This is a genomic window from Mesorhizobium sp. B3-1-7, assembly GCF_006439385.1.
Taxonomy (GTDB): Bacteria; Pseudomonadota; Alphaproteobacteria; order Rhizobiales; family Rhizobiaceae; genus Mesorhizobium.
On the sequence record NZ_VFTL01000020.1, the window covers coordinates 57,672 to 113,250 of the forward strand.

Here is a 55,579-nt window from a genome sequence, read left to right on the forward strand (position 1 = left end):
CTCGCCAAGCGCGTCGGCTACGCGCCGATGTCGGTCTATTCCTATTTCGCCGACAAGCAGGACATCCTGTTCGCGCTGGCCGAAGACGCCTTCGAGACGCTCGCTCGTCGCATCGAGGAGCACCCCGCCGACGACCCGATCGAGGCGCTCAAGGCGGTGATGACCGAGTACGCGGCTTTCGGGCTCGGCAATCCCAACGAATACCGCACCGTCTTCATGACCGAGAAGACCAAGCTGCCCGAAGGACGCAGCTACGAGGACATGGAAGAGGGCAATCCGGCCATGAAGGTGCTGATCAAACGCGTCGAGGCCTGCGTTGCCGCCGGCAGACTTAAGGGCGACCCGCGCGCCATCGCGACCATGCTGTGGACCGTGGGCCACGGCACGATTTCGCTCTTGATCACCTTTCCCTTTTATCCGTTCGGCGACGCCCAGGCCTATGTGAAGCGCATGTGCGATTTCACGCTTGTGGGGTTGCAGGCGCAGGATATTCCGCCGCTGACCGCAACGCCCGTCAACTGCTGATCTCTTTGATCGTCGGCTCGCATCGCTTCGCCTGATTTGCGGGGGCGAATTCCTGTGTTCAAAAAAATTTGTCGTACACGTACAGATTCCTCCTTGAATTCCGACTCTATTAACCGTATTTGTACGCCGTATCGTACGTGTACGACGAGATTGACTGGAGACGGAAAATGAAGAAGACCCTCCTTGCGCTCGCCACCGTGCTGGCTTTCTCGGGTGCTGCTTTCGCTGGCGCGAGCCAGCCGGCCAAGCATGCCCCCGCGGCTTGCGCTCAGACCAACGCCAGCGTGAAACTCGACTGCACGTCGACCGGTTCGGTCGAAAAGGCGGACGCCAACAAGACGACGAAGAGCCCGCGGCTCGGCATCGATGTCAGCCCGTGGTTCGTGCCCGGCCTCTAAGTGCCGGCCGGCTTTTAAGATCTCAACATCGAAACGGGTGGCATCCGGCCGCCCGTTTCGTATCCACCTGTATGGCGCCAACTGACGGTCGGCGACAGCACCTATTTCTTGCGCGGCTTGCTCCCGGGTACCGTCTTGGCCTTGCCGGTTTTGGCGGGAGCGCCGGGAATGGTGGTGCTGGTGATCGACACCGGATCGCTGGCTGGGAATGTGTCCTCGAGGCCTTCCTCGAGTTCCTCGTCCTCGACCTGGCGATGCTTCTCACGCTCGAGCGAGCGGACGGCCGAAGTCTTCTTGGGCGTTTTCGGCGCGGGTTTGGATGGCATCGGCTTCTCCCTCGCTAAGCAGTTCCAGGAAAAGTGCGCAGCGGTTTTCCGTCCGGAACTGCGGCAGAGCAAACATTTAGAGCGGTGGGCATCATAAAACACCCAGCCGCTCTTGCCGCAAGAACGGACTGGATCGGCGATGGTTCCTGCCACGCCGCATCCCTTCGGATAGCGTGGCGCAAAGATCAGTTCGCAGCGTCGCTCGCCGCTTCCGACAGCAGAGTAAAGACATAGTCCGCGAAGGAACGCCAGCACTCCACACGGAACGCGTCGGCCGCGGTGCGCAACAGCACGATCTCGGATTTGCCGAGAATGGTGCGCGAGGCAGCACCCACCGGGAAAGCCTCGAGCGACAGGTCCTGCGGACAGCCCGAATTGACCGTCATCGAGGCCGCTGGCCCGGTGACCGAGATTGCGACATTGCGGTGCGAGATGCCGACCGCCGAATGCAGCGCCGTCACCTTGGCGCAGTCGGCGAGCGGATCGTTGCCCGCCTCGTCGACAATCAGCCATTCGTCCGGCCCGAGCCACAGCGCCATGCGTCCGTCCTTGGTCGCCGAGGTCTTCGGCTTGGCCGGCAGCGTCACGCCGAGCGCCTTGGAAAGTGCTGCGACCGAAGCCTGCGGCGCGCGCAGCGAGATGCGTTCGGCCGGCGGCAGCATCTCCACTTTTACGCCCAGTGCCGAGACCGTGCGGCCGGCGAGTGCCGGCCGGCGCTCGACGGAAGGCGCGGCAGCAGCGGCTTTTGTCTTGGCGGCGGCTTTAGCCATTGAGGCGTTCTCCCTTCTCGTCGACGAACACCATGCCGGTGACTTCCACCTCGATCGTGCCGTTCGGCATCGGCACGTAGAGCGTCTGCCCCATGCGGTCGCGACCGCCGGCGACCAGCGCCAGGGCGATCGAGCGGCCGCAATTCTCCGACCAATAGCTGGAGGTGACGTGGCCGATCATCTTCATCGGGATCGGCTGCTTCGGGTCGGCGACGATCTGCGCGCCCTCTTCCAGCACGACCTTCGGATCCTTGGTCTTCAGGCCCACGAGTTGCTTGCGGCCCTTGGCCACGAGGTCCGGCCGGGTCAGGCCGCGAATGCCGACGAAATCGGTCTTCTTCTTGCCGACCGCCCAGTCGAGCCCGGCATCGTTCGGCGTCACCGTGCCGTCCGTGTCCTGGCCGACGATGATATAGCCCTTCTCGGCGCGCAGCACGTGCATCGCTTCGGTGCCGTAAGCAGTCGCGCCATGTTTCTGGCCTTCGGCCCACAGCGCTTCCCAGACCGCCTCGCCGTAATCGGCCGGCACGTTAACCTCGAAGCCGCGCTCGCCGGTGAAGGACATGCGGAACAGCCTCGTGGGCACGCCGCAGATCTTGCCCTCGCGCACCGACATATGCGGCATCGCCTCGTCCGACATGTCGATGCCTTCAACCAGCGGCGCGATGATGTCACGCGACTTCGGCCCTTGGACGGCTATGACCGCCCACTGTTCGGTGATCGAGGTCAGCCAGACATTGAGATGCGGGAACTCGGTCTGGAGGTAATCCTCCATGTGGTTCATCACGCGCGGCGCGCCGCCAGTCGTCGTCGTCACATGAAAGCGGTCGGGCGCCAGCCTGCCGACGACGCCGTCATCATAGATGAAGCCGTCTTCGCGCAGCATGATGCCGTAGCGGCAGCGGCCGGTTTCCAGCTTCTCCCACGGGTTGGTGTAGAGCAGTTCCATGAACTTCGCCGCATCGGGCCCGACCACCTCGATCTTGCCGAGCGTCGAGGCGTCGAACAGGCCGCCCACTTTTCGCACCGTCACGCATTCGCGGTCGACGGCGGCGTGCATGTCCTCGCCGGCCTTGGGGAAATACCAGGCGCGCTTCCAGTGGCCGACATCCTCGAACACAGCACCTTGCGACGCGGCCCAGCCATGCGTTGCCGTGCGGCGGGTCGGGTCGAACAGCGCGCCGCGCGCGTGGCCGACGATCGAGCCGAACGTCACCGGCGTATAGGGCGCGCGGAAGGTGGTGAGGCCGACCTGCGGGATCGGCTTGCCGAGTTCCTCGGCGGCGATCGCCAGGCCATGCATGTTCGACGTCTTGCCCTGGTCGGTCGCCATGCCGTTGGTGGTGAAGCGCTTGACGTGCTCGATCGAGTGCATGCCTTCATGCACCGCCTGGCGGATGTCCTTGGCGGTTACGTCGTTCTGGAAATCGACGAAGGCCTTGACCGTTGTGCCCGATCCGGCGCCGGGCCCGGCGCCCAGCATGCCGCGCGACCAGCTCTCGCCGGCATCGACCTTCGGCTTGGCGCTCTTCCTGGCGCTGCCGCCGGCGTCCTTTGCCGCCTTGGCGCCGGCCGCATAGGCCTCGTCGACCGTCGCGTCCAGCCCGTCCGTGCCGTTGCAGGCACCGACCGAGACACAGTCCTGCGCATAGGTGCCGGGCACGAAGCGCTTGGTCTCGTCGTTGAAGGCGACCTTGCCGCGCGATTGCGAGAACAGATGCACCGACGGCGTCCAGCCGGCCGACATCAGGATCGCGTCAACCGGGATGGTCCGCTCGCCGCCACCATTCTTCGGCTGCACGGTCATCGAGGACACGCGCAATTTGCCGCCGGCGCTGACCACCGCGCGGCCGAAATTGATCTCGATGCCGAGCGCCCTCGCCTCGTCGATCACCGGTCCGGCCGGGTTGTCGCGCAGGTCGACGATCGCCGCGATGTTGATGCCGGCCTTCTTGAGGTCGATCGCGGCGGCGTAAACGGAATCGTTGGCCGTATAGACGCCGACATTCCTACCGACCGCGACGCCATAATGGTTGAGGTAAGTGCGCGCGGCCGCCGCCAGCATGACGCCCGGACGGTCGTTGTTGGCGAACACCATGTGGCGCTCGATGGCGCCGGTGGCGATGACGACGCGCTTGGCGCGGACCTGCCACAGGCGCTCGCGCGCCAGCTCGCGTCCAGGGCTCTTGAGATGGTCGCTGACCCGCTCGACCAGGCCGACGAAGTTCTGCGCGTAGTACCCAAAAGCAGTCGTGCGCGACAGCACGCGCACATTGTCCATCGCCTTGAGCCTGGCGATCGCGCTTTGAGCCCAGGCAAGGCCGTTCTGGCCGTCGATCCTGGCGCCGCTCTCGAAGCGCAGGCTGCCGCCGAATTCGGCCTGCTCGTCGGCGAGGATTACCCGCACGCCCGTTTCGGCGGCGGCAAGGGCGGCTGCAATGCCGGCGGCGCCGCCGCCCAGCACCAGCACCTCGCAATGCGCGTAGCGGGCGGCATAGTGGTCCGGATCCGGCTTCTCCGGCGAAATGCCGAGGCCGGCGGCAGCGCGGATCTTCGGCTCGTAGAGATCCTTCCACGCCCACTTCGGCCACATGAAGGTCTTGTAGTAGAAGCCGGCCGAAAACATCGGCGAGGCGATGTCGTTGACCGCGCCGACGTCGAAAGCGAGCGATGGCCAGCGGTTCTGCGAATTGGCCGTCAGCCCGTCATAGAGCTCCTGCACGGTCGCCCGCACATTGGGCGTCTTGCGCGCGTCGTCGCGCACGATCTGCACCAGCGCGTTGGGCTCTTCCGCGCCGGCCGAGAGGAAGCCACGCGGCCGGTGATATTTGAACGAGCGCCCGACCAGATGCACGCCGTTGGCAAGCAGCGCCGAGGCCAGCGTATCGCCCTCGATGCCGGAATAGGCCTGGCCGTCGAAGCTGAACGATGCGGTCTTCGCCTGGCTGAGGCGACCGGCGCCGGAGATACGGAATGCGGCGCTCATTTCGCGGCTCCAGGCAGTTTCGCCGGCTTCGGTTCGCCGGCCTTGTAGGTCATGACGAACTTGTCGGTGACGGTGTCGCGAACGGCGTTGAAGAAGCGCGCGCAGCCATGGATGTGCCGCCAGCGCTCATAGATGACGCCCTTCGGATTGGCGCGGATGAAGAAGAATTTCTCGAAATCGTCGTCGCTCTCGCCGGCAATGTTGGCTGAGCGCACGACATGCGCCTCGCCGGCATTGCGGAACTCGAGTTCCGGGCGCTCTTCCTCGCAATAGGGGCAGCGGATGAGAAGCATCTGGGTAATCCTAAAACTTGCCGTGACCGGCGCGCGCACCGGCCGAGTGAAAGCAAAGCGGCTGAGCCATCATCAGTGCGCCACCGCGGCCGCGGCGGCCTCGTCGATGAGGCGGCCCGTGCGGAAACGCTCGAGCGTGAAGGGCGCGTTGATCGGATGCGGCTCGTCCTTGGCGATCGTGTGCGCGAAGACGTTGCCCGAGCCGGGCGTCGCCTTGAAGCCGCCGGTGCCCCAGCCGCAATTGACATAGAGGCCCTGCACCGGCGTCTTGGCCAGGATCGGCGAGCGGTCGGGCGTCACGTCGACGATGCCGCCCCAAGAGCGCAGCATCTTCATGCGGGTAAAGATCGGGAACATCTCGCAGATGGCGTCGAGCGTATGCTGCAATATGTGCAGGCCGCCGGTCTGCGAATAGGAGACATACTGGTCGGTGCCGGCGCCGATCACCAGCTCGCCCTTGTCCGACTGCGAGATATAGGCGTGCACGGTGTTCGACATCACCACGCAGGGCACGACCGGCTTGATCGGCTCCGACACCAGCGCCTGCAGCGGATAGCTTTCGAGCGGCATGCGCACGCCGGCCATATTCATGATAACGGAGGAATGACCGGCCGCGACCACGCCGACCTTCTTGGCGCCGATGAAGCCGCGCGTCGTCTCCACGCCGCTGACCGCGCCATTGGCCGCGCGCTTGATGCCGGTGACCTCGCAGTTCTGGATGATGTGCACGCCGCGCGCCGAGGCGCCGCGCGCATAGCCCCAGGCGACCGCGTCGTGGCGCGCCGTGCCGCCGCGCCGCTGCAACGCGGCGCCCATCACTGGATAGCGTGCCTCCTTGGAGATGTTGAGCGGCGGACAGAATTCCTTCGCCTCTTCCGGCGTCAGCCATTCATTGTCGATGCCGTTGAGGCGGTTGGCATGGATGTGGCGCTTGAAGACCTGGACGTCGTGGACGTTGTGCGCCAGCATCATCACGCCACGCGCCGAATACATGACGTTGTAGTTGAGCTCCTGGCTCAGCCCATCCCACAGCTTCAGCGCATGGTCGTAGATGCCGGCGCTTTCGTCATAGAGGTAGTTGGAGCGGATGATGGTGGTGTTGCGGCCGGTGTTGCCGCCGCCGAGCCAGCCCTTTTCCAGCACCGCGATATTGGTGATGCCGTGCTCGCTCGCCAGATAATAGGCCGTCGCCAGGCCGTGTCCGCCGGCACCGACGATGATGACGTCGTATTCCTTCTTCGGCTCGGGCGACGTCCACTGCTCTTCCCAGCCCTTGTGACCGCGCATGGCCTCGCGGGCAATGGCGAATACCGAGTATTTCTTCACGTTTCAGGCCTCGCGCCAGTAGCTTTCGCGGATTTGCGGCCGGGCATCCCCGCCTCGGCGCGCGAGGTGTATCACTAGCGAAACCGCGCTGTCATCCTTGCGCTGTTTGCGACGGCACTTGCCGTTTTGCGCCCGTGCCGCGTAATGCCCGCGCGCCGATGGCAAGGCAGCTTTCGGGTGGCTGCATTCATACCGATTTGCGACCAAGCATCCAACCGCCGGCAAGCCAGGCACAAAGGAAGGATGCAAGGACATGTTCACCCTGACAAACAAGGTCGCCATCGTGACGGGCGCCAGCTCGGGTATCGGCCGCGCCACAGCCAGACTGTTCGCCGACCAGGGCGCGAGCCTCGTCGTCGCGGCGCGCCGCCAGGCCGAACTCGACGCGCTCGTCGGCGAGATCGAGGATGCCGGCGGCACAGCGGTTAAGCTTGCCGGTGATGTAAGAGACGAGGCCTACGCGAAGGCGCTCGTCGAACTCGCGGTCGAAAGGTTCGGCGGCCTCGACATCGCCTTCAACAATGCCGGCGCCGTCGGCGTGATGGGACCGGTGACCGACATGGCGCCGGCGATCTGGCAGGAGACGATGGACACCAACCTGACCAGCGCCTATCTCGCCGCGAAGCACCAGATACCGGCGATGCTGGAGCGCGACGGCGGCTCGCTGATCTTCACCTCGAGCTTCGTCGGCTACACCGCCGGCATGCCAGGCATGGCGGCTTATGCCGCCGCCAAGGCCGGCCTGATCGGCCTGACGCAGGTGCTGGCCGCCGAATACGGGCCGAGGGGATTGCGCGCCAACGCGCTGCTGCCCGGCGGCACCGACACGCCCGGCGCCACGACCACGACGCCGGAGGCCCGCGCCTTCGTCGAAGGCATCCATGCCTTGAAGCGCATGGCGCAGCCAGAAGAGATTGCCCGCTCGGCGCTTTATCTCGCCTCGGATGCTTCGAGTTTCACCACCGGAACCGCGCTGTTTGCCGATGGCGGCGTGTCAATCAACCGGACGTGATCCGTTTGGCGGACAGCAGACATGCTCATCCGCTAAAATCTTGCGACTGCACCCTTGCATTCCGGTCTGTTTTGACGATTTTCGTTCCCGTCGAAAAACGGACCGGAACGATGCTGCTGATCAGAACCTATGTCGCCCAGAGCGCCATCGAAGGCGTCGGCGTTTTCGCCGCCGAGCCGATCAGGAGAGGCGCCTCGATCTGGCGGCTCGATCCCGATTTCGACCGGCTGGTCCCGATGGAGAAATACGAGACCGCTCCCGCGCATCTCAAGGAACTGCTCGACCGCTACGCCTATCCGAGCCCGGACAAGCCGGGCTTCATGGTCTACGAGGTAGACAATGGCCGCTTCATGAACCATTCCGAGCGGCCGAACACGGATTTCTCGCAATATGGCGGCGCCACCGCCATTCGCGACATTGCCGCCGGCGAGGAAATCACCTGCGATTACGGCGAGTTTTTCGAGGATTTCGCCCGCCTGCATCTGGCGACCGCATAGTGCTCCGGCCGCCATGCCGGGACACGCGGGATTTTGATCGCGGTTTCCTGCAATCAGCGGTGGACAGTGCGGCATGATTCTGCTATCAGCCGCCCACAATTCGCGGTGCAACCCGCCGCGGAGGCATGGCGGCTATGGCTGTATGCCTATCGATATCAAACCCGAAGACAGGATTGCCCGTGCAGGTACTCGTCCGCGACAACAACGTTGATCAGGCGCTTCGCGCGCTGAAGAAGAAAATGCAGCGCGAAGGTATTTTCCGCGAAATGAAGATGCGCGGTCACTACGAGAAGCCGTCCGAGAAGCGTGCCCGCGAGAAGGCCGAGGCCGTGCGCCGCGCCCGCAAGCTGGCTCGCAAGCGCGCCCAGCGCGAAGGCCTGCTGCCGATGACCCCGCGCCCGGCTCCGGCTGGTGCTGCCGGCGCATCGCGCTCGCCGCGCTCATAACGCCTATTTTTCGTCCTTTTCGAAGGATACCGAGGGTGGCGCGATGCGGAATCGCCGCCACCTTTTTGTTTATGCATAGGAGCCGGTTCGGAGAGGGAACGGACTGACGGCGCTGCGGCAGTGAGGACAAAGATGAACGCAATTTCCGTGGAGCGCAAAACCGCTTTTCGCGGCTTCGCCCTGACGGCGGCCCTGCTTTCGGGTCTGACGCTTGCGGCATGCCAGACGACCCCGACGGGTGAGTTCAACTCGATCGACAAGGCGCAAGGGTCGAGCGAGAACATCTCCTCGCTTTCGGCGGTCATCCAGCGAAATCCGCAGGATCCCGAGGGCTATAATGTGCGTGGCTCGGCCTATGGCCGCGGCGGCCAGTACCAGGCGGCGCTCAAGGACTTCAACCAGGCCATCCAGCTCAACCCGAACTTCTACCAGGCCTATTCGAACCGCGCCCTGATCCAGCGCTTCCTCGGCAATCAGGAAGCCGCTTTGGCCGACTACAACCGCTCGATCCAGATCAACGCCAACTACGACGCCGCCTATATCGGCCGCGGCAATCTCTACCGCAAGGCAGGCCGCACCCAGGATGCCTTCAACGACTTCCAGAAGGCGATCCAGCTCGACACCACCGATGCCCGCGCCTACCACAATCGCGGCCTGATCTATCAAAGCCAGGGCCAGCACAAATTCGCCATCGAGGATTTCTCGACCGCCATCTCGCTCGCGCCCGACGCCGCCGAGCCGTACAACGGCCGCGGCCTCTCCTATCTGGCGACCGGCGACGAGGACAACGCCTTCTCCGACTTCAATATGGCCATCAAGCTCGACGGCAAGAACGCCGAAGCCTGGGCCAACCAGGCGCTGATCTACGAAAAGCGCGGCGACAAGGGAAGGGCAGCCAAGTCCTACCGCGAGGCCATCCACCTCGACCCGAACTATCAGCCGGCCAAGGACGGCCTGTCGCGCACCGGTGGCAACGCCAGCTGATCGGAAGCTGGCGCCGAAAGTAAGGTATCTTGCACGACTTACGGGTCCGCCGGCGGCCGCAGTGTTGCGCCGCGGAGACGCCGATAGCGATCCGTTAACCGCCCAGTCCAACGCGTTAATCTTTGCCATGTTCGCGCCAAGTTTTCGGCGGAACGCTCCGTGCACCTCGATCGTTTAAGCCGGGGCCAAGATTTTCGCGAAAGGACCTTTCCAATGATCAAAACACTTGCCTGTGCCGCTGCCGCGCTTGCCGCCACGGTCCTCGCTTCTCCGGTCAGCGCCGGCACGCTCCGGCTCGGTACGCTCGATTGCACGATCGACGGCGGCGTCGGCTACGTCATCACGTCGAACAAGGGCGTCTCCTGCACCTTCCGCCCCTCCCATCATGGCCCGGCCGAGATTTATACCGGGATGATCTCCAAACTCGGCGTCGACGTCGGCAAGACGCATCAGGGCCAGCTCGTCTGGGCAGTGCTTGCCGCCACACGTCATCACGACGCGGGCGACCTCGCCGGCAGCTATTACGGCGTCAACGCCGAGGCGAGCGTCGTGACCGGCGGCGGCGCCAACCTCCTGGTCGGCGGCCTTGACGGCGCCTTCATGCTGGAGCCGCTCAGCGTCCAGGCACAGACCGGCCTCAACCTGGCCGTCGCGGTGGCCTCGCTGGATCTCGTCCACTCCTACAAGTGAGCCCTCGGCTTTTCAAATTCATTGCGCCGCACTCGGCCCGGAACATCTGTTCCGGGCCGAGTGCTTTGGAAAGCCGGATCCCTTCGGCGCAAATGGTGGCTTGCCTCGAAATCCGCGAAAAAGCCTCTTGAGCTCAACTGCGCTTGAGGTTCTACAAGCCCTGCCGAACTGGATCTTGCCCCTCGTTCGCAACGCGGATGAGGTGCGCAAAACAAGCAGGAGATCGGCGTGACGGCAGCGAGCGGCAACAAGGTGGCCAGCAAGAGGGTGGATTGGCGGGCGCTGTGGGCGAGCGGCGATCTGGCGCGGTTTTGCTTCATCAATCTCGGCATCCTGCTTTACGCCACCAACGAGACGATGGTGGCGACGGTGATGCCGGCGATGGTCGGCGAACTCGACGGCGTGCAGCTCGTCGGCTGGTCGCTGGCGATCTACGAGCTTGGCGCCATCACCGCCGGCGCCGCGGCCGGACGGCTCGTCAGCTATGTCAGCCTGCGCAGCAACATGGCGGTCGCCGCCACCCTCTATGCGGCCGGCGCGCTGTTGAGCGCCGTCGCGCCCTCGATGACCCAGTTCCTCGCCGGGCGGCTGATCGAAGGCTTCGGCGGCGGCGCGCTGGTGTCGCTTGCCTTCGTCTCCGTCGAGCGGCTCTTTCCGCGCAGCATCTGGCCCCAGCTTTTCGGCGTGATGTCGGCGATCTGGGGCATCGCCGCCTTCAGCGGCCCGATAATCGGGGCGATCATGGTCGAGCTTCTGTCCTGGCGCTGGGCGGTCGGCATCTTCACGCTGGGCGGCATCGCGGTTGCGCTTGCCAGCCTCACCGTTCTCAACACCGCCGGCGCGTCGCGTCCGCAGGTTTCGGCCGATGCCGCGCCGCCCTTCCCCTATGGCGCGCTCGCCTGCCTTGCCGTCAGCGTGGTGCTGATCGCGACCGCCGGCGTCGACATAGCCCTGCTCCGCTCGTCGCTGCTGCTTTGCCTTGGCCTGATCGGCCTGGCGCTGTTCGTCAGGGTCGATGGGCTGAGACCCCGGTCGCGCCTGTTCCCGTCAGATCTGTTTTCATGGCGCGCGCCGCTCGGCACCGGCATGACCATGGTCGCCGCCTTTTCGGTGGCGACCTGTTCCTTTGGCATATACGGGCCGCTGCTTCTGACCACGCTGCACGACATACCTCTGCTCACCAGCGGCTACATCATCGCCGCCGAGTCGATCTCATGGTCGATACTGTCGATCCTCGTCGCCAATGCCCCGCCGGAACGCGAACGCTCGATCATCCTCGTCGGCGCGCTGATGATTGCATGCGGAATTGCCGGCTTCGCCTATACGATCCCTGCCGGCTCGATCCCGCTGATCCTGCTCTGCGCCCTTTTGCAGGGCGGCGGCTTCGGTATCGCCTGGCCGTTCCTGACCCGCATCATCGTGGCGTCGGCGGCGCCGGACGAGCAAACCATCGCCTCGGCCGCAGTGCCGACCATGCAGCGCATCGGCTATGCCGTCGGCGCCGCGCTTGCCGGCATCATCGCCAATGCCAGCGGCTTCTCCGAAGGGCTGAACCGGGAAGCGGCCGCTTCCGTCGCCAGTTGGCTGTACCTGGCCTTCGTGCCGCTCGGCGTGTTCGGCTGCCTGGCGGCGCTGAGGATCTTCTCCACAGCGAACCGGCCGCGACTTGCGGCGGGTTGACTGCGGCGACGGCAACGACCGAAACGCGGGCTTGCCGCTCAGACCACGACAGTTTGCTGCAGCCGCTCGGCAATCAGCGCGGCGAGCCGCGCCGCCACCTCGTCCTTGCCCATTTCCGGCCATTCCTCGACACCGGTCCTGGAGACGATGCGCACCTTGTTGCGGTCGCCGCCCATCACGCCGGACGGCCCGATGCCGCTTTCATGCGAGACGTCATTGGCGACGATGAAGTCCGCGCCCTTTTTCTTGAGCTTGGCCTCGGCATTGGCGATCAGGTCCTGCGTCTCGGCGGCGAAGCCGACGATGAGGCCCGGCCGCTGCGCGTGATGGCCGATGCCGGCCAGGATGTCCGGGTTCTCGACCATCTCCAGCGAAGGCGGCCCCTCGCCAGCCACCTTCTTGATCTTCTCGCCGGCGGCGTTGGCGGTGCGCCAGTCGGCGACCGCCGCGACAAACACGGCGGCATCCGCCGGCAGCAGGCGCTCGACCGCGTCCTTCATCTGGGCAGCTGTTTCGACATGCGTGGTCACGACGCCGGCCGGATCGGCGATGGTGACCGGACCGGAAACCAGCCGCACATCGGCGCCGAGCTTCGCCAGCGCGGCCGCTATCGCGTGGCCCTGCTTGCCCGAGGAGCGGTTGGCGATGTAGCGCACCGGGTCGATCGGCTCATGCGTCGGCCCGGAGGTGACGATGATCCTGCGGCCGGCAAGCGGCTTCGGCTTCTCGTCGAGCATGGCTTCGATCGCGGCGACGATCTCCAGCGGTTCGGCCATGCGGCCCTCACCCGCTTCGTGGCTTTCCGCCATCTCGCCCTTGGCGGGACCGACAAAGGCGATGCCGTCCTTCAGCAAAGTCGCCCGGTTGCGGCGCGTGGCAGCATGCGCCCACATTTTCGGGTTCATCGCCGGCGCCATCAGCACCTTCTTGTCGGTGGCAAGAAGCACCGTCGAGGCAAGGTCGTTGGCATGGCCATTGGCGAGCTTCGCCATCAAATCGGCGGTGGCCGGCGCCACCACCAGCAAGTCGGCTTCGCGCGACAGCCTTATATGGCCGACATCGTGCTCGTCCTTGCGGTCGAACAGCTCGGTGAAGACATGATCGGCCGAAAGCGCGCCGACCGAAAGCGTGGTGACGAATTCCTGCGCGGCCGACGTCATCACCACCCGCACCGACGCGCCACGCTCGCGCAGCCGCCGGATGAGGTCGAGCGCCTTGTAGGCGGCGATGCCGCCGCCGATGATGAGCAGGATGCGCTTGCCGGAAAGAGTCATGCTCCCTCCCAAGGATTGACTATGTTAATGCCACAATCAACAAAGTCGGCCACATTCCTTGTCACCACAGCAAAACTCCGACAGAGAGCAACCGAGGCGATCTGCGCGTCAAATTCACGAATAGGATGCCCCAGAACCCGTCTCTTCGAAACAATCTCTGCGTACGCCTCAGCCTCACGATCTCCGAACGCAAGCACAGGGGTCTTGAGCATCATCGTGAAAAACGCCCCGATCACGCTGCCCAGAGCAGCCTTACGCTTCCCATCCGGCATATTTGCCAGGACTACGAGCAGTTCCGCTTTGGTCATCGCCGTGACGTAAGAGCGCCTCCCAAACGAACTTTCCATCCAAGCGGCTACTCCCGCATCTGGCTGCGGCTTGAAAGTTTCCGAAATAACGTTCGTATCCAGCACGAACATGGTCAATCGAATTTTGGCGGCTCGCGCGCGGGGCCACGCTCCGGCAGCTCAATATCGAAGCCGCCATGAGGCTCAACTAGCCGACGAATCGCTGCGTAAAGTGACTCGCCGTGCACATCATAACCCGACCCGTCCGACAAAACGCTCTTGGCGAGAACACTACGCGCTTCCTCCTCCATCGAGACTCCTCTTACTGCAGCTCGCTCACGAAGTTTTTGCTTCACGCTGTCATCGAGATTGCGGATCGTAAGTGTGCCCATATCTCTGCTCCTTACCCTGCAAGCTAGGACATAAAAGAGCTGCTTTCAATGACAGCAATGCTTGCATTGCTGTCATTGATACGATCACAGCAATTTCCAGGCGATGTAGATCAGCGTCAGGGCGATCACCCATAGCGCCACGCGGCCGGAGCGGGTGTGGCGCGCTTCGGCCTTGCCGATGGCGCGGGCCGTCGCTTCGTCGAAGCGCAGGCCGTTCTCGGCCATCAGGTCGATCTCGCGCGACAGCCGGTCGGTACGGGCGGCAAGGTCCGGCGCCTGCCGTGCCAGCGTCAATAGCGCCTTGGCGCCGTCGCGCGCGTCGGTGAGCATGCCGCGCGGGCCGAGATTGCCCGCGATCCAGTCGCTGACCACAGGCTCGGAAGTCTTCCACATGTTGAAAGCCGGATCGAGCGTGCGGGCGACGCCTTCGACCACCACCATGGTCTTTTGCAAAAGCACCAACTCGGTCCGCGTCGCCATATCGAACAGCTCGGTGACTTCGAACAGCAGCGTCAGCAACTTCGCCATCGAAATGGTCTCGGCCGACTGGCCGTGGATCGGCTCACCGATGGCGCGGATCGCCTGCGCGAAGGCCGAGACATTGTGCTGACGCGGCACATAGCCCGCCTCGAAATGCACCTCCGCGACGCGCTGATAGTCGCGCACGATGAAGCCGTAGAGGATTTCGGCGAGGAAGCGTCGCTCCTTCTTGCCGAGCCGGCCTGCAATGCCGAGATCGACGGCGACGATGGTGCCATTGGCTTCGACGAACAGGTTGCCCGGATGCATGTCGGCATGGAAGAAGCCGTCGCGCAACGTGTGCCTGAGGAACGACTGGACCAGATTGGCGGCGATCGCCTTGAGGTTGTGACCGGCATTGGCAAGGCCGGCGATGTCGTTCATCTTGGTGCCGTCGATCCACTCCATGGTGAGCACATCGCGGCCGGTGCGCTCCCAGTCAACCGCAGGCACACGAAAGCCCGGATCGTCCTTGGTGTTCTCGCCGAGTTCCGAAAGTGCGGCCGCCTCGAGCCTCAAGTCCATCTCGACCTTGGTGGTCTGCGCCAGCGTCTGGGTCACCTCGACCGGACGCAGCCGGCGCGACGAGGGGATGTATCTCTCCTGCAGGTGGGCCGCGAGGAAATAGCTTTCGAGATCCTGGAAGAAGCGGCGCCGCACCCCGGGCCGGATCACCTTCACCGCCACGCGCGACGTCGTTCCGCCACGAGCCACGTCGGCGCCATGCACCTGCGCGATCGAGGCGGCGGCAACGGGATCCCCGAAGCTGGCATAGAGATCGTCGATCCTGCGCCCGAGCGAGGCTTCGATCGCATGGACCGCTTCCGCTTTCGGGAAGGTGTGCATCTTGTCCTGCAAAAGCGCCAGGTCGAGCGCCATGTCGTTGCCGACGACATCGGGCCGCGTCGCCAGGAACTGGCCGAGCTTGACGTAGGAGGGTCCAAGCCGCACCACCGCTCGCGCCAGCCGGTCGCCGCGCTGATAACTCAGCGCCCGGCGGCGGGTAAAAAGCCGCGCCACGCGCCAGCCGAATTTCGGCATGCCGGACAGTTCTTCGCCAGGCAACGCCGCGACGACGCCCTCGCGGACCAGCACCCAGCCGGCCCTGGCGAGCCGAAAGGCGGCGGCGACGCTGCTCATAGCCCTGCCTGTGTCAAAGGGGCCTGCTGCAAGGGGCCGCGCCTCAAAGCTTCCAGCCGGAATGAAGGGCGGCGATGCCGCCCGAATAGTTGCGGAACGTGACGCGGTCGAAGCCGGCGCGGCTAATCATCGCCGCGAAATTCTGCTGGTTGGGGAATTTGCGGATGGATTCGACAAGGTAGGAATAGGGCTCGTCATCGCCGGTGACCGCCTTGCCGATCTTGGGGATCGCATTGAACGACCAGGCCTCATAGGCCTTGTCGAGCAGCGGCATGTCGACCTCGGAGAATTCGAGGCAGAGCAACCGCCCGCCCCGCTTCAGCACGCGATAGGCTTCACCGAGGGCGACTTCGATGCGCGGCACGTTGCGAATGCCGAACGCGATCGTATAGGCGTCGAAGGACTCATCCTCGAAAGGCAATTCCTCGGCATTGGCCTCGACAAAGTCGGTGTTTGCCGCAAGGCCCTGCTTCTCGGCGCGGTCGCGGCCGACGGCCAGCATCGAGCCATTGATGTCGAGCACCGTGGCATGGGCCTGTCGCTGACTGGCCTCGACGATGCGGAAGGCGATATCGCCGGTGCCCCCGGCGACGTCGAGCACCCTCCAACCCACCTTTTTGGGAGGGTTCAGCCAGGCGACCATCGCGTCCTTCCACAACCGATGCAACCCAGCCGACATCAGATCGTTCATCAGATCGTATCGATTGGCCACCTTGTGGAAGACGTCGTTGACGAGGGGCTGCTTCTCGCCTTCCCCGACCCTCCTGAAACCATAGGAGGTTTCCATGCCGCCCGTGGCCGTGGTTCTCTCAACTGACATTATTTTGATCCGTCATAAAACCGGCGGGACCATAGCCGATCGATGGTGCCGACGCTATTGTCCAAGGCGCGGTTTTCGGCCGCGCCTTCAAAACCCGGCAGGGAAAGGTCACGCATGATTTTCCGGCCAGAATCTGCGCGAGAGCAGCATATCGGACGAGATGACCGCATGATTTTGAAGGCCGAACTGCATTGCCACATCGAAGGGGCGGCGGCGCCCGAGCTCGTCGTCAGCCAGGCCCGCAAATATGGCAAGGACCCTTCCCCCTATATCCAGGAAGGCTCCTTCGTCTGGCACGATTTCACCTCGTTTCTGGCCGCCTACGATTTCGCTTCCGACCTGTTTCGCACCGAAGAGGATTATGCGCGCCTCGCCGACTATTACCTGACCAGCCTCGCCCGCGACGGCGCCATCTATTCCGAGGTTTTCACCTCGCCGGACCATGCCAAAAAGGCCGGGCTGTCGCCGAAAGCCTATACGGACGCGCTGGGCGAAGGCATGACCCGCGCCAAGGCCAAGACCGGCATCGAGGGCCGCATGATCGTCACCGGCGTGCGCCATTTCGGGGTCGAGGCGATCGAGCAGGCGGCGCGCTTCGCGGCGCGCTGCGGCCATCCGCTGGTGACCGGCTTCGGCGTCGCCGGCGACGAGCGCATCGGCGACTTCGAGGACTATGTGCGCGCCTTCGAGATCGCGCGCGAAGCGGGCCTCGGCATCACCATCCATGCCGGCGAGTTGATGGGCTGGGAAAGTGTCAAGGCGGCCCTCGACCATATCCGCCCGTCACGCATCGGCCATGGCGTTCGCGCCATCGAAAACCCGGATCTCGTCCGCCGCATCGCCGCCGAGGGCGTGGTGCTGGAATGCTGCCCGGGCTCCAACATCGCGCTGAAGGTGTTCGACAGCTTCGCCGACCATCCCTTTCCGGCGCTGCGCGCCGCCGGCTGCAAGGTGACGCTCAACTCCGACGACCCGCCCTATTTCTGGACCTCGCTGAAGCGCGAATACGATATCGCGGCCGAGCATTTCGCCATGAACGACAAGGCGCTCACAGAGATCACCAGGACGGCCATCGAGGCGGCCTTCGTGGACAAGAAGACCAAGGTGATGCTGTTAGGCCGGTTGGACGTGAAGGTGCGGTGAGTGAGTAGGGAGTAGTCGGTAGTCAGTAGTTATGGATTTGGCCGAGTGCGCATAGATCGGTTGAAGGCCAGAGCTTTCCCCGAGGCGAGGACTCGCAAATCGGCTCACTATTCACTACTCACTACTGACTACTACCCCGAACCAGTCGGAGCACATCATGCAGGGCGTCACCGTCGTCGACCACCCCCTCGTCCAGCACAAGCTGACCATCATGCGCAAGAAGGAGACCTCGACGGCAGGTTTCCGGCGGCTGCTGCGCGAGATTTCACTTCTGCTCGGCTATGAGGTGACCCGCAATCTCGAACTGACCACGACCATGATCGAGACGCCGATCGAGGAGATGGAGGCGCCGACGCTGGAAGGCAAGAAGCTGGTCTTCGCCTCGGTGCTGCGCGCCGGCAACGGCCTGCTCGAGGGCCTGCTCGACCTGGTGCCGGCGGCACGCGTCGCGCATATCGGCCTCTACCGCGACCATGAGACGCTGGAAGCGGTCGAGTATTTCTTCAAGGCGCCGAGCGATCTCGCCGACCGCCTGGTGATCGTCGTCGATCCGATGCTGGCGACCGCCAATTCCGCGATCGCCGCGATCGACAAGCTGAAAGGCCGCGGCGCCACAAACATCCGCTTCCTCTGCCTGCTTGCCGCCCCCGAAGGCATCGAGCGCTTCACCAAGGCGCATCCGGACGTGCCGATCTTCACCGCCTCGATAGACCGGCAGTTGAACGACAAGGGCTACATCATGCCCGGCCTCGGCGACGCCGGCGACCGCATGTACGGCACAAAATGAGCGCATCCGTTTACCACGCGTTTACACAACCGCGCGGTTCCGGCGCACGTTAAAGCGGAAAACACCATGTCGGCGCAAGGATGCGACCTCGATTTAAGGGGCATCCATGCTGCGCAAGCTTCTCATCCTTGGCATCTTTGCCGGAACCTCAGCCTCGATTCCGATCGTCTATCAGGCGAATCCGCATCTGGTGGACGGCTTGCTGAAATCGACCGTCGCCTCGCAGCCGGCTGCGCCGAAGGCAGAGCCGCAGGTCAATCTCGCTTCGGTCCCGGACAAGCCGGCGACGCCAATGCCGCTCGGCCGCCAGGTGCTGGTCAATGCCGACGGGCGCGGTCACTTCACGTCGCAGTTCAAGCTCAACGGCCGCCAGATCGACGGCATGATCGACACCGGCGCGACGCTGGTCGCCATCAACACCTCGACCGCCCGCAGGATCGGCATCTCGCTCAACCCGTCCGACTTCAATCGCCAGGTGAACACTGCCAACGGGGCGATCAAGGCCGCCGTGGTGACGGTCGAGCGCCTGCAGATCGGCAAGATATCGGTCGACAACGTCCAGGCGATGGTGCTCGACGACAGGGCGCTGCAGACCAACCTGATCGGCATGAGCTTCCTGCAGCGCCTGCAGAAATACCAGGTGCAGGACGGCTCGCTGCTGCTCGTTCAGTAAGGCCGATCAGCGAGGCAATATCCGCCTGAGAACGGTCTTTTCGGCGGGCGGCTTGGAACCCCCGATCGTATAGGCGGCACGCACGGCGGCCGCTGCTGCCCCGGCCTGGGCGTCGGTGCGAGCATGCACCAGCGCCAGGGCCTCGCCCGGGCGCGCCTCGGCGCCGACCGGCAACAGCCTGGTCAGACCGACGGCATGATCGATCTTGTCGTCGGGATGCGAACGCCCGCCACCGAGCGTGACGACGGCAAGCCCGATATCGCGCGTGGCGATGCCGGTCACGAACCCGTCCTGTTCCGCTTTCACGGCCAATTCGACCGGCGCTGTCGGCAGATACTTTTCCGGTTTCTCGATGAAATCGCCGGGACCGCCAAGCACCGCCACCATTCGCGCGAAGACGGCTGCCGCACGGCCTCCGGCAAGCGCCTCGGTGGCGCGCCTGATACCGTCCTGGTGAGACGAGACGAGCCCCGCCGACTGCAGCATCTCGGCCGCCAGCGCCAGCGTAACATCCTCCAGCCGGCGGTCGCGATATCGGCCGGTGAGGAAATCGACGGCATTTCGCACCTCGACCGCGTTGCCGGCCGCCGAAGCCAGCGGCTCGTTCATGCCCGTCACCAGCGCGGATGCATTCAGGCCGGCGCCATTGGCGACCTCGACCAGGCTGTTCGCCAGCGCGACCGCGTCGCGCGACTTTTCCATGAAGGCGCCGTTGCCGACCTTGACGTCGAGCACCAGCGAGCCCAAGCCCGCGGCAAGCTTCTTCGACAGGATCGAGGCGGTGATCAGCGGGACCGATTCGACGGTTCCCGTCACGTCGCGGATCGTGTAGAGCCTGCGGTCGGCGGGTGCCAAATCGGCGGTCTGACCGATGATGGCGCAACCAGTCTCGAGCACCGTCTTGCGGAAAAGCGCCACGTCCGGCTGGCTGGCATAGCCAGGGATGGCATCCATCTTGTCCAGCGTGCCGCCGGTGTGGCCGAGGCCGCGCCCCGAGATCATCGGCACATAGGCGCCGCAGGCGGCGACGATCGGCGCCAGCATCAGCGAGACATTGTCGCCGACGCCGCCGGTCGAATGCTTGTCGGTGACCGGCCCCGGCAGGTCGGACCAGTCGAGCACGTCGCCGGAATCGCGCATGGCGAGCGTCAGCGCCACCGCCTCCTCGCGGCTCATGCCGTTGAGGAACACGGCCATGGCGAAAGCGCCGACCTGGCCCTCGGCGATGGTGCCGGCCGTCAGCCCTGCGACGAAGGCCGCGATCTCGTCGGCCGAGAGTCTGTGGCCGTCGCGCTTGCGGCGGATGATCTCCTGCGGCAGCATCAGTCGGGCAAGCCGTCCTGGAAGACGCGCCGCAGGATCGTCGCCAGCCGCGCGCCACCGACCGGCGCCATGTCCTTGGTTTCCTGGTGCGAGAGTTCCGCTCCGGTCATGCCGGCCGCCAGGTTGGTGATCACCGAGCAAGCGGCGACCTTGAGGCCGAGGAAGCGGGCGAGGATGACCTCCGGCACGGTCGACATGCCGACCGCCGTCGCGCCCATGACGCGCGCCATGCGGATCTCGGCCGGCGTCTCGAAGCAGGGTCCGGAAAACCACATATAGACGCCCTGGTGCAATGCCGTGCCGGTCGCCTTCGCCGCCTTCTCGATCGCGCCGCGCAAGCCGGCATCGTAGGCCTCGGTGAGACCGACGAAGCGGCGGTCGCTCGGCTCGCCGATCAACGGGTTGGAGCCGGAGAAATTGATGTGGTCGGTGATCAGCATCACCGAGCCCGGCCCCATTTCAGGATCGACGGAGCCGGCGGCATTGGTGAGGATCAGATGCGAGATGCCGATGCCGGCAAGCACCTCCAGCGCCGGCCGCATCGCCGCGGCATTGCCATGCTCGTAATAATGCGCGCGGCCGGACAGCATCAGAACCGGCGTGCCGGCGAAATGCCCGGCAACCACCTCGCCGGCATGGCCGGAAACACCGCTGCGTGGGAAGCCCGGCAGTTCGGCATAGGAGATGCGCCTGGCATGCTTGACCTGGTCGACCAGACCGCCAAGGCCCGAGCCCAGCACAAGCGCGGCCGCGGGCGCCAGCCCGTCCAGCTTCTCGACCAGATGATCCAGCGCTTCCTTCATTTCAACCCGCTCTTCATTTCAAGATGTCGCCCCTGAAGCCGTAAGGCAGCATGTCGCCCATGGTCACGGTCTCGGCCACGCCGGCGTTGTCGCACAGATAGAGCTTCGTGTCCGGCCGGCAGAATTCCGCCAGCCGTTGCCGGCAGCCGCCGCAGGGCGAGCATTTGGCCATGCGTTCGGCGATCACCGCGATCTCGACGATCCTGCCGCCGCCGCCCATTATGTAGTGGCCGAGCGCCGTCGTCTCGGCGCACCAGCCTTCCGGATAGGACGCTACCTCGATGTTGGCGCCGGTGAAGACGCGCCCGTCCTCGGTGCGCAACGCCGCACCCACCGGGAATTTCGAATAGGGCGCGTAGGCCTTGGCCATCGCCGTCTTCGCCGCCTCGAACAGATCATGCGACATCCGGTTCTTCTCTCCCACGATCTTGTTCAAATGCCGGTCGCCGCCGGGCGAAAATCCAGCCTCAGCGTTCCTTGACATAAGGCACGCCGCCGGCGCGCGGCGGGATGGCCTTGCCGATGAAGCCGGCGAGCAGGATGACGGTCAGCACATAGGGCAGCGCCTGCATGAACTGCGCCGGAACCTTGCCGACAATAGGCAGCGGCGAGCCCTGCAGGCGGATCGATGCCGCGTCGAGAAAGCCGAACAGAAGGCAGGCGAACATGGCGTTGACCGGCTTCCATTTGGCGAAGATCAGCGCGGCAAGCGCGATATAGCCCTTGCCCGCGGTCATGTCTTTCACGAAACCGCCATTCTGCACCATGGAAAGATAGGCGCCCGCGACGCCGGTAAGCACGCCGGTGCAGATCAGCGCCCTATAGCGCAGCCACGCGACCGAGATGCCGGCGGTGTCCACGGCGGCCGGATTTTCGCCGACGGCGCGCATCCTCAGCCCGAAGCGGGTGCGAAACAGCACCCACCAGGTGAACGGCACCATGGCGAAGGCGAAGTAGACCAGGATCGAGTGCCCGGAGATCAGCTCGGCATAGATCGGGCCGATGATCGGCACGTCCTTGATCGCGTCGGCGCCGGGCCAGGTGATCGCTGCGAAGCGTTCGCCCGGCTGCAGCGCCGGCGTGCGCCCGCCCTGCTGGAACCAGGCCTGGCCGAGGATGATGGTCGATCCGGCGGCGATGAAGTTGATGGCCACGCCGGACACGATCTGGTTGCCGCGATGCGTGATCGAGGCGAAGCCGTGCACCAGGGCGAATGCAACCGAGATCAGCACCGCCATGCCGAGGCCGATCAGCGCCGAATGGAAGACGGCGGCGGCCGAAGCGCCGGCAAAGGCGCCGACCAGCATCTTGCCTTCCAGCCCAATGTCGAAGATGCCGGCCCGTTCCGAATAGAGGCCTGCCAGGCAGGCGAGCAGCAGCGGCACCGAAAGGCGGATGGTCGAATCCAGCACCTGGACGATGGCGTTGAAAATGTCCATCTCAGGCCCCCTTCCCGTTCACTGCCTGCATGCCGACCGATTTCGGACTGACCGAGGCGAACAGCGCCTGGATGTAGGGCCTGAACATGTGTTCCAGCGCGCCGGCGAAGAGAATCACCAAACCCTGGATGATGACGATCATGTCGCGGCTGATCGCCGGCATCTCGAAGGCAAGCTCGGCGCCGCCCTGGTAGAGCATGCCGAACAGGATCGCCGCCAAGACGATGCCGACCGGATGCAGCCTGCCCATCAGCGCGACCGCGATGCCGACATAGCCGGCGCCGGACACGAAATCGATTGCGACATTGTGCTGGTCGCCCATCACAGGGTTGAGCGCCATCATGCCGGCCAGCGCGCCCGAGATCATCATCGCGGTGATGATGATGCGGGTTTCCGAAATGCCGGCGTAGCGCGCCGCCTTCGGGCTGTGGCCATAGGTGCGCATCTCGTAGCCAAGCCTCGTGCGCCAGATCAAAAGCCAGACCAGGAAAGCCATGACCAGCGCCAGCAGGAAGCAGATGTTGAGAGGCGCGGAACGGATCTTGGCGCCGAACAATTCGATGATCCAGTTGAGCTTCGGCAGTTCGGCGCCGGCGAGGAAATTGCGCGTCTGCGGCGCCTGCGAGCCGGCCGGCTTCAGCGCGCCGACCAGCAGGTAGACCATCACCGAGGCGGCGATGAAGTTGAACATGATGGTGGTGATGACGATGTGCGAGCCGCGCTTGGCTTGCAGATAGGCCGGGATCAGCCCCCACAGCGCGCCGAACGCCGCCGCGGCCACGATCGCGATCGGGAAGATCACCCACCAGGGCAGCACGCTGTCGAGGCTCAGGCAAACAAGCGCGATGCCGAGGCCGCCTATATAGGCCTGCCCCTCGGTGCCGATGTTGAACAGGCTGCAATGCGCCGCCACCGCCACGGAAAGGCCGGTGAAGATGAAGGTCGTGGCGTAAAACAAAGTGAAGGCGATGCCCGTGCCCTTGCCGAAGGCGCCCTCGACCAGGATGGCGGCGGCGCGGAACGGGTTTTCGCCGACCAGCATGACGACGAAGCCGGCGACGATGAAGGCGACCGACAGGTTGATCAACGGAATCAATCCATAATCGGCCCAGGCCGGCAATTTGGCGTAAGGCGTGCTCATTCGGCGGCCTCCTGGTGCTCGACGCCGGCCATCAACAGGCCAAGCTCGCCTTCGGTCGCGTCCGGGCCGCGCTCGCCGACGACACGGCCAGCAAACATCACCAGGATGCGGTCGGACAGCGAGCGGATCTCGTCGAGCTCGACCGAGACCACCAGCACCGCCTTGCCCTGGTCGCGCATGGCGATCAGCCGCTTGTGGATGAATTCGATGGCGCCGACATCGACGCCGCGCGTCGGCTGGCCGACGATCAGCACGCCGGGATCCTGCTCCATCTCCCGGGCCAGCACGATCTTCTGCTGGTTGCCGCCGGAGAAGTTCGCCGTCTTCAGCCGCGGATTGCCTGGACGGATGTCGTACTTTTCGATCTTGTCCTTGGCATCGGCCATGATGGCATCGATGTCGAGGAACGGCCCCTTCAAATAGCGCTCGTCGTCGTGATAGCCGAGGATCGAGTTCTCGTTTTCCTCGAAGGCGAGCACCAGTCCGACATGGTGACGGTCTTCCGGCACATGGGCGAGACCGCGGTCGCGTAGTTCGCCGGGATCGGCCTTGCCGGTGAGGTCGATCGGCTTGCCGTCGAGCATCACCTCGCCGGAGACCGCATGCCGGATGCCGGAGATCGCCTCGAGCAGCTCGGACTGGCCGTTGCCGGCAACGCCGGCGATACCGACGATCTCGCCGCCGCGCACGTCGAAGGAGACATTGTCGACCATGGTGACGCCGCGCGAATCCTTGACCGTCAGGTTCTTGACCGAGAGTTTTACCGCGCCGGCTTCCGACTGGCCCTTCTCGACCCTGAGCAACACCCGCCGGCCGACCATCAGTTCGGCCAATTCGCCGACCGTGGTTTCCTTCGTCACCCGGGTCGCCACCATCGTGCCTTGGCGCATCACCGACACCGTGTCGGTGATCGCCATGATCTCGCGCAGCTTGTGCGTGATGAGCACGATGGTTTTGCCCTGCTCCTTCAATTGCTTGAGGATGCGGAAAAGGTGATCGGCCTCGGCCGGCGTCAACACGCCCGTCGGCTCGTCGAGGATCAGGATCTCGGCGCCGCGATAGAGCGCCTTGAGGATTTCGACGCGCTGCTGCAGACCGACCGGCAGCTCTTCGATGACGGCGTCGGGATCGACCTCGAGGCCGTATTCGCGCTCCAGCCGGTCAAGCTCCGAGCGCGCCTTGGCGATGCTGCTCTTCAACAGCGCATCGTTTTCGGCGCCGAGGATGATGTTCTCCAGCACTGTGAAATTGTCGACCAGCATGAAATGCTGGTGCACCATGCCGATGCCGAGCGCGATTGCGTCGTTGGAGGTGCTGATCGACACCGGCTTGCCGCCGACGCGGATCTCGCCGCTATCGGCCTGGTAGAAGCCGTAGAGGATCGACATCAGCGTCGACTTGCCGGCGCCGTTCTCGCCGACAATGCCGTGGATCGTGCCGCGCGCGACTTCCAGGTTGATGTCGCGGTTGGCGCGCACCGCGCCAAAGCTCTTGTTGATGCCTATGAGCTCGATTGCGGCTTGCGCCATGCAGCCTGTTCCCACTGTTATTTTTTTATCGCTTGGTCAAAATGCCTAGCATGATGCCCCGCTTATGCCAATCGGCCGTTCACTCTCGACAAATCCCCGCGTCCTTGTCAATTTCGAACCTGAGCAGGTTCCGCAAAAGTGTCCCACGGTTTTGCGATCTGAACCTGCGAAAACCAAGAGAGCTAAGCAGATATTCGTGGGGCATCCCACGAATATCTGCTTAGCTGGAGGCTTCACATTCGCAAGGATCGGTTTTGCATGGCCATGCCTGACGATCGGCTGACGACGTTGGAAATCCGCGCCGCCGAGCAGGAGAAGACCATCGAGGAGCTGTCCGGCCAGATCGCCGAACAGTGGAAGGTGATCGAGCGTATGGAGCGCAAGCTCGCAGCCCTGACCGACCGCTTCCTGGAATTGGAGGAGCAGTCCGCCTCCGAAGTGCCGGTGACCAAGCCGCCGCATTGGTGAGGAGCCATGGGGAAAGACGGCCATGTCCAGTGAAAGCGACCGCGTCGCTCGAGCCGGCGATTATGTCTTTGGCTTGATGAACGACAGGGAACGCGCCCGCGCCGAACGCGACCTCGAGATCGATCCCGCCTTTCGCGACACGGTGCTGCGGCTGGCCGAACGCCTGCGCGCCTTCGATCCCGCGGGACCTGAAGCGCACGGCGATCGCTGGGAACTGGTCACGCAACGCCTTGCCGAACTGCCGCAGATGCAGACGCGGCTGGCTGGCGTCGGCGTCCCGGAGACGGAACCGGCGCCGCCGATGATCCACCGGCTCGAGCGCAAGCCCTACGGCGTCGGTCTGCATTCGCTTCGCGGCAGGCTGGGCTTCGTCATCGCGCTTGCCCTGGTGGCGGCCTTTGCGCTCGGCTATCTCGCCGGCACGCTATAAAAGCAATTCCAGGAAAGTGCGGGCGGTTGGGCTCGGCGCCTTCGTCGTAGCCTTCCGTCCGGAATTGCGTCAAAGCAGAGACTTCGACATCAGAAGCATCGGCGCGCCGTCCTGCTCGAAGGTCTCGACCGCCGTCCATCCAAGCGCCTCGTAGAAGCCGCGCGCCTGCCAGGTATAAAGGTAGAGCGTGCCGATACCGGCAGATGCCGCATGAGCCTCGACGGTTCTGACCAGCGCCGTGCCGACGCCGCCGCCTCGATAGGCTTCCTCGACGATCAGTCCGGCCAGCCATGGCGTCAGATCGTGCGGCGAACTGATCTCGTCGCGGACGAGCAGGCAGCTCCCGATCGGCCGGCCGCGGTCGCGGGCGACAAAGGCCGCCTCGAAGCCGTCGCCGGCGATCAGCCCGCGCAGCCCGGCCATGTCCTCGTCGAATGTCCGATCCGTACCCTCAAAGAAAGCCTCGAGCCGAAGCCGCGCCATTGGCTCGACGTCGCCTTCGGCCATGGCTTCGATTGCCGGTCGCATCGTACCGTCTCCAAAACAAAACCGCCGGGCATTGGCCCGGCGGTTCGAACCCCAGAGCAATTCCAGGAAAAGTGCTTAGCGGTTTTCCGTCCGGAATTGCGTGAAAACAAAAGTTAGAGCGGTTCAATCACTGAACCGCTCCGGCTCAGCTGCCGATCAATAGGGGCAGGCGTTGTCGGCGGTGTAGTCGTGCACCTGGACCTTGCCAGCGATGATGTCGGCCTTGGCCTTTTCGACGGCCGCTTTCATCTCATCGGTCACCAGCGCCTTGTTGTTGTCGTCCATGGCGTAGTCCACGCCGCCTTCCTTGAGGCCGAGATTCTCCAGACCACCCTTGAAGGTGCCGTTCTTGCCGTCCATGAAGGTGTTGTAGACGGCAACGTCGACGCGCTTCATCATCGAGGTCAGCACCTTGCCGGGCTGCAGGCCATTCTGGTTGGAATCGACGCCGATGCCGAGTTTGCCGGCATCCGCGGCCGCCTGCAGCACGCCGACGCCGGTGCCGCCGGCAGCGGCATAGACCACGTCGGCGCCCTGATCGATCTGCGTCTTGGCGATCTCGCCGCCCTTGGCCGGGTCGTTCCAGGCGGCCGGCGTATCGCCGGTCATGTTCTGGATGACATCGGTCGCGCCGGCCGACTTGGCGCCGCCGACATAGCCGCATTCGAACTTGCGGATCAGCGGGATGTCCATGCCGCCGATGAAGCCCACCTTCTTCGACTTCGACGCCATCGCCGCCAGGATGCCGACGAGGTAGGAGCCTTCGTTCTCCTTGAACACCAGCGAGCGGACATTGGGAAGGTCGACGGCATCGTCGATGATGGCGAAGTTGAGGTCGGGATAATCTTTCGCGACCGCTTTCAGCGCGTCCTCCCAGGCAAAGCCCGCCATGACGATCGGATTGCGGCCGTCCTCGGCGAAGCGGCGCAGCGCCTGTTCGCGCTGCGAGGCGTTGGAGACTTCGAATTCGACATAGGCGACGCCGGTTTCCTTCTTGAACTTCTCGGCGCCGTTATAGGCGGCCTCGTTGAAGGATTTGTCAAACTTGCCGCCCAGATCGTAGAGGATGGCCGGCTGCACGTCCGCGGCGAAAGCCGGAAGAACCATTGCGGTTGCGGCCAGAAGGCCGAGAACGATACGTTTCATGTGATCCACACCCTGTCGGTTATTTTTCCGTTTTTGCACCGCCTGCTCGCCCGGTTCTCCGGCGGGCTGGCGAGGCCAGGCAGGAAGTGTTTGATCCTCCCGCTCGCGGTCAATCTGGCACGGCGCGAAACAAAATTCACGTGGAATTTTGACCTGTTGGAAAAAGCGGTTACCGGCGATCCGGCACGTCTCTTACTGCATGTCGCGCAAAAGTGTGCAGCGGTTTTGCGACAACGACATGTATGAAAACAAAGCCTTTAAAGCGCGTCGCGTGTATCCGTTTCGACGCGACGGGCTTTAAAAGCAATTCCAGGAAAAAGTGTGTTGCGGTTTGCGTCCGGAATTGCGTCAGAACAAAAGCCTTCAAGGGCTTGGAGCGAATTCCGCGCCGCGGCGCTTGCGCCGGTAGCCGATGGCGTAGAGCAGGAAGGCAAGCACCGCGAACACCGCGAAACCGGGTTGCGCGAGCACCCAGGCGACCGCGCCGTCCCAGACCAGAGGGTTTGCCTTGGCGCGCACGAAAGTCTCGAAAGCCGCGCGGGTATCGGGCGAGACCGCGAGCCAGCTTGCGTTGAGCGGCGTCATCACCAGCGACGACGCTGCGACCGAGCGTGTCGTGTCGATCACCGCCATGATGACGGCGATCGACAGCGCAACCATGGCTGCCAGCCGAAAGATGAAACGCAACATCGACGCTCTCCCCGGGAAAGCTCCCGTCTACCCCGCAATCGACATAGAGCGTGCGTGGTTCCCGCGCAATCGCGGCCCGTGAAATTAGCGAGCCCGCGCCGGCCCGCGCCGGTTCACCCGCCAGACGGCGAAAATACCGCCGGCGATCGCGCCGACGATCAGGCCGCCCAGGCCGACAAAAGCCGCGAAAAATCCGCAGGCGCCCTCGAAGCAGCTCATATGCGTCAGGTCCGCGATCAGCGAACCGGCGAAGAACCCGGCGCAGGCGCCGATCGCGCCGCCAAGGATGATGCCGAGCAGCGCGGCAAGGATCGAGACGAAGACCGGCGGCCGCTCGGTCTCCGGATTGGCGTAGATCGTGTCCGCGCCTGCCCCGTTGCGCAGGAGATGGATGCACAGCAGGCCGATGGCGATCTCGGCCACTGTGAAGCCCAACGCTTCGGCCGAGAAGGCGAAGCTGTAAAACACATAGGCCTGGCGCACGAGGAGCCAGATGATGATGGCGATTTGCCAGATCGTGTAATGGCGCGGGAAGCGGGCCGACCGGTTGAAGGCAAGGCCAAGCAGGTACAGCCCCCACAGGATGGTGATGACGCCGCCGGTCAAGCCGCCATAGACCAGGAAGAACACGCTGTCGGGCAGGCTAAAGTCGCCGATCAGCCGCCAGGAGGAGATCAGCCCGTAGGCCGACAGCCCCATGACGATGACGAGCCACGCCACCGGGATGAAGGACAGGCCGCCGTCCGGCCGCCCCGCGGGTTGCTGGTCGATCGATGCCATGTCGGAACGATGCCCCTCGCCCAAGCAATTCCAGGAAAGCCGCCCGCCGGCTTCGTCGGGATTGCAAAACCGAACCGGCAATTCCAGGAAAGCCCGCAACCGTTCACCGGGATTGCATGATTAACGGCAGTCGACAGCCGGGCGCAGGCGAAGTCAAGCATCACCGGCGCGCCGCGATCGGCCTGTACACATCATTCGAACGCATCGCCCTTCCCCGCCCTTTGCGCCATACACGGCAAAAGCCGCGGCAACGCCAATATGGCTTGGCATTCGCTTTCGGATCGACTAGATGAGCCCCGCGCCTGTTTGCCTAGACGGCTAGCGGTGCCGGGAAGGTTGCCCGCCGGTTGAAGGCACCAGATGTCCGTTGAGGACTTCCCACGGGAGCATCTCCCCAACCCGCGCGGCGAAACCGGCCGACGCGAGATGCTAAGACGGAGAGGTGGCCGAGTGGTTGAAGGCGCACGCCTGGAAAGTGTGTTTACGGGAAACCGTAACGCGGGTTCGAATCCCGCTCTCTCCGCCATAATTTTCCTAATAAATTTAACGATTTCAATAACTTAGATAATTTCTGAGAACACCCACACCGGAGCATGGGCTTCCTTCAGGGAAAATCGAGCAAGGTCTGCAGGATTCGACGCTCAGCGTCGACGTGATCAGCGTCCTGTCTGGAGCCGCGGAACGGAACGCACGCTTTTCGGGAGATTGGATTAGAGAGCAGACATTGCACCCAGCGTGGTGACGATCGTTTGATCCAAACAGACGCGCCATAAAGCAAAGTCTTCGCGCGTGGCAAACATCGCGGACGGCAGTATCATGACCACTTTTTCCAGGCGTTCTGCTGGTCCGACCGCGATGCGCCGAGGGCCCGAAGTACCGACTCGACAGTCTGTTGTGTCAATTCGGGCCTGGTGCCACGATCAAGGATGCCCCGCGTCACCTGCAGCCATATGCCCATCACGATATCTACCGCCAGCTCTGCGTCCCGTATGCTCACACGATCCTGGACTATCGCCTGGGCGATATCAGCCTTGAGGTTCGTCCGGATGCCCCGCGCATACTCGGCGCGCGATTGAGAACTCTGAACGACCAGACGTGCCCAGTTCGGGTCCGAGATCGCCTTTTCCAAGAACTTCGTGAAAGCGAAGCATAAACGTTTGACTGGATCGTCCAATGCGAGGCGCGCGTCCCTCAGCACCGCGTCGAAGCTCTCCCCGAGTTTCTCCCCAACGGCCGCAGCCAGTTCGTCGATGCTTTGGAAGTGGTAGTAGAACGTACCCTTCGCGACGCCGGCTGCCTCCACGACGGCATCGATTGTAATCGACTCGCGGGGCCGTTCGGCCATGAGCATCGTCCCGACGTCCAAGATCAGGGTACGCGTTCTTTCTCGCTTCTCCCGTCCGATTTCCGCCCTGCGCGCCAAATCAATCTTTGCCATCCATTCTGCCTTTTCTTTTTCGTTCGGTCCCAGCATATCAAAGGAGCGGACCGGCAACTGCCGTTCGACTGCATTTCCCGGGACGTACCGGGAACTCGGCCTGTGGCGCTCGGCACAATAGGCCGCATCCTCGCTCCGATCCTGCGGCTAACTCGCTTCTCCACTCGCCATGCCTTTTTGCATGGCACGATTGCGCGCATCTCATATTGACTATATAGTCGATTTGACTTAATTGTTCAAGTCGAAATGCCACTCGGTTCGACCTGTGGCTTGCCCTTTAGTTCCCTGCAACCCCGATCTTTCGAGCGGAGGCTTCCATGCGCCTGTCGTCGCGTCATTTCCTGTTGGCCGGTATCGCCGGCCTTTGTCTTGCCGGTTGTTCACAAAAGGAGGCCGAGGCGCCGGCAGCGCCACGAACGGCCCGCGTGGTGGTGGTAACGCCCCACAAGTTCAAGCTGGTAACGCAAGGCGCCGGCCGCATCCAATCGCGCTATGTCAGCCAGGTTGGCTTCGAGGTCGGCGGCCGGCTCATCTCACGCGACGTCGACGCCGGCGCAACAGTCAAGAAGGGCCAGAAGCTCGCGGCACTAAGCGCGGTGGATTACCATAACAAGGTGACCGCCACTGCGGCAGACCTCGACGCGGCCAAGGCCGCTCTCGCTCAGGCTGCCGCGCAGGAAGAGAGGTTTCGGCTCCTGCTCGGCAAGGGCTTCGCCACGCATTCGCAGTATGATGAAGCGCTGAAGTTACTGCGGAGCGCGCAAGCGCAGGTTCAGGCGACTGAGGCCAATCTGCGTATCGCGCAGAACCAGCTCGCCTATACGGAGCTCCAAGCGCCCGACGATGGCATCGTGACCGCGACCGGGGCGGATCCCGGCCAAGTGGTGGCCGCCGGACAGATGGTGATTGAAATCTCGCGCAATGACGAGCGCGAAGCCGTCTTTGCCGTCGCGAGCGAGGACATCGTCAGGGCCAGCCTTGGCATGCCGGTGAACGTTGCGCTTCAGGCCCACCCCGAAATCGCGGTGATCGGCACGGTCCGCGAGATTTCACCCGAGGCTGACAGCGCCACCGGTACCTATCAGGTGAAGGTTGCCATACCTGCTCCGCTGCCGCAAATGCGGCTGGGAGCAATCGTCGTCGGTCGGGTCGAAAGCGACCAGGGTCACATGGTTGCGACACTTCCCCCGAGCGCGTTGCTGCAGTCGGGAAGCCAGCCGCAGGTTTGGGTGGTTGGCAAAGACGACAAGGTGGAGCGGCGCAAGGTCCAACTGCTGGAGTTCGATGCAAATTCCGTCACCGTGAGCCAAGGACTGGCCGCGGGCGACAAGGTGGTGGTCGCTGGCGTGAACTCGCTCGCCGACGGCGAATTGGTCAAGCCCAGCGCGGAGGTCGAGTGATGGCCAGCTTCAACCTTTCCGAATGGGCCGTCCACAACCGTTCGATCGTCGTCTTCCTGATGCTCGTCTGCGTTGCGGCCGGCATTACCTCTTATGAGCGCCTCGGTCGTCAAGAAGACCCGGATTTCACCGTGCAGACCATGGTGGTCCAGGCAAACTGGCCGGGAGCAACCGCCGCCGACACGCTGCAGCAGGTGACGGACCGCATCGAAAAGAAGCTCGAGGAAACCCCGAACCTCGACTACCTCAAGAGCTACACCAAGCCAGGCCAGGCGACGATTTTCGTCTACCTTAAGGAGTCGACCAAGAAACGCGACCTCGACGGCATCTGGTATCAGGTCCGCAAGAAAGTGAACGACATAAGGCAGACACTGCCGCAAGGCGTGGTCGGCCCCTTCTTCAACGACGAGTTTGGCGACGTCTTCGGCACAATCTACGGCATAACCTATGACGGTTTCAGCCCGCGCCAGGCACGCGACTTCGCCGAGACCGCACGGGCCGAATTCCTGCGTGCTCCCGATGTGGGCAAGGTCGACATCTACGGCGATCAGGATGAGAAGCTCTATCTGAATTTCTCGCCGCAGAAGCTTGCCAATCTTAAGCTCAGTCTCGACGACGTGCTGACGGCTATCGCCCGCCAGAATGCCGTCGTGCCTTCCGGCATCATCAACACGCCCAGCGAGAACGTGCTGGTCGACATGACCGGCTCGCTGTTGGCACCTGGCGACATAGCCAAGCTCAATTTCTCGGTGGAAGGGCGTTTCTACAAGCTTTCCGACATCGCCGAGGTGCAGCGCGGCTATAGCGATCCGCCCAGCAAGATGTTTCGCGTCAACGGCAAGCCGGCCATCGGGATCGGCATCAACATGCGCGACGGCGGCAACAACCTCGACTTCGGCAAGGGACTTCATGCGGTGGCGGAGCGGCTGAAACAGCGCTTCCCGGTCGGCATCGAACTCAATCTGGTATCGGACCAGCCTGAGGTCGTGCGTGAGGCGATCGGCGAATTCACCAAGGCGCTTCTCGAAGCGGTCGCAATCGTGCTCGTCGTGAGCTTCCTCAGCCTCGGTCTGCGCGCCGGCCTGGTGGTCGCGCTGTCCATCCCGCTTGTCCTTGCCATCGTCTTCGCATTCATGGAAGCGTCGGGCATCAGCCTGCAGCGCATTTCGCTTGGTGCGCTCATCGTCGCGCTCGGCCTTCTGGTCGATGACGCTATGATCACGATCGAGATGATGATCTCCAAGATCGAAGAAGGCATGCCGAAGATCAAGGCAGCGACCTTTGCCTACACGTCCACCGCCTTCCCAATGCTGACCGGAACGCTGATCACGCTGCTCGGCTTCCTGCCGATCGGGTTCGCGAACAACAATACCGGGCAATACACCTTCTCGCTGTTTGCCGTCATAGGCGTGGCGCTCATCGCTTCATGGTTTGTGGCGGTCATCTTCGCGCCAGTGCTCGGGCTGACCCTCTTGCCCGCACACATGAAAGCGCACGGGACGGCGGAGCCAGGGCCACTCATGCGGCTGTTCCGGCGCCTGCTGGCGTTCACCCTGCGGCACCGTTTTCTCACCATCGCCGCGTCCCTCATTGCCTTTGGCCTCTCGCTTTACGGCATGGGCTTCGTCCAGCAGCAGTTCTTCCCAGCCTCCAACCGGCCTGAGCTGCTGGTGACGATGACGCTGCCCAAGAATGCCTCGATCACCGCTACGGAGACGCAAACGGAACGGCTGGAGAAGGCACTTGCTGGCGACGCCGATATCGAGCGCTTCTCCTCTTATGTCGGTGGCGGCGCCATCCGGTTCTACCTGCCTCTGGATGTGCAGCTCGACAACGACTTCATGGCCGAGACAGTGGTCGTCGCCAAGGATCTTCAGGCGCGCGATCGCGTGCAGGCCAAACTGCAGGCGCTGTTCGCCGATAATTTTCCGGACGTGACCGTGCGCATTTCGCGCCTGGAACTGGGCCCGCCGGTCGGCTGGCCAGTGCAGTACCGGGTGAGCGCGCCTACTCCCGAGGATGCCAGGAAGTATGGCGAGCAGGTTGCCGATATCCTGCGGGCTTCCGGGCTCGTCCAGACCATCAACTTCGACTGGGGCGAGAAGAACAAGACGCTGCGCATCGTCGTCGACCAGGACCGCGTCCGGCAGGCGGGGCTAAGCTCCGAACAGCTCTCCCAGGCGCTCAACCGGGTGCTCAACGGCTCGACGGTCACGCAACTGCGCGATTCCATCTACCTGGTCGACGTGGTCGCACGCGCCCAGAACGACGAGCGTTCCACTATCGAGGCGCTGCGCCACCTTCAGATCACCACGCCGACCGGCGCATCCGTTCCGTTGCGCGAGCTCGCCGATTTCAAATACGAACTCGATGAAGGGTATGTCTGGAGGCGCCAACGCCTGCCCACGATCACAGTGCAGGCACAGCCGCAGCCGGGGCTGCAGCCGGCCTTCGTTCACCAGCACGTTGCCGCTGCGCTGGACACGCTTTCCAAGTCGATGCCGGCGGAAACATCGATCGAGACCGGCGGCACGGTGGAAAAGACCGCGCTTAGCAACGCCGCCCTGCTGGCCCAGTTCCCGCTGATGATCACGCTGATGCTTACAGTTTTGATGGTCCAGCTCGGGAGCTTCCGACAGGTGGCCATGGTCATCAGCGTGGCGCCTCTCGGGCTCATCGGAGTTGCCATCGCGCTGCTGACGACCAGCACGCCGATGGGCTTCATCGCGACGCTTGGCATCATTGCGCTCGCCGGCATGATCATCCGCAACTCAGTAATCCTGGTGCACCAGATCGAGCATGAGCGAGCCCAGGGGATCGAACCATGGAAGGCGGTGATCGACGCGACCGTCCATCGGTTCCGGCCGATCATGCTCACCGCGGCCGCAGCAATCCTCGGCATGATCCCGATCATGCATGACGTTTTCTGGGGGCCGATGGCCTACGCCATCGTCGGCGGACTCGCCGTCGCAACCATGCTGACGCTGGTTTTCCTGCCGGCTCTTTATGTGGCGGTGAACCGGATCCGGGAAAGCGACGAGCCATCGGCAGCACCTGAGCCAAGCGTCGGTGCAATCCCGATCCTGGCCCTGTCGGACTGAGAAAGGAGACAGCCATGCTGGAAACACGCCCCACTCTCCTTGATCGCTTTCTTGCGACCGACGCCGCCATGTGCGCAGAACCCGACGGGACCACGCGCCAATATGTCGAGAAGATGTTGTCCGCGGCGCTGCAGGAGGCGCAGTCGGTCGCGCGTTCCTACGACACCAAGGCTCAGATCGTGGGCGTGGGCTACATCCTCGCCCTCAACCTGATCCTGCGATTTGGTGATCTGCTGCCGTCGCACGCTCCACTCGGACCGCTGTTCTACGTGGCGGTCTGGGGGATCGTCATCATGCCCATCGTGCAGTTCGGACAAGTGCTCTATCCGAGCCGAAAGCGAGCGGACAAGGAACTCAACCGCAAAATAGCCGGTGCCTGCGCTATCCCGCCCGTCTACCATGTGGACCCCAAATTTTTCGCCGATGTGCGCGAACTGGTTCACTTGGCCCTGCAATCCGATTGGACCTCGGTGGTATCGGCTGAATTGCTGAAAACCTCACGCGTGAGAGAGATCAAACAGGCGCGCTTCCATCGTGCCCTGCTGATGACCGTCGTCTCCTTCGCCGTCCTTGGAGGCGAACAGCTTTTCCGTAGCTTCGCCTTAGCTTGAAAAGAAACCGAGTCAGGAGCTTGAAAGCTATGCTGAGGATCACCCTGCTTGGCTGTGCGCAATTCAGCTTACAGGCTGCATCGCTGCCTATCCACGCGATGGCGTGCCGACGGAACGCATGGCTGCGGCCCAAGTGAGTGGCTATCCCAGCGACATACGCGTCTGGGGCGATTCCGACGAAAGTTTTCCGCCCGATCGTCTCATCGCATTCCGCGACGAGAGAATTCAGGCGGCAAAGGCCGATCCGTCGATCAAGCTGCGGGAACTCGACGCGCTTACGATTTCAGGCGGTGGCAGCAGCGGCGCCTTCGGCGCCGGAATTCTCGCCGGCTGGACCAAGGCTGGGACCAGGCCAAGGTTCGACATCGTCACCGGAATCAGCACCGGATCGTTGATCGCGCCCTTCGCATTCCTTGGCCCGACCTATGACGATCGCTTGAAGCATGCCTTCACTACAATCAAGGACGCCAACATCTATACCGAGCACAGCTTCCTCGGCGTGCTGTCGAGTGCATTGTTCACCAGCAACGCCCCCCTTGCCAAAATGCTGGACGAAGAAGTCACCGAGGAAATGCTCGATCAGATCGCCCGAGAAACCGGCAAGGGACGGCGCTTCTTCATCGGAACGACCAACCTTGATGCGGATCGGCCGGTGATTTGGGATATGGGCGCGATCGCGGCGAGCCATCGGCCGGACCGGCTGAAGCTCTTCAAGCAGGTTATCCTGGCCTCCACCGCCATTCCCGGCATTTTCCCTCCGGTCGAGCTGAAAGTGACCGCTGGGGGCAAGTCTTACCACGAAATGCACGTTGATGGCGGCACCACCAATCAGGTGTTTCTCATGCCTGCTGGCTTGAGCCTGCGCGAGCTCGATCACGCGTTCCATGCACGGGTCAAGGCTCGCATCTATATCATCCGCAACGGCAGGACGACGCCGGAACCTTCTGTGGTGAAGGCCACGCTGCCAGATATCGCGGAAAAGGCAGTCTCCTCCCTTATCAAGACGCAAGGGATTGGCGATCTCTACCGGCTCTACGCCATCTCCAAGCGCGACGGCATCGCCTACAACTTCATAGACGTTCCGGTAGACTTCACCGACGAGCCAAAAACTCCGTTCGAGAACAAATACATGCGGGCGCTGTTCGAGAAAGGCTACAAAATGGGCCGCAAAGGCGTGCCTTGGAAAAACATGCCGCCCGGATTTTCGAGATGAGCTGGTCGAGCCGTTGACCCGTCGGTCGGTCCGGAAAGTCGGCCTGAATCTCTACCACGAGCTATTTCTTCGTCCTCTATCTGTCCAAGTGGCGGACGCTCCACAAGCATAATGCATCCGGAGGATCTCCAACCGACAGTGGAAGTCGTGCGAGGGCCGGACGGCAGCTTGTGGGGACCGGCATGCGGGGCGTTGAATGGTGGATACGAGGCGCAAAGCTGACCTTCCCTACGCAGATGACTCCCAGAACTATCGCCCCGTCCGTGCAACAAACTGTGTAACAAAGCAAACAAAAAGCTCAATATTTTCAACGGCATATGTCTTAAATCGAAAGACGCTCTCTCCGCCGCGGAGGCAATCTGGCCACTGTTAGCAGGACAAATCCGACGCGCCCGAATACTCCAAGTCTGTTCATTCCGTCGGTAACGGCATCAGGTCGGGCCGCAGGACAAATTCCTCCAACCCGTCGTCGAGTAGTGGGGGTTCCTCCTCAGCCTCCTGCTTCGGCTCGACCATCAGAAGGCCAACGACGATCAGCGCCAGGGAGACCCAGGTGAGCGCCGGTATGGCTTCACCCAACAACAGCATGCTCCAGCCTATGCCGGCTGTGGTGACCGCGTAGGCGTTCTGGCTTGCGAATACGGCGCCTGTGCTGGAGATCAGCGCGATGAAAAGCAGCATTGCCAGATTGCCGGCAACCGCCATTAGAACGACGATCACGCCAAGCTTTCCGGTCAATAGATCAAGCGGGATGAAGTCCCGATAGAAGGCCGCCAGCGGCATCAGCATCAAAACCGAAGCAACAAGGGTGATGCCGAACAGAGCGACGCTATCGATAGCAGCAGGCTTGCGCTCCGAGAGGTAGATATCCTCGGTCGCGTAAGTGATCGGGATGACGAGTGCAATGGCAAGCCACAACCAGCTGGTAGCCATTTCCGCCGGCTCTCCATAGAGGAGTATGATGAAGATGCCGACGAGACCCAATCCAAGTCCCAAAAACCGCTTCAGGTTAGGCGCTTCCGTCCGCATCAAGGCAGCGAACAGGAATACGGCGAATCCCTCCAGGACGATGACAATGGAGACGATGAAGGCGGGAAGCTTGCTTGCCAACCAATAGACCAGCACCTGATTGATCACCGAGCTGATGAACGCAAGGATGAGGATGAACTTCCAATCCGAGCGCGTAAGATCAGCCAGGCGCGGCATTGTCCCGCGCTTGATGCTTATCCCGACGCAGAATACTGCCCCAATGACGTCAATAAGGATCGCCAGCCCTATCGGATGAGCTTCAACGAGTGAAGCCATCTTCGAGAGCGGCACGACAAGGCCCCACAGTCCTCCGCAGGCCAACAGCAGCAATGCGCCACGGAATGTGCGGATATTCTGCCGCATCTTGCGCTCGCGCTCATAGACCTTCTGGGCCATCGTAGCGAAAACCGTGGCGAGCTTGCCTAAGCCATCCGGGCGGCCTGCCACATCGCGGATGCCGAGCTTTGAAGGGTTGAACCTCCCGCTTTCCAAGGTCGCGGCCGCCTTCGTCAGCTTGGCCACCTGCCGCAAGTATTCTTTCTCGATGTCGCGCAGTCTCTTCTTCTCGATGCAGGTGGAAACCCGTGCCTTGAGAAGCGCGAGTTCAAAATCCTTGGGCAGGAAATCCTCGGCGCCCAATTCGATCGCCTTGACGACGCTGCTCATCTCATCGTCGAGCGCGGAAATCACGATGATCGGCACATCCCGCGTTCTGGACGACGCCTTGAGACCCTTCAGCACCTCGAAGCCGTCCATCACCGGCATCATGATATCGAGAAGGATGAGGTCGAAATTATCGGTGGCGAGCAAATCGAGCGCCGCGCGGCCGCCCTCCACCGCCTCGGCTTCGTGTCCGAGAGCCTCGACCGATTTCTTGAGCTTGATCCTTGTGGTCCGGGAGTCGTCAACAATGAGGATCCTACCAGGGCTGCTCACGCTATTCTCCCAGCTTGAAGATTTTTCGGAGCTCCGTGACGGCGGCGTCGAAGGCGCGCTGCGCGTTGTCGATTTCCGCCAAATCCGTCGGCTCCCCACTTGCGCACCGCGCCTCCACCTGGGCGCAGATTTGGCTGAGTTCGGCCGCCCCCATATCCCGCGCGTTGGATTTCAGGGAATGGGCAGCCCGCCGAGTGACTGCCAGGTCGGAAGCCCGAGCCGACGACCACATGTCCAGCATGATGGATGGCCCCTCTTCGAGAAAGGACTCCACGAGCTCTACAAGGTCAGCCTCTTCGCCACCGACAAGCTCGCGCAGCTTGTCCAGTGCCCCTTTGTCGATCGCCACGACATCCCCGATGTGCGTTTCTTCCGACTATAACCAGTGACCGCGAGTTTCTTCCGGTACTGGTGAAGTAAGACCGAAATCGAACCCCCTGATTGGATTTGTGAGAGTTCCATCGCGCTCAAAGGCAGACTATCGCAGACATGCTAAATTAGCGATAGCACATAGTTTTCGATCAATACCGCCACGGCGCCGGTGGCGATGCGCCAAGGTGCACCCTTCTTATTTAGACCCTTGGTACGCCAGGTTCCTCGAAATCTCGCGCTGCGACGGCAGGCCTGTGCCCGCCTGCCAGCACCGCCTTGTTCAGCGAAGCGATAAGGTCTTCGACGCGCAGCGGCTTGCTGAGATAGTCATCCATCCCTGCATCCAGATACCTCTCGCGATCTCCGGCCATCGCGTTGGCGGTCAGGGCAATGATGAACGGCTGACGCGCATATTGGGAGCCGGGCGCGCGGATCAATCTTGTCGCTTCGAGACCGTCCATATCAGGCATTTCGATATCCATCAGGATAACGTCATGGCTGCCCTGGGTATAAGCGGCGACCGCCGACTGCCCGTCGACCGCCAGTTGCGGCTTGTAACCCAGACGCTCGAGCACCTTGGAGCCAAGCTTCCGGTTGGTGGCATTGTCATCGACCAGAAGGATGTGAAGCGGAAACTTCTGCGCCATCGTACTATCGAGAGCCGTCCCCTTCGGCTGATCTGATCGGATGGAGCGTGTCGGAGTTCCGACGAAGATCGACAGCAACGTATTGAGCAATGGCGATGGCTTGATCGGCTTGGAGAGCGTGGCCGCGAACTTAATGCCTTCCATCTCCTTCTTCTTGTCTTCAGGCATGGGCACCATTGAACTGAGCAGCACCAACGGAACGCTGCCGTTGCCTTCGAGCGCGCGTATTTGCCTGGCCAGTTCGATCCCATCCATGCCGGGCATGTTCATGTCGAGAACGATGACATCGAAGACCTCGCCTCCCGCAAGCCTTCGAAGCGCGTCGGCGGGATGTTCGATTGCTGATGCAGCCATGTTCCAGGACTGCGCCTGCAGCGACATGATGCGCCGGTTTGTTGCGTTGTCGTCGACGAACAGCAGCCGTTTACCGGCCAACTCGTCCTTTGACGGCGCTGCCTGAGCCGTTTTTCGACTCGAGGCAACCGGAGCGCGGATGGTAAAGGAGAATGTCGTGCCTTTTCCTACGGCGCTCTCCACCCAAACCTCACCGCCCATCAATTCCACCAGGCGCCTGCTGATCGCCAGACCGAGGCCGGTTCCGCCATAGCGTCTGGTCGTGGAGGCATCGACCTGGCTAAATGACCTGAACAGGCGATCCATCCGGTCCTTGGCTATGCCAATGCCGGTGTCGCGCACCGCGAACTGGAGCGTACAAATTTTCCGCTCGCCTTCGCCCTGTGGACTTGTGTCCGCGGCTGCGGACGGCACCTCCATCACGGAAAGCACGACCTCTCCTCGCTCGGTGAATTTGACGGCGTTGTTGAGCAGATTGATCAGAACCTGGCGTAGACGGTTGCCGTCGGCGACAATCGTTTCCGGCGTGCCGGGCTCGACCACGTAGCCGAGATCCAGTTCCTTCTCTGCCGTCCTTGGCGCGATCAGGTCTATCGCGCTTTCGAGACATTCGCGCAGTTCGAACTGCCGAGGATCAAGGTCGAGCTTACCCGCCTCGACCTTTGAGAAGTCGAGTATGTCATTGATGATGGTCAGCAGCGCTTCCGCACTATTGTTTATCGTCTCGCCGATTTCCCGCTGCTCATCGTCAAGTTTGGTGGCCAGCATCAGGTTGGCCATGCCGATAACGCCGTTCATCGGCGTGCGGATTTCATGGCTCATGGTGGCGAGGAACGTGCTTTTGGCTTCGTTGGCAGCCTCCGCCGCTTCCTTGGCCTCCGTCAAGGCCAGCGAAAGCTCCTTGAGCTCGGTGAACAGTTGTGCGTTGTGAAGCGCCGCACCCGCATTGGCGGCGATGGTTGAAAGCAGCCGCAGCGAATTTTCGCTGAACATGCCCTCCCGTGTCGTGCTCTGCACGCTGATCACGCCGACATTGCCCTGCGCCGTCTTGATTGGAACGCCAAGGTAAGACAGCGCATCCTTGCCAACTGGAGTTGCTCCGATTTCCGCGCCGCGTTCCGCGACATCCTGATTGATGAGCAACGGCTCGCCGGTTTCTATGATCTTGCTTGTAAGGCCTTCCCCGAGCCGGAGCGTAGTGAAGGCCTCGCCGAACTGATACGGGAAATGGATGAGCTTGGTCTTTGGATCGAGCAGCGCGACATAGACGATGTCGGCGCTGAAAATCTCCTGCATCTGATCGCCTATCAGTTGGATCGTATTGCCGAGTTCAGCTTCACCTATGAGGGCTTGGCTAACCTTGCTGATCGCGCCCAGTTCAGCGGCGCGATGCTCGGTTTCCTTGAGAAGCCTCTGTGTCTCGTCGAACAAGCGGGCATTGGCGATCGCGACTCCCATACTGGAGGCTATCGTCTGCAACAGGCGCACGTGGTTTTCGTCGAAGGCATCTGACTCGTAGCTTTGCACACTGACCACTCCGAGCGTTCTCTCGCCTGAATTGATAGGCACGCCAATGTATGAAGAGGTCCTGTCGTCTTCGTCTGGAAAATAGGCACCGCGCCTTTTTCCTTCCTCCATGGTGTTGAAAACCAACGGCTTTCCAGTGGAGATAATTTCCGATGTAAGTCCTATCCCCAAAGGGAACGGCTCGATGGTCTTGTAGCCCCTGTAGTAAGCGTAAGGAACTCGAACTAAACCGGATTGACTATCATGCAACAGAATCTCGCTGACCTCTGTGCCGAACGCCTCCCTCACTTTATCGCCCACCAGTCGGATGACAGTGTCAACATTCAGCGACTTCGTCATCGCTTCGCCGACGCTGTTGAGAATGGCCAATTCCTTTGCGCGGTCTTGCGCCATTTTCAGGAGCCGCTGCGTCTCGTCAAAGAGATACGCGTTGGCAATGGCAATGCCCATGCTGGACGACAGCCCTTGCAGCAGGCGCACGTGATCTTCGTTAAAGACATTCTTTTGGTAGCTCTGCACGCTGACCACACCGAGCGTTCTGTCTCCGGCAATGATCGGCACGCCCAGGTATGATTCGGTTCTATCCTCCTCCTTCGGCATCAGGGCACCCAGAGCAATGTGCTCGTCAATATTTCCCAGCAGCAGCGGCTTGCCTGACAATATGACCTTCGAAGTCAGGCCTTCACCTATAACAAACGGTTCAGGATCCTGGTAATCGCCATAGAAGGCGTAGGGGATCCTGATTAGATCCGACATCTCATCGCGCAACAGGATTTCGGTTACTTCAGTGCCGAATATCTCGCGAACCTTGTCGCCGACAATACGGGTCACTGTCTTCACATTCAGCGTTTTTGCCATCGCTTCGCCGACGCTATTGAGAATGGCGAGTTCCTTTGCGCGGTCCTCTGATATTTTCAGCAGCCGCTGGGTTTCGTCGAAAAGGCGTGCGTTAGCAATCGCCACGCCCATGCTGGAGGATAATCCCTGTAACAGGCGCATATGATCTTCGTTGAAGGCGTTTTTTCTGTAGCTCTGCACGCTAACCACGCCCAGCGTCCTATTCCCGGCAATAATAGGCACACCGAGATAGGTTTCAGTCTCGTCCTCTTCCTTGGGCATCAGGGCGCCCAACCCGATGGCTTCGTCGGCGGTCCCCAGCAATAGTGGCTTACCCGACAATATAACTCTCGAGGTAAGTCCTTCGCCCATCGCAAAAGGTTCAGGATACTGGTAATTGCCGTCGAATGCATAGGAGACGTTGATCAAATTGGACGTCTCGTCGTGCAGCAGGATTTCCGTCAAATCCGCGCCGAACATCTCGCGAACCTTGTCGCCAACAATACGGGTCACTGTTTCGACATTCAGCGTCTTGGCGGTCGCTTCGCCGACGCTGTTGAGGATGGCCAATTCCTTGGTGCGTTCCTCGGTGAATTGAATCAATCGCTTGTTTTCAACGGAAAGACGGTCAAGCTCGATCGTCGCGACTGCGTTGATATGTTCCAGTTCGGCAATACGCCGGTCGGCGGATGCCAGGCGACTGGCAAGGTCGCTTTCGACTGAGCCCTGCATATTGGCTTCTCCCAAAGGGACCTTCCGCCAGGTTCAGCGGAATGCTTTCCCACCCGCATATTAGCAAGTAGTGTTACATGCCAGACGACTGATTGACAGTACCGTCGAGGGGTGGCTTTGGGACAAGCTAGACTCTGCGGCCCGGACCCTGACTGCTTCCGGCCAGTGGCAAGATTGCTCCAGCGGCCGAGATGCGGCGCAGAGCTGCCGTTCCGAGGCTAGCCCTCCAACCCAATCCCGGAAGCACTTAAATCTCGGAGCCACTTAGGAGTGCTGGCAGGCGGGTGGATTCGGTCGGCCCCTAATCGAGAGACGCTCTCTCCGCCATTTAACTTGATTGATTTCTATATTTTTTCGGAGCAAGCCGAGCCTTCATGCTCGACCAGGTGATATCTGAAACGATCGCGCACGAATTCGTTGAAGAACTGTCCTTTTGAGAAAGCCGCCTTGAAAGCCGTGTAGACCTCGGGTCCTACGTCCTCATAGTCATAGCGCTTGCCGGTCGGGACGAACCATACCGAAAGGACCCGCTTCGACGGATCGTAGTGGATATTCCGGATCGCGGTGGAAGGCACGTGCAGGCTCCTGCTTCCAACTCTTAATTCGTCGTGCGCCGCGCGGTTCCGCCGCGCCGGCTTGCACAGGGGCTCCGACTGCCTATCTGAGCCGCATGACTTCATTGAAAAGCCGAGCCGACGACGACGATTTCCAGGGCGATCTCTTCGGTGCGCCCGCAAGCCTGTCGCCCGCGCCCGAAGGCTTCTCCTACCAGCCAGGCCTGATTACCCGCGACGAAGAACACGAGCTGGTCCGTCGTATCCAGGGCCTGCCTTTCAAGCCGTTCGATTTTCACGGCCATCTTGCCAACAGGCAGGTCGTCGGCTTCGGCCTGCGCTACGACTATGAGCGCCGCCAGGTGCTCGAAGCGCCGCCGATTCCGGACTTCCTGCTGCCGCTTCGCGCCAAGGTTGCCGCCTTCGCGGCGGTCCCGGCCACCGAATTCGCGCAGGTGCTGATCAACGAGTATCGCCCGGGTGCCGGCATAGGCTGGCACCGGGACAAGCCGCATTTCGAACTGGTCGCCGGCGTTTCGCTGCTCGCGCCCTGCAGCTTCCGGCTGCGCCGCAAGAACGGCGCGGCATGGGATCGTGAAACGATCGAGGTTGAGCCCAGGTCTGTCTATCTCATGGCCGGCCCGTCGCGAAACGAATGGGAGCACAGCATCCCGCCTGTTGAGCAACACCGCTATTCCGTCACCTTCCGGACAATGCGCGCTTCGTAAGTTGCCGCGCCGGCGAATGTCCGGAACCATCGTCCGGCCCCGGGGTTGTGTCGTCAGGTTTCCCGATGGAAAGGAAAGACGATGCGCATGTTGACGATAGTCCTGACCCTGTCGGCAATGGCATTGGCGCTGCCCGCTTCCGCTCAACGCGCCGATCCGCAGCCGCCGCAAGTCCTGCCTCCGGCCCAGCAGCCCGCCCCCGACCAGGCCCAGCCTGGCGAGGACAATGCCGGCCAGAACGTCACCAACATTGTCGTGGTCGCATTCGAGGATTTGCCTTCGGAAGTGAAAGCTCAGGCCGAGGCCATCGTCGCTAGGACGACGGCCAAGGAACTGGCCAAGCTGCAGAGCTCGGTCGACGCCTCGCCCGAGGCGACGTCGGTTCTGCATGCCAACGGACTGAATTCCTCGCAAGTCGTCGCCGCCAACATCGACGGTGACGGCACGCTGACCCTGATCATCCAGACGACGGCATGACCCGGCTGGACGGCGGCTGACGGGCCGCGATCCGCCTTCGATACTCACTCTTGCGAGGTCGTCATGACCGAAGCCGCGGTCCGTAACTTCACGCTCAATTTCGGGCCGCAGCACCCGTCGGCGCATGGCGTGCTCAGGCTGGTGTTGGAACTGGACGGCGAAATCGTCGACCGTGCCGATCCGCATATCGGCCTGCTCCACCGCGGCACCGAAAAGCTGATCGAATACAAGAACTATCTGCAGGCTCTGCCTTATTTCGATCGGCTCGACTATGTCGCGCCGATGAACCAGGAGCACGCCTTCTGCCTTGCCGCCGAAAAGCTGCTCGAACTGTCCGTCCCCCGGCGCGGCCAACTGATCCGCGTGCTGTTTTGCGAGATCGGGCGGCTCTTGTCGCATCTTCTCAACGTCACCACGCAGGCCATGGATATCGGCGCGCTGACGCCGCCGCTATGGGGTTTCGCCGAACGCGAGAAGCTGATGGTGTTCTATGAACGCGCCTCCGGCGCCCGTATGCACGCGAACTATTTCCGCGTCGGCGGCGTCCACCAGGATCTGCCGGGGCAGCTCTTGGATGACATCTGGGATTTCTGCGATCCGTTCCTGCAGGCCTGCGACAATCTCGAGGGCCTGCTCACCGACAACCGCATCTTCAAGCAGCGCAATGTCGATGTCGGCGCGATCTCGCTCGACGACGCCTGGGGCCTGGGCTTCTCCGGCGTCATGGTGCGCGGCTCGGGCGCCGCCTGGGACCTGCGCAAGGCGCAGCCCTATGAATGCTATTCCGAAATGGATTTCGACATCCCCATCGGTAAGCACGGCGACTGCTACGATCGCTATCTGGTACGCATGGAAGAGATGCGCCAGTCGGTGCGGATCATGCGGCAGTGCCTGGAAAAGCTGCGTTCATCGGATGGCCAAGGTCCTGTCGCCGTGCCGAACCAGAAGATCACGCCGCCGCCGCGCGCCACCATGAAGCGCTCGATGGAAGCGACCATCCATCATTTCAAGCTTTATACCGAAGGCCACCGCGTGCCGCCCGGAGAAGTCTATGCCGCGGTCGAGGCGCCGAAAGGCGAGTTCGGCGTCTATCTGGTTTCGGACGGCAGCAACGTTCCCTATCGCTGTAAGATACGCGCACCGTCCTTCGCCCATCTCCAGGCCATGGATTTCCTGTCGCGCGGGCACATGGTGGCCGATGTCGCGGCGATCATCGGCTCGCTCGACATCGTGTTCGGCGAGATCGATCGCTGAACAAAAGGGAGCGCGGAGAGCCCGCCACGTCTCCGTCGTTCCCATGGAGGTCTTGAACGGTCGCGATCGTGGGCATCGCGGCCAGCGCTAGAGCAATTCCAGAGACAGTGCCCGCGTTTTTCCGTCCGGAATAGCGTCGGACAAAGCGGTGGAGCGGAAAGCCGTTTCCATGAAACGGTGAACCGCTTTAACGCATGAACACCGCTCTCAGCCAGGCGAGAATGCCCGCACCCGGCGAGATCGCCGCCCGCACGCGCGATGCCGCCCAGCGGGCCGGCATGTTGGCGCCGACATGGCAATGGCAGACGACCTCATGCAGCTGCCAGTCGCTCATCTCGAAAAAGCGCTTGGCTTCGCCGTAAGTGTCGTCGCGCAAGCCTTGCGCGCGAAAGATCGGGTCCTCGAAAGCGATGGTGATCGCCGATCCGTCTGTGCGCATTCTTTCACGCACGTCGGGTGCGGCGTATTCGGTGCCTGCCAGCGCCGTGAGGCGGCGGCTCGGACTGTCCTCCAGAAGTTGCGCCCAGCGTTCAAGGCGCTGGCCGCGATTTGCGATGAGAGCCGGTGCTTCGGCATGAACGTCGGCAACGGCATTGATCTGGTCAAGGGTTTGGTGCTTCACGGCCGTCTCCTGTGTCGGCAGATGGCCCCCGTCCACAACGGGATTTAAGGCGCCGACAGACGCCGGCAAGAGCCGAAACAGCCACGTAGAATCATTTGATCATTATCTGCCGCCATCGCGCGGCCCGATCGTGTTGGAACCATCCGCGGGCGCGACCGTTCTACCAGCTTGTGCCGCCGATTACTCCCGACGAAGCGTCCGAGTGCGGCGATCACCTCCATCATTTCAGGTCGGGCAGGACATCCCGCTTGTTGGGATCGCAGCAGAGCACCGGCGGAAGGAAAACGCGATGGCCATTCTCCCCGATCCGGACCCGGCTCCCACGCCGGTGCCCACGCCGCCCATCCCCGAGCCGAAGCCGGTGCGCGAGCCGGATCCGGATCGGCTGCCTGACGAGGAGCCGATCCCCAATCCCGACGAGAACGACACGCCGCCGAAGCATTCCACGCCGAGGCGGCGCCGGCCTTGAATGGCTCATGGGCGGTGCTTCCAGCGCCGCCCATGGCAATCACTCACGCATGGTCGCCTGGAAGGTCGGCAGGTGCTTCTTCTATGCCTCGATCATGCGTTCGCGGTAGACGCCGTAGATGACGTCGGTGTCGTGCAGCGTCACGGGCTCGGCGATCAAGGGGTAATCACCCGAACCGCGCCGCCGTCCAAGCCCCTCCCGCCGCGTTCGACGCCACCGCCGCGGCGACGAACTTCACGCCGCGCGCGCCATCGACAACATCTGGGATCTGCGCCACGCGCGCCGTATCGACCGTTCCACCCGCGCGATGCGCGCGAATAATGTCGGCGGCGTCGCGGTAGAAATTGGCGAAGGCCTCGATATAGCCTTCCGGATGCGCCGCCGGCATGCGCGAGAGGCGCCGGGCTTCCGCCGTCGAGCCATGGCCGCCACGCACCAGCGTGCGCGTTTCCTCGCCATAGGGGGAGAAGCGCAACTCCTCCGGCCGCGATCCAGACCATTCGAGCCCGGCCTTCTCGCCATAGATGCGCATCGACAGGTCGTTGTAGTGGCCGGGCGAGGTCTGGCTGGCGAGGATCGTGCCGCGCGCCCCGTCCGTCCAGCGCAGCAGCACATGCGCGTTGTCGTCGAGTCGCCGCCCCGGCACGGCGGTGAACAGGTCTGCCGAAACCGCCTCGGCCTCGAAACCGGAAATGAAGCTCGCCAGGTTGAAGGCATGCACGCCGATATCGGCGAGCACCGCCGACTGGCCGGCGCGCGCCGGATCGGTGCGCCATTCGGCCTGCTTCTGGCCCTCGGCATCGATCGGCTTGGTCAGCCAGTCCTGGATATAGGCGCCGTGCACCGACACGATGCGGCCGAGTTCGCCCGCCGCCACCATCTCGCGCGCCTGGCGCACCATGGCGTAACCGGTGTTGTTGAGCGTGACGACGAAGCGGCGCTTCCTGGCTTTGGTCAGCGCAACCAGCGCTTCGGCCTCGGCAAGCGTCGTCGACAGCGGCTTGTCGCAGATCACGTCGATGCCGGCTTCGAGGAAGGCGGTGGCGACCGGCGCGTGCAGATGGTTGGGCGTGACGATGACCACCGCCTCGATGCCGTCCGGCCGCGCCGCCTCGGCCTTCGCCATGGCGCGGTAGTCGGCATAGCTGCGCTCGGGCGCGATGCCGATCTCCGCGGCGGAGGCCGCGGCATTCTCCGGATCGGAGGACAAAGCGCCCGCGACCAGTGCGATCTGGTCGTCGAGCCGCATGGCCAGCCGGTGCACGGCGCCGATGAAGGCGTTGCGGCCGCCTCCGACCATGCCGACCCGGAGACGTTGACGCGACGTACCGTCGGCGGTTGCATAGACCATGATTGCGATTATCCTCCCAAGTTCGATGTGCCGGTCGTCGCCGATGTTCGTCGTAACCGACCGCCGTTGTTTTCGAATGATATTTCTATTTTTCGTTTTGTAAAACGAGTGTGCCGCGTTAGCTTTTGATCCAGGTCCAGCTAGAGCATGATCCCGAAAAGTGGGAACCGGTTTTCGGAAAAGACCATGCTTCAACAACGAGCCGGATCAGGACGACGGCTCAACGAAACGTCGTCCTGATCCAGCGGACCGCATCCGGAGGGCAGGGATCGGATGACGCATCCGATGGTTGGGGTCACGATGAGGCATATCCTATGAGCGGCCGCGGCAAGGCGGCCGACGAACAGTCTGCACACAGTCTGGAGACGGCGGCGAGAAAGCGGAGCCGGTCGCTGGCAGCACTTGGCTACACCAAGCCGCAAACCTATGAAGAGCTGCGGGCGGTGCTCTCGTCAGGCACCGTGCATTTCCCGAAACGGCTTCGCCAGGTCGCGATCTTCCTCTGGCAGCATCCGAGCGACGTGGCTCTGGGCACGATCGCGCAAGTGGCGGACCAGGCCGGCGTGCAGCCCTCGACCCTGGTGCGCTTCGCGCAGATCTTCGGCTATTCCGGCTTTTCCGATTTCCAGGTCCTGTTCAAGGACCGCATGAAGGGCTCCTGGCCGGACATGCAAGGCAGCCCGGACAAGGCCGAGGAACCGAATGCAAACCTGCATTTCCTCAATGGCATGGTCGGTGCCTGCCAGGCCTCGCTCGGCCGCATCGGCAATAATTTCGATATCGCCGCTTTCGAGACGATGGTCGATCATCTGGCAGCGGCCGAGCTGATCTATGTGATCGGCAGCAAGCGCGCCTTCCCGGTCACCACCTATCTGTCGCTGACGCTCTCGCAGCAGGGCGTGCGCAACGTGCTGGTCGACAATGTCGGCTCGACCGCCTTGGACCAGGTCGGCTGCATCACGCCGCGCGACGCGGTGCTGGCCGTCTCCTTCAGCCCCTACAATTCGATCACGCCCGACCTCGTCGCCGTCGCGCGTGAGCGCAAGGCGCGCATCGTCGCCATCACCGACAGCACGTTTTCGCCGCTGGTAAAACTCTCCGACACCTGGCTGGAAGTGGTCGAGCAGGATTTCGGCGGCTTCCGTTCGCTCGCCGCCTCGCTCGCGGTCGGCATGGCCTTGGTCCACGGCGTCGTCGCGCAACGGACAGGTTGACGAGAGCAATTCCAGGAAAAGCGTGAGCGGTTTTCCGTCCGGAATTGCGAAAGACAAGGAGATAGAGCGGTTCACCGGTTCCATGAAAACGGCGAACCGCTCTAACGATTGACTAAAGAGAACCATCGTTCCATATTTGAAAAAATGGAAACTTTGTTCCGGGAGGAGGAATGGAGGTTCGTCTCGACGGCAAGGTGGTGCTGGTCACCGGCGCGACGCAAGGCATCGGCCGGGCGATCGCCGAGATCGCCGCGCGCTCCGGCGCCGCCGGACTGCTGATCACTGGCCGTAACCAGGAACGTGGCGACGCTGCCGCGGCAGAGCTCTCGGCCATGGGCACCGCTGCCGCCTTCGCTTCCGCCGACCTCGGTGATCCGCAAACCCCGGCGCGGCTGGCGCAGGCCTGCATCGAACGCTTCGGTCGCATCGACGGCCTGGTTAACGCCGCCGGGCTGACCGATCGCGCCTCTTTCGTCGACGCCACGCTCGACGATTGGGCATCGCTGTTTGCCGTCAACGCCCGCGCGCCCTTCTTCCTGATGCAGGCGGCGATCGCCGACATGAAGAAGCGCGGACAGGGCGGCTCGATCGTCAACATCCTGTCGATCAACGCGCATTGCGGCTCGCCGGAGCTTGCCGTCTATTCCGCCACCAAGGGCGCGCTGGCGACGCTGACCAAGAACGCCGCCAACGCCCACCGCTTCGACCGCATCCGCGTCAACGGCATCAATGTCGGCTGGACCGACACGCCGGCCGAGCGCGTCATGCAAGCCGAGACGCTCAGCCAGGGGCCGGGCTGGCTCGACGCGGCCAATGCGACGCAGCCCTTCGGCCGGCTGTTCTCCGTGACCGACATAGCCAACCTTGCCGTCTTCCTGCTTTCCGATGCTGCCGGCCCGATGACCGGCGCGCTGATCGACCAGGAACAATGGGTGATCGGAGCCAACCGGTGAGCGTGTCGTCGCCCGATAACCTCGGCCCTGCCCTGCTCGGCCGATTACCGTCGGAGGTCCGCAAGCCGGCTTACAATCGCGCCGCGCTGAAGCCTGGAATCGCCCATATCGGTGTCGGCGCCTTCCACCGCTGCCATCAGGCCGAATACACCGATGACCTGCTGGCGAAGGATTTCGACCGCTGGGGACTGGTCGGCATCAATATCCGATCTCCCCTACTGGCCGACACGCTGGGGCGCCAGGACGGCCTCTACACGCGGCTGATCCGTCAGAACGACGAGGTCGAAGCGCGCATCATCGGCAGCATCGTTAGCGTCGTCGACAGCCAGGAAAGTGCGGTGCCGGCGCTGGACGTGCTCGCCTCGCCCGACATCGAGATGGTCACCATGACGGTGACCGAGAAAGGCTATTGCCACATTCCGTCGAGCGGCGCGCTCGACCCCGACCATCCCGACATCGCGCACGATCTCGCCAATCCCGAGACGCCGGGCAGCGTGCCAGGCATCCTGGCAAGGGCGCTGGAGCTGCGCATGGCCACGCATGGCCGGCCGGTGACGCTGCTGTCCTGCGACAACATCCCCACCAACGGCATTATCCTCGGCAATGTCGTGCGCACATTCGCCGAGCGGCGCGGCAGGAGGCTGGCGGACTGGATCGAGGCCAATGTCGCCTTCCCCTCGGCCATGGTCGACCGCATCGCGCCGGCGACGACCGAAGCCGATATCGACACCGTCGAGAAGCGCTTCGGCTACCGCGACGGCGCCGTGGTGGTGGGCGAGCGCTTCCGCCAATGGGTGATCGAGAACCGCTTCGCCGGCCGTGTCCCGCGTTGGGACCGCGTCGGCGCGACCTTCGTCGACGATGTCACACCGTTCGAGCATCTTAAGATGCGCGTCCTGAACGGCGCCCAGACGACGCTCAGCTATCTCGGCGTTTTGGGCGGCTTCGAGCACACGTTCGAGACCATCGCCGACCCGCTTCTGGCAGGCTTTGTCCGCCGCATGCTGACCGAGGAAACGCTGCCGACGCTGATGCCCGTGCCCGGCATAGCGCTGACAGCCTATGTCGAGCAGAGCCTGTCGCGCCTCGCCAACACCGCGATCCGCCATCGCAACCACCAGATCGCCACTGACGGCTCGCAGAAGATCGTGCAGCGCCTGCTCAACCCGATCCGCGACCGCCTGGCAAAGGGCGAGAGCATTGCGCTGCTGTCGGTTCCGGTCGCCGGCTGGATGGGCTATCTGATCAAGGCGTCCGCGCGTTTCGGCCGCGCCTGGCAGGTTTCCGACCCCTTTGCCGAGAAAATTGCGGCGATCGCCGACCGCATCGGTGCGGACAGCAGCGCGCTTGTCGATTCGATCCTTGCCATTGACGCTATCTTCGACCCGTCCTTGGCCGCCAACGCCACATTCCGGGCGCATGTCGTCGCCGGGCTCGACGGCTTGCTTTCAGGCGATCCGATGGGCTTTGTCGGACAAGTCTGCGCTGGGCCAACCGATGCGCGGTTGAAGCAGCCGGCGCGATCTGCATAGTTAGCAACTGGGAGGGAACATGAAGCTTGGACTGCTGACAGCACCGTTTCCGGATACGCCACTCGGCGAAGTTGCCGACTGGGCGCGCTCTGTCGGCTTCGAGGCGCTGGAAATCGCCTGCTGGCCGAAGACGTCCGGCGCCAGCCGCCGCTACGCTGGCACCAGCCATATCGACGTGGACGTCTCGGCCGCGCAGGCCAAGAACATAGCCGCCGAGCTTGCCGGCAAGGGCCTGGCCATCTCGGGCCTCGGCTTCTACCCCAATCCGCTCCATCCCGACCGGGCGCATCGCGAAGCGGTGATCGATCATCTGAAGAAAGTGATCGTGCTGGCGAGCCGCATGGGGGTCCCGCTCGTCAACACCTTCTGCGGCGGCGACGCTTCGAAGACTATCGATGCCAACTGGAAGGATGCGCAGAAGGTCTGGCCGGCGATCATCGCCCATGCCCGCGAGCATGGCGTGAAGCTCGCCTTCGAGAACTGCCCGATGATCTTCAGCTACGACGAATGGCCGGGCGGGCACAACATCGCCTACTCGCCCTATGTCTGGCGCCGCATCCTCGAAGCCTGGGGCGGCGACGTCGGCATGAACTTCGACCCCTCGCATCTCGTCTGGCAGATGATCGACAAGGAGCGCTTCATCCGCGAGTTCGGCAAGAGCATGCTGCATGTGCACGCCAAGGATCTGATGATTGATCATGATGGTTTGTACGAGCGCGGAATCCTTTCGGCTGGCATAGGCTGGCAGGTGCCGCGCATGCCGGGGCTTGGGGACATCGATTGGAGCAGGATTTTTTCGGGCCTCTACCGGGCCGGTTATGACGGGCCGGTCATCATCGAGCATGAGGACCGGCGCTTCGAGGGGACGGATGAAAAGGTCAAGCGCGGTTTCCTGCTTGCCCGCGATGTGCTGCGCCCCTTCATCAAATGACGAAAAGCTTGGCTCCGACCGCGTCGGAGCCCTGGAACTGAACTGAAAAGATCAATGTGGAGGAGTTACTGAAATGAAAAGACATCTGACCGTGGCCTCGCTCCTTGCCGGCGCCGCCTTGCTTGCCTCGGTGGGCGTTTCGGCCGCCGCCGGCAAGTATACGATCGGCATTTCCAACACCGTGCAGGGCAATGGCTGGCGCGAGGAAATGATCTGCGCGATGAAGGCGCAGGCGCTCGCATCCGGCGAAGTGACGAAGCTCAACATCGCCCACCGCAACACTGACGCCGCCGGCCAGCTCGAGGACATCCGCAACCTGATCAGCGCCAAGGTCGACGCCATCGTCGTCAACCCGGCCGATCCGGCCGGCATCAAGGCCGGCCTCGAGGAAGCCACCAAGGCCGGCATCGTCGTCGTCGCCGTCGACCAGGCGGTGACTGAGCCGTCCGCCTACATCATCTCCAACAACCAGGAACAATATGCCTATCTCGGCGCCAAGTGGCTGTTCCAGCAGATGGGCGGCAAGGGCGAGGTGTTCTACATGCGCGGCGCCGCCGGCGCTTCGGCCGACTCAGATCGCGACAAAGGCTTCAAGAAGGCGCTCGCCGAATTCCCCGACGTGAAAGTCGCGCAGGAAGTCTTCACCGGCTGGCAGCAGGACCAGGCCAAGCAGCAGATCCTGTCCTTCCTCGCCACCGGCACCCCGATCAACGGCATCTGGACCTCTGGCATCGACAACGTGATTGTCGACGCGCTGGTCGAACAACAGGCGCCGATGGTGCCTGTGGTCGGCGCCGACAATGCGGGCTTCGTCGGCCAGCTCAGCTCGGTCAAGGGCCTGGTCGGTGCTGCGGTCACCAATCCCGGCTCGATCGGCGGCGCCGGCGTGACGCTCGCCTTGCAGATCCTCGACGGCAAGAAGCCGGCACAGCAGACCGTGCTGGTCGAGCCGCAGCTCTGGGAAAACGCCACCGACGAAGGCAAGGCCAAGCTGAAGAGCGTCGTCGATCCGTCGCTCAGCCCCGAATGGCCGGTCTCGATCTCGATCCCAGACTGGACGACCTACACCAAGGAGCAGATCGTAGCCTGCAAGGGCCCGGGCGAATAAGCGCCTGATCCGGACGCAAGCGCGAGGACGCTGGACCAAGGTCTGGCGTCCTTGCCATTTGATTTGGCACGCATAATTTGAGCCTTCGAGCAATTCCAGGAAAAGTGTGAGCGGTTTTCCGTCCGGAATTGCGTAAAACAAAGGATAGAGCGGTTCGCCGTTTCCATGAAACGGTGAAACGCTCTGGATCGAGAAAGCTTTGACCACCAACCTCCTCCTCGACGCCACAGGCGTAGCGAAGAACTACGGTGCGGTTGCCGCGCTGCGCAACGCCTCGCTTTCCGTATTGCCGGGCGAGGTGCATGCGCTGATGGGCGCCAACGGCGCCGGCAAGTCGACCTTGGTGAAGATCCTGACCGGCGCGATCAAGGCGGACGCCGGGCGCATCCTGATCCGCGGCCAGCAGCTCGATGTCCGCTCGCCCGCCGACGCCCGCCGCGCCGGGCTGCTGCCGGTCTACCAGGAACCGGCGCTGATCCCCGATCTCGATGTCCTGTCCAATCTGCGGCTGACCGGCACGCCGGTCGAGCCTTTCCGCGCCTGGGTGCGCGAGCTCGGCATTCCCGACCTCGATATCCGCGAGACGGCGCGTCATATCCCCTTGGCCATCCTGCGCGTGCTCGACCTGGCGCGCGCGCTTGCCGTCGAACCCGACGTGCTTCTCCTCGACGAGATGACCGCGGCTCTGCCCGCGAACCTTGCCGAGAAGGTGCTGGAAGTCGTGCGCCGCCAGGGCGATGCCGGCCGCTCCGTCATCTTCATCTCGCACCGTTTCGTCGAGATATCCGCGCTCTGCGACCGCGCCACCGTGCTGCGCGACGGCTCCACGGTCGGTGTCGTCGACATCGAGCCGGGCGTCGAAGAAAGAATAGTCGAGATGATGCTCGGCACCCGCATCGAGAAGACACACGTCGCCGCGCGCGCGGCAAATGATGTGGCGGTTG

The 55,579-nt window shown here is 62.9% G+C and carries 55 protein-coding genes and 1 tRNA gene (2 of these 56 only partly in view); 29 read left to right on the top strand and 27 right to left on the bottom strand.

Features of this window, described 5'->3' with window-relative positions; all coding sequences use genetic code 11:
* Window positions 1–525, top strand: partial view of a TetR/AcrR family transcriptional regulator gene (locus tag FJ417_RS17735; RefSeq protein ID WP_140706834.1) — the 3' portion only. 120 nt of this gene lie to the left of the window's left edge; the window shows 525 of its 645 coding nt (coding positions 121–645); the start codon falls outside the window, past its left edge; it ends in the stop codon at window positions 523–525.
* Window positions 526–692: 167 nt separating this feature from the next.
* The gene (locus FJ417_RS17740) at window positions 693–923 is read left to right on the top strand and encodes a DUF680 domain-containing protein (RefSeq protein WP_140642390.1); all 231 of its coding nucleotides are present in this window, start codon (window positions 693–695) and stop codon (window positions 921–923) included.
* Between the two features lie 101 nt (window positions 924–1,024).
* Here FJ417_RS17740 and FJ417_RS17745 read toward each other — a convergent pair whose 3' ends face one another.
* From FJ417_RS17745 to FJ417_RS17765, 5 genes are all read right to left on the bottom strand, one after another.
* Window positions 1,025–1,249, bottom strand: coding sequence for a hypothetical protein (locus FJ417_RS17745; RefSeq protein ID WP_140784380.1), 225 nt, complete (start codon window positions 1,247–1,249; stop codon window positions 1,025–1,027).
* A gap of 185 nt (window positions 1,250–1,434) precedes the next feature.
* A complete protein-coding gene (locus FJ417_RS17750; protein ID WP_140784381.1) occupies window positions 1,435–2,019 on the bottom strand; it encodes a sarcosine oxidase subunit gamma in 585 nt (194 codons plus the stop codon).
* A complete protein-coding gene (locus FJ417_RS17755) occupies window positions 2,012–5,005 on the bottom strand; it encodes a sarcosine oxidase subunit alpha (protein WP_140784382.1) in 2,994 nt (997 codons plus the stop codon). The genes FJ417_RS17750 and FJ417_RS17755 overlap by 8 nt, the downstream gene beginning before the upstream one ends.
* A complete protein-coding gene (locus FJ417_RS17760) occupies window positions 5,002–5,298 on the bottom strand; it encodes a sarcosine oxidase subunit delta (RefSeq protein ID WP_140651419.1) in 297 nt (98 codons plus the stop codon). The genes FJ417_RS17755 and FJ417_RS17760 overlap by 4 nt, the downstream gene beginning before the upstream one ends.
* A gap of 72 nt (window positions 5,299–5,370) precedes the next feature.
* Complete coding sequence (locus tag FJ417_RS17765) at window positions 5,371–6,624, bottom strand: sarcosine oxidase subunit beta (protein ID WP_140784383.1); 1,254 nt, start codon at window positions 6,622–6,624, stop codon at window positions 5,371–5,373.
* Window positions 6,625–6,877: 253 nt separating this feature from the next.
* Here FJ417_RS17765 and FJ417_RS17770 point away from each other — a divergent pair, with 253 nt between their 5' ends.
* From FJ417_RS17770 to FJ417_RS17795, 6 genes are all read left to right on the top strand, one after another.
* Window positions 6,878–7,636: an SDR family oxidoreductase gene (locus FJ417_RS17770; RefSeq protein ID WP_140784384.1), complete on the top strand. Its 759-nt coding sequence runs from the start codon at window positions 6,878–6,880 to the stop codon at window positions 7,634–7,636.
* Between the two features lie 110 nt (window positions 7,637–7,746).
* Window positions 7,747–8,133: an SET domain-containing protein-lysine N-methyltransferase gene (locus FJ417_RS17775; RefSeq protein ID WP_140642404.1), complete on the top strand. Its 387-nt coding sequence runs from the start codon at window positions 7,747–7,749 to the stop codon at window positions 8,131–8,133.
* Window positions 8,134–8,312: 179 nt separating this feature from the next.
* Complete coding sequence (gene rpsU, locus FJ417_RS17780; RefSeq protein ID WP_027165252.1) at window positions 8,313–8,579, top strand: 30S ribosomal protein S21; 267 nt, start codon at window positions 8,313–8,315, stop codon at window positions 8,577–8,579.
* Between the two features lie 132 nt (window positions 8,580–8,711).
* Window positions 8,712–9,563 (top strand): tetratricopeptide repeat protein, encoded by an 852-nt coding sequence (locus tag FJ417_RS17785; RefSeq protein ID WP_140651413.1) that lies wholly within the window; start codon window positions 8,712–8,714, stop codon window positions 9,561–9,563.
* Between the two features lie 213 nt (window positions 9,564–9,776).
* Entirely contained in the window at window positions 9,777–10,253 is a 477-nt protein-coding gene (locus tag FJ417_RS17790) for a DUF992 domain-containing protein (protein ID WP_140651411.1), read from the top strand.
* 228 nt (window positions 10,254–10,481) lie between these two features.
* The gene (locus tag FJ417_RS17795; protein WP_181183248.1) at window positions 10,482–11,933 is read left to right on the top strand and encodes an MFS transporter; all 1,452 of its coding nucleotides are present in this window, start codon (window positions 10,482–10,484) and stop codon (window positions 11,931–11,933) included.
* A 38-nt stretch (window positions 11,934–11,971) separates the two neighbouring features.
* On the opposite strand, the gene coaBC is transcribed toward FJ417_RS17795, so the two are convergent.
* The 5 genes from coaBC to ubiE form a co-directional block, all read right to left on the bottom strand.
* Entirely contained in the window at window positions 11,972–13,207 is a 1,236-nt protein-coding gene (gene coaBC, locus FJ417_RS17800; protein ID WP_140784385.1) for a bifunctional phosphopantothenoylcysteine decarboxylase/phosphopantothenate--cysteine ligase CoaBC, read from the bottom strand.
* A complete protein-coding gene (locus FJ417_RS17805; protein WP_140784386.1) occupies window positions 13,204–13,626 on the bottom strand; it encodes a type II toxin-antitoxin system VapC family toxin in 423 nt (140 codons plus the stop codon). The genes coaBC and FJ417_RS17805 overlap by 4 nt, the downstream gene beginning before the upstream one ends.
* Before the next feature lie 2 nt (window positions 13,627–13,628).
* Window positions 13,629–13,886 carry a plasmid stabilization protein gene (locus FJ417_RS17810; RefSeq protein ID WP_140642420.1) on the bottom strand — a complete coding sequence of 86 codons (258 nt, stop codon included), beginning with the start codon at window positions 13,884–13,886 and terminating at the stop codon, window positions 13,629–13,631.
* Window positions 13,887–13,970: 84 nt separating this feature from the next.
* On the bottom strand, window positions 13,971–15,545 hold the full coding sequence (gene ubiB / locus FJ417_RS17815) for a 2-polyprenylphenol 6-hydroxylase (RefSeq protein ID WP_140784387.1): 1,575 nt from the start codon (window positions 15,543–15,545) through the stop codon (window positions 13,971–13,973).
* A 43-nt stretch (window positions 15,546–15,588) separates the two neighbouring features.
* On the bottom strand, window positions 15,589–16,365 hold the full coding sequence (gene ubiE, locus FJ417_RS17820) for a bifunctional demethylmenaquinone methyltransferase/2-methoxy-6-polyprenyl-1,4-benzoquinol methylase UbiE (protein ID WP_140784388.1): 777 nt from the start codon (window positions 16,363–16,365) through the stop codon (window positions 15,589–15,591).
* Window positions 16,366–16,533: 168 nt separating this feature from the next.
* Here ubiE and FJ417_RS17825 point away from each other — a divergent pair, with 168 nt between their 5' ends.
* The 3 genes from FJ417_RS17825 (at window position 16,534) to FJ417_RS17835 (ending at window position 18,968) form a co-directional block, all read left to right on the top strand.
* On the top strand, window positions 16,534–17,508 hold the full coding sequence (locus FJ417_RS17825) for an adenosine deaminase (protein ID WP_140784389.1): 975 nt from the start codon (window positions 16,534–16,536) through the stop codon (window positions 17,506–17,508).
* Between the two features lie 157 nt (window positions 17,509–17,665).
* Window positions 17,666–18,295 (top strand): uracil phosphoribosyltransferase, encoded by a 630-nt coding sequence (gene upp, locus FJ417_RS17830; RefSeq protein WP_027165262.1) that lies wholly within the window; start codon window positions 17,666–17,668, stop codon window positions 18,293–18,295.
* 106 nt (window positions 18,296–18,401) lie between these two features.
* Window positions 18,402–18,968 carry a TIGR02281 family clan AA aspartic protease gene (locus FJ417_RS17835; RefSeq protein ID WP_140651399.1) on the top strand — a complete coding sequence of 189 codons (567 nt, stop codon included), beginning with the start codon at window positions 18,402–18,404 and terminating at the stop codon, window positions 18,966–18,968.
* A 6-nt stretch (window positions 18,969–18,974) separates the two neighbouring features.
* Here the strand turns inward: FJ417_RS17835 and deoA are convergent, their stop codons facing one another.
* The 6 genes from deoA to FJ417_RS17865 form a co-directional block, all read right to left on the bottom strand.
* Window positions 18,975–20,291, bottom strand: coding sequence for a thymidine phosphorylase (gene deoA, locus FJ417_RS17840; RefSeq protein WP_140784390.1), 1,317 nt, complete (start codon window positions 20,289–20,291; stop codon window positions 18,975–18,977).
* Window positions 20,291–21,094 (bottom strand): purine-nucleoside phosphorylase, encoded by an 804-nt coding sequence (locus tag FJ417_RS17845; RefSeq protein WP_140784391.1) that lies wholly within the window; start codon window positions 21,092–21,094, stop codon window positions 20,291–20,293. The genes deoA and FJ417_RS17845 overlap by 1 nt, the downstream gene beginning before the upstream one ends.
* 13 nt (window positions 21,095–21,107) lie before the next feature.
* Window positions 21,108–21,500: a cytidine deaminase gene (gene cdd / locus FJ417_RS17850; RefSeq protein ID WP_095766692.1), complete on the bottom strand. Its 393-nt coding sequence runs from the start codon at window positions 21,498–21,500 to the stop codon at window positions 21,108–21,110.
* 61 nt (window positions 21,501–21,561) lie between these two features.
* The gene (locus FJ417_RS17855) at window positions 21,562–22,533 is read right to left on the bottom strand and encodes an ABC transporter permease (RefSeq protein ID WP_140642435.1); all 972 of its coding nucleotides are present in this window, start codon (window positions 22,531–22,533) and stop codon (window positions 21,562–21,564) included.
* Window position 22,534: 1 nt separating this feature from the next.
* Window positions 22,535–23,674, bottom strand: coding sequence for an ABC transporter permease (locus FJ417_RS17860; protein WP_140706806.1), 1,140 nt, complete (start codon window positions 23,672–23,674; stop codon window positions 22,535–22,537).
* Window positions 23,671–25,203, bottom strand: a complete 1,533-nt coding sequence (locus FJ417_RS17865) for an ABC transporter ATP-binding protein (RefSeq protein ID WP_140784392.1) — start codon at window positions 25,201–25,203, stop codon at window positions 23,671–23,673. Before FJ417_RS17865 ends, FJ417_RS17860 begins: the two co-directional genes overlap by 4 nt.
* Before the next feature lie 258 nt (window positions 25,204–25,461).
* Here FJ417_RS17865 and FJ417_RS17870 point away from each other — a divergent pair, with 258 nt between their 5' ends.
* Together FJ417_RS17870 and FJ417_RS17875 are read left to right on the top strand one after the other, a co-directional pair.
* On the top strand, window positions 25,462–25,671 hold the full coding sequence (locus FJ417_RS17870; RefSeq protein ID WP_140784393.1) for a SlyX family protein: 210 nt from the start codon (window positions 25,462–25,464) through the stop codon (window positions 25,669–25,671).
* A gap of 22 nt (window positions 25,672–25,693) precedes the next feature.
* Window positions 25,694–26,101, top strand: coding sequence for a hypothetical protein (locus tag FJ417_RS17875; protein WP_140784394.1), 408 nt, complete (start codon window positions 25,694–25,696; stop codon window positions 26,099–26,101).
* A gap of 69 nt (window positions 26,102–26,170) precedes the next feature.
* Here FJ417_RS17875 and FJ417_RS17880 read toward each other — a convergent pair whose 3' ends face one another.
* Together FJ417_RS17880 and FJ417_RS17885 are read right to left on the bottom strand one after the other, a co-directional pair.
* On the bottom strand, window positions 26,171–26,629 hold the full coding sequence (locus FJ417_RS17880; protein WP_140784395.1) for a GNAT family N-acetyltransferase: 459 nt from the start codon (window positions 26,627–26,629) through the stop codon (window positions 26,171–26,173).
* Between the two features lie 156 nt (window positions 26,630–26,785).
* Entirely contained in the window at window positions 26,786–27,775 is a 990-nt protein-coding gene (locus FJ417_RS17885; protein WP_140651388.1) for a BMP family ABC transporter substrate-binding protein, read from the bottom strand.
* On the opposite strand from FJ417_RS17885, the gene FJ417_RS17890 reads away from it, so the two are divergent.
* Window positions 27,776–28,021, top strand: coding sequence for a hypothetical protein (locus tag FJ417_RS17890; RefSeq protein ID WP_140784396.1), 246 nt, complete (start codon window positions 27,776–27,778; stop codon window positions 28,019–28,021).
* Between the two features lie 117 nt (window positions 28,022–28,138).
* On the opposite strand, the gene FJ417_RS17895 is transcribed toward FJ417_RS17890, so the two are convergent.
* Window positions 28,139–28,465, bottom strand: coding sequence for a hypothetical protein (locus FJ417_RS17895; RefSeq protein WP_140642450.1), 327 nt, complete (start codon window positions 28,463–28,465; stop codon window positions 28,139–28,141).
* Between the two features lie 84 nt (window positions 28,466–28,549).
* Complete coding sequence (locus FJ417_RS17900) at window positions 28,550–29,245, bottom strand: DUF2569 family protein (RefSeq protein WP_140784397.1); 696 nt, start codon at window positions 29,243–29,245, stop codon at window positions 28,550–28,552.
* A 436-nt stretch (window positions 29,246–29,681) separates the two neighbouring features.
* Between FJ417_RS17900 and FJ417_RS17905 the strand changes: the two genes are divergently transcribed.
* A tRNA-Ser gene (locus FJ417_RS17905) sits at window positions 29,682–29,771 on the top strand.
* 288 nt (window positions 29,772–30,059) lie between these two features.
* Here the strand turns inward: FJ417_RS17905 and FJ417_RS17910 are convergent.
* Complete coding sequence (locus FJ417_RS17910) at window positions 30,060–30,683, bottom strand: TetR/AcrR family transcriptional regulator (RefSeq protein ID WP_140706794.1); 624 nt, start codon at window positions 30,681–30,683, stop codon at window positions 30,060–30,062.
* A gap of 317 nt (window positions 30,684–31,000) precedes the next feature.
* Here FJ417_RS17910 and FJ417_RS17915 point away from each other — a divergent pair, with 317 nt between their 5' ends.
* The 4 genes from FJ417_RS17915 to FJ417_RS17930 all read left to right on the top strand — a co-directional run bounded on the left by FJ417_RS17915 (window position 31,001) and on the right by FJ417_RS17930 (window position 37,008).
* The gene (locus FJ417_RS17915) at window positions 31,001–32,083 is read left to right on the top strand and encodes an efflux RND transporter periplasmic adaptor subunit (RefSeq protein WP_140784398.1); all 1,083 of its coding nucleotides are present in this window, start codon (window positions 31,001–31,003) and stop codon (window positions 32,081–32,083) included.
* Window positions 32,083–35,184, top strand: coding sequence for an efflux RND transporter permease subunit (locus tag FJ417_RS17920; RefSeq protein ID WP_281405923.1), 3,102 nt, complete (start codon window positions 32,083–32,085; stop codon window positions 35,182–35,184). Before FJ417_RS17915 ends, FJ417_RS17920 begins: the two co-directional genes overlap by 1 nt.
* Window positions 35,185–35,198: 14 nt before the next feature.
* On the top strand, window positions 35,199–35,795 hold the full coding sequence (locus tag FJ417_RS17925; RefSeq protein WP_181175467.1) for a hypothetical protein: 597 nt from the start codon (window positions 35,199–35,201) through the stop codon (window positions 35,793–35,795).
* A gap of 118 nt (window positions 35,796–35,913) precedes the next feature.
* Window positions 35,914–37,008, top strand: a complete 1,095-nt coding sequence (locus tag FJ417_RS17930; protein WP_140784400.1) for a patatin-like phospholipase family protein — start codon at window positions 35,914–35,916, stop codon at window positions 37,006–37,008.
* 411 nt (window positions 37,009–37,419) lie between these two features.
* Here FJ417_RS17930 and FJ417_RS17935 read toward each other — a convergent pair whose 3' ends face one another.
* The 4 genes from FJ417_RS17935 to FJ417_RS17950 all read right to left on the bottom strand — a co-directional run bounded on the left by FJ417_RS17935 (window position 37,420) and on the right by FJ417_RS17950 (window position 44,017).
* Entirely contained in the window at window positions 37,420–38,973 is a 1,554-nt protein-coding gene (locus FJ417_RS17935; protein WP_181183249.1) for a response regulator, read from the bottom strand.
* Between the two features lies 1 nt (window position 38,974).
* Window positions 38,975–39,322 (bottom strand): Hpt domain-containing protein, encoded by a 348-nt coding sequence (locus FJ417_RS17940; RefSeq protein ID WP_140784402.1) that lies wholly within the window; start codon window positions 39,320–39,322, stop codon window positions 38,975–38,977.
* A 223-nt stretch (window positions 39,323–39,545) separates the two neighbouring features.
* The gene (locus FJ417_RS17945; protein ID WP_140784403.1) at window positions 39,546–43,442 is read right to left on the bottom strand and encodes a GAF domain-containing protein; all 3,897 of its coding nucleotides are present in this window, start codon (window positions 43,440–43,442) and stop codon (window positions 39,546–39,548) included.
* A 344-nt stretch (window positions 43,443–43,786) separates the two neighbouring features.
* The gene (locus tag FJ417_RS17950) at window positions 43,787–44,017 is read right to left on the bottom strand and encodes a KTSC domain-containing protein (RefSeq protein ID WP_140642469.1); all 231 of its coding nucleotides are present in this window, start codon (window positions 44,015–44,017) and stop codon (window positions 43,787–43,789) included.
* Window positions 44,018–44,112: 95 nt separating this feature from the next.
* Here FJ417_RS17950 and FJ417_RS17955 point away from each other — a divergent pair, with 95 nt between their 5' ends.
* From FJ417_RS17955 to FJ417_RS17965, 3 genes are all read left to right on the top strand, one after another.
* Complete coding sequence (locus tag FJ417_RS17955; RefSeq protein WP_140784404.1) at window positions 44,113–44,724, top strand: alpha-ketoglutarate-dependent dioxygenase AlkB; 612 nt, start codon at window positions 44,113–44,115, stop codon at window positions 44,722–44,724.
* Window positions 44,725–44,811: 87 nt separating this feature from the next.
* A complete protein-coding gene (locus FJ417_RS17960) occupies window positions 44,812–45,201 on the top strand; it encodes a hypothetical protein (RefSeq protein WP_226892123.1) in 390 nt (129 codons plus the stop codon).
* Between the two features lie 63 nt (window positions 45,202–45,264).
* The gene (locus tag FJ417_RS17965) at window positions 45,265–46,455 is read left to right on the top strand and encodes an NADH-quinone oxidoreductase subunit D (RefSeq protein WP_140651331.1); all 1,191 of its coding nucleotides are present in this window, start codon (window positions 45,265–45,267) and stop codon (window positions 46,453–46,455) included.
* A 187-nt stretch (window positions 46,456–46,642) separates the two neighbouring features.
* On the opposite strand, the gene FJ417_RS17970 is transcribed toward FJ417_RS17965, so the two are convergent.
* Window positions 46,643–47,077: a hypothetical protein gene (locus tag FJ417_RS17970; RefSeq protein ID WP_140642478.1), complete on the bottom strand. Its 435-nt coding sequence runs from the start codon at window positions 47,075–47,077 to the stop codon at window positions 46,643–46,645.
* Between the two features lie 289 nt (window positions 47,078–47,366).
* On the opposite strand from FJ417_RS17970, the gene FJ417_RS17975 reads away from it, so the two are divergent.
* Window positions 47,367–47,546 (top strand): hypothetical protein, encoded by a 180-nt coding sequence (locus FJ417_RS17975; RefSeq protein ID WP_140784405.1) that lies wholly within the window; start codon window positions 47,367–47,369, stop codon window positions 47,544–47,546.
* A 166-nt stretch (window positions 47,547–47,712) separates the two neighbouring features.
* Here FJ417_RS17975 and FJ417_RS17980 read toward each other — a convergent pair whose 3' ends face one another.
* Entirely contained in the window at window positions 47,713–48,897 is a 1,185-nt protein-coding gene (locus FJ417_RS17980; RefSeq protein WP_140784406.1) for a Gfo/Idh/MocA family oxidoreductase, read from the bottom strand.
* A 314-nt stretch (window positions 48,898–49,211) separates the two neighbouring features.
* Here FJ417_RS17980 and FJ417_RS17985 point away from each other — a divergent pair, with 314 nt between their 5' ends.
* The 6 genes from FJ417_RS17985 to FJ417_RS18010 all read left to right on the top strand — a co-directional run.
* Window positions 49,212–50,111: a MurR/RpiR family transcriptional regulator gene (locus FJ417_RS17985; RefSeq protein WP_140784407.1), complete on the top strand. Its 900-nt coding sequence runs from the start codon at window positions 49,212–49,214 to the stop codon at window positions 50,109–50,111.
* 170 nt (window positions 50,112–50,281) lie between these two features.
* Complete coding sequence (locus FJ417_RS17990) at window positions 50,282–51,064, top strand: SDR family oxidoreductase (RefSeq protein ID WP_140784408.1); 783 nt, start codon at window positions 50,282–50,284, stop codon at window positions 51,062–51,064.
* 2 nt (window positions 51,065–51,066) lie between these two features.
* A complete protein-coding gene (locus FJ417_RS17995) occupies window positions 51,067–52,596 on the top strand; it encodes a mannitol dehydrogenase family protein (protein ID WP_246687485.1) in 1,530 nt (509 codons plus the stop codon).
* A gap of 19 nt (window positions 52,597–52,615) precedes the next feature.
* A complete protein-coding gene (locus FJ417_RS18000) occupies window positions 52,616–53,527 on the top strand; it encodes a sugar phosphate isomerase/epimerase (protein WP_140784410.1) in 912 nt (303 codons plus the stop codon).
* Window positions 53,528–53,600: 73 nt separating this feature from the next.
* The gene (locus FJ417_RS18005; RefSeq protein WP_140642493.1) at window positions 53,601–54,635 is read left to right on the top strand and encodes an ABC transporter substrate-binding protein; all 1,035 of its coding nucleotides are present in this window, start codon (window positions 53,601–53,603) and stop codon (window positions 54,633–54,635) included.
* Between the two features lie 199 nt (window positions 54,636–54,834).
* Window positions 54,835–55,579, top strand: partial view of a sugar ABC transporter ATP-binding protein gene (locus tag FJ417_RS18010; protein WP_140784411.1) — the start only. 800 nt of this gene lie beyond the right edge of the window; the window shows 745 of its 1,545 coding nt (coding positions 1–745); its start codon is at window positions 54,835–54,837; its stop codon lies off the right edge, out of view.

What these genes read in the sequence shown, in the direction of transcription:
- FJ417_RS17740 (WP_140642390.1), top strand. Translation starts at nt 693, where the DNA reads ATGAAGAAGACCCTCCTTGCGCTCGCCACCGTGCTGGCTTTCTCGGGT.
- FJ417_RS17745 (WP_140784380.1), bottom strand. Translation starts at nt 1,249, where the DNA reads ATGCCATCCAAACCCGCGCCGAAAACGCCCAAGAAGACTTCGGCCGTC.
- FJ417_RS17750 (WP_140784381.1), bottom strand. Translation starts at nt 2,019, where the DNA reads ATGGCTAAAGCCGCCGCCAAGACAAAAGCCGCTGCTGCCGCGCCTTCC.
- FJ417_RS17755 (WP_140784382.1), bottom strand. Translation starts at nt 5,005, where the DNA reads ATGAGCGCCGCATTCCGTATCTCCGGCGCCGGTCGCCTCAGCCAGGCG.
- FJ417_RS17760 (WP_140651419.1), bottom strand. Translation starts at nt 5,298, where the DNA reads ATGCTTCTCATCCGCTGCCCCTATTGCGAGGAAGAGCGCCCGGAACTC.
- FJ417_RS17770 (WP_140784384.1), top strand. Translation starts at nt 6,878, where the DNA reads ATGTTCACCCTGACAAACAAGGTCGCCATCGTGACGGGCGCCAGCTCG.
- FJ417_RS17775 (WP_140642404.1), top strand. Translation starts at nt 7,747, where the DNA reads ATGCTGCTGATCAGAACCTATGTCGCCCAGAGCGCCATCGAAGGCGTC.
- FJ417_RS17785 (WP_140651413.1), top strand. Translation starts at nt 8,712, where the DNA reads ATGAACGCAATTTCCGTGGAGCGCAAAACCGCTTTTCGCGGCTTCGCC.
- FJ417_RS17790 (WP_140651411.1), top strand. Translation starts at nt 9,777, where the DNA reads ATGATCAAAACACTTGCCTGTGCCGCTGCCGCGCTTGCCGCCACGGTC.
- coaBC (WP_140784385.1), bottom strand. Translation starts at nt 13,207, where the DNA reads ATGACTCTTTCCGGCAAGCGCATCCTGCTCATCATCGGCGGCGGCATC.
- FJ417_RS17805 (WP_140784386.1), bottom strand. Translation starts at nt 13,626, where the DNA reads ATGTTCGTGCTGGATACGAACGTTATTTCGGAAACTTTCAAGCCGCAG.
- FJ417_RS17810 (WP_140642420.1), bottom strand. Translation starts at nt 13,886, where the DNA reads ATGGGCACACTTACGATCCGCAATCTCGATGACAGCGTGAAGCAAAAA.
- ubiB (WP_140784387.1), bottom strand. Translation starts at nt 15,545, where the DNA reads ATGAGCAGCGTCGCCGCCGCCTTTCGGCTCGCCAGGGCCGGCTGGGTG.
- ubiE (WP_140784388.1), bottom strand. Translation starts at nt 16,365, where the DNA reads ATGTCAGTTGAGAGAACCACGGCCACGGGCGGCATGGAAACCTCCTAT.
- FJ417_RS17825 (WP_140784389.1), top strand. Translation starts at nt 16,534, where the DNA reads ATGATTTTGAAGGCCGAACTGCATTGCCACATCGAAGGGGCGGCGGCG.
- upp (WP_027165262.1), top strand. Translation starts at nt 17,666, where the DNA reads ATGCAGGGCGTCACCGTCGTCGACCACCCCCTCGTCCAGCACAAGCTG.
- FJ417_RS17835 (WP_140651399.1), top strand. Translation starts at nt 18,402, where the DNA reads ATGCTGCGCAAGCTTCTCATCCTTGGCATCTTTGCCGGAACCTCAGCC.
- deoA (WP_140784390.1), bottom strand. Translation starts at nt 20,291, where the DNA reads ATGCTGCCGCAGGAGATCATCCGCCGCAAGCGCGACGGCCACAGACTC.
- FJ417_RS17845 (WP_140784391.1), bottom strand. Translation starts at nt 21,094, where the DNA reads ATGAAGGAAGCGCTGGATCATCTGGTCGAGAAGCTGGACGGGCTGGCG.
- cdd (WP_095766692.1), bottom strand. Translation starts at nt 21,500, where the DNA reads ATGTCGCATGATCTGTTCGAGGCGGCGAAGACGGCGATGGCCAAGGCC.
- FJ417_RS17855 (WP_140642435.1), bottom strand. Translation starts at nt 22,533, where the DNA reads ATGGACATTTTCAACGCCATCGTCCAGGTGCTGGATTCGACCATCCGC.
- FJ417_RS17860 (WP_140706806.1), bottom strand. Translation starts at nt 23,674, where the DNA reads ATGAGCACGCCTTACGCCAAATTGCCGGCCTGGGCCGATTATGGATTG.
- FJ417_RS17865 (WP_140784392.1), bottom strand. Translation starts at nt 25,203, where the DNA reads ATGGCGCAAGCCGCAATCGAGCTCATAGGCATCAACAAGAGCTTTGGC.
- FJ417_RS17870 (WP_140784393.1), top strand. Translation starts at nt 25,462, where the DNA reads ATGGCCATGCCTGACGATCGGCTGACGACGTTGGAAATCCGCGCCGCC.
- FJ417_RS17875 (WP_140784394.1), top strand. Translation starts at nt 25,694, where the DNA reads ATGTCCAGTGAAAGCGACCGCGTCGCTCGAGCCGGCGATTATGTCTTT.
- FJ417_RS17880 (WP_140784395.1), bottom strand. Translation starts at nt 26,629, where the DNA reads ATGCGACCGGCAATCGAAGCCATGGCCGAAGGCGACGTCGAGCCAATG.
- FJ417_RS17885 (WP_140651388.1), bottom strand. Translation starts at nt 27,775, where the DNA reads ATGAAACGTATCGTTCTCGGCCTTCTGGCCGCAACCGCAATGGTTCTT.
- FJ417_RS17895 (WP_140642450.1), bottom strand. Translation starts at nt 28,465, where the DNA reads ATGTTGCGTTTCATCTTTCGGCTGGCAGCCATGGTTGCGCTGTCGATC.
- FJ417_RS17900 (WP_140784397.1), bottom strand. Translation starts at nt 29,245, where the DNA reads ATGGCATCGATCGACCAGCAACCCGCGGGGCGGCCGGACGGCGGCCTG.
- FJ417_RS17910 (WP_140706794.1), bottom strand. Translation starts at nt 30,683, where the DNA reads ATGGCAAAGATTGATTTGGCGCGCAGGGCGGAAATCGGACGGGAGAAG.
- FJ417_RS17915 (WP_140784398.1), top strand. Translation starts at nt 31,001, where the DNA reads ATGCGCCTGTCGTCGCGTCATTTCCTGTTGGCCGGTATCGCCGGCCTT.
- FJ417_RS17920 (WP_281405923.1), top strand. Translation starts at nt 32,083, where the DNA reads ATGGCCAGCTTCAACCTTTCCGAATGGGCCGTCCACAACCGTTCGATC.
- FJ417_RS17925 (WP_181175467.1), top strand. Translation starts at nt 35,199, where the DNA reads ATGCTGGAAACACGCCCCACTCTCCTTGATCGCTTTCTTGCGACCGAC.
- FJ417_RS17930 (WP_140784400.1), top strand. Translation starts at nt 35,914, where the DNA reads ATGGCTGCGGCCCAAGTGAGTGGCTATCCCAGCGACATACGCGTCTGG.
- FJ417_RS17945 (WP_140784403.1), bottom strand. Translation starts at nt 43,442, where the DNA reads ATGCAGGGCTCAGTCGAAAGCGACCTTGCCAGTCGCCTGGCATCCGCC.
- FJ417_RS17955 (WP_140784404.1), top strand. Translation starts at nt 44,113, where the DNA reads ATGACTTCATTGAAAAGCCGAGCCGACGACGACGATTTCCAGGGCGAT.
- FJ417_RS17960 (WP_226892123.1), top strand. Translation starts at nt 44,812, where the DNA reads ATGTTGACGATAGTCCTGACCCTGTCGGCAATGGCATTGGCGCTGCCC.
- FJ417_RS17965 (WP_140651331.1), top strand. Translation starts at nt 45,265, where the DNA reads ATGACCGAAGCCGCGGTCCGTAACTTCACGCTCAATTTCGGGCCGCAG.
- FJ417_RS17975 (WP_140784405.1), top strand. Translation starts at nt 47,367, where the DNA reads ATGGCCATTCTCCCCGATCCGGACCCGGCTCCCACGCCGGTGCCCACG.
- FJ417_RS17980 (WP_140784406.1), bottom strand. Translation starts at nt 48,897, where the DNA reads ATGGTCTATGCAACCGCCGACGGTACGTCGCGTCAACGTCTCCGGGTC.
- FJ417_RS17985 (WP_140784407.1), top strand. Translation starts at nt 49,212, where the DNA reads ATGAGCGGCCGCGGCAAGGCGGCCGACGAACAGTCTGCACACAGTCTG.
- FJ417_RS17990 (WP_140784408.1), top strand. Translation starts at nt 50,282, where the DNA reads ATGGAGGTTCGTCTCGACGGCAAGGTGGTGCTGGTCACCGGCGCGACG.
- FJ417_RS18000 (WP_140784410.1), top strand. Translation starts at nt 52,616, where the DNA reads ATGAAGCTTGGACTGCTGACAGCACCGTTTCCGGATACGCCACTCGGC.
- FJ417_RS18005 (WP_140642493.1), top strand. Translation starts at nt 53,601, where the DNA reads ATGAAAAGACATCTGACCGTGGCCTCGCTCCTTGCCGGCGCCGCCTTG.